Origin of the sequence: Buttiauxella cochleicola, assembly GCF_021283185.1 — a bacterium.
In the GTDB taxonomy this organism is placed as follows: domain Bacteria; phylum Pseudomonadota; class Gammaproteobacteria; order Enterobacterales; family Enterobacteriaceae; genus Buttiauxella; species Buttiauxella massiliensis.
The window spans coordinates 1-57,671 of sequence record NZ_JAJSOS010000002.1 but is presented as its reverse complement, the minus strand read 5'-3'; the positions used below and the strand labels follow the sequence as shown (position 1 = coordinate 57,671).

54 protein-coding genes, 1 pseudogene and 1 riboswitch (1 of these 56 running past the window's edge) are annotated in these 57,671 nt (G+C 48.5%); of the genes and pseudogenes, 26 read left to right on the top strand and 29 right to left on the bottom strand.

The annotated features are described in order from the left end of the window. Together tsaB and yoaA are read right to left on the bottom strand one after the other, a co-directional pair. A protein-coding gene (tsaB, locus tag LVQ76_RS03215) for a tRNA (adenosine(37)-N6)-threonylcarbamoyltransferase complex dimerization subunit type 1 TsaB (RefSeq protein WP_232863422.1) crosses the window boundary here: on the bottom strand, window positions 1-159 show its 5' portion. It extends 537 nt beyond the left edge of the window; the window shows 159 of its 696 coding nt (coding positions 1-159); it begins with the start codon at window positions 157-159; the stop codon falls past the left edge of the window. A 71-nt stretch (window positions 160-230) separates the two neighbouring features. After that, window positions 231-2,141 carry a DNA repair helicase YoaA gene (gene yoaA, locus LVQ76_RS03210; protein ID WP_232863421.1) on the bottom strand — a complete coding sequence of 637 codons (1,911 nt, stop codon included), beginning with the start codon at window positions 2,139-2,141 and terminating at the stop codon, window positions 231-233. A gap of 130 nt (window positions 2,142-2,271) precedes the next feature. Between yoaA and LVQ76_RS03205 the strand changes: the two genes are divergently transcribed. Further along, on the top strand, window positions 2,272-2,616 hold the full coding sequence (locus tag LVQ76_RS03205; protein WP_034455214.1) for a RidA family protein: 345 nt from the start codon (window positions 2,272-2,274) through the stop codon (window positions 2,614-2,616). A gap of 116 nt (window positions 2,617-2,732) precedes the next feature. Here LVQ76_RS03205 and LVQ76_RS03200 read toward each other — a convergent pair. After that, window positions 2,733-2,906, bottom strand: a pseudogene (locus LVQ76_RS03200) (YoaH family protein); the annotation flags it as partial. A 108-nt stretch (window positions 2,907-3,014) separates the two neighbouring features. Between LVQ76_RS03200 and pabB the strand changes: the two are divergent. The 3 genes from pabB (at window position 3,015) to sdaA (ending at window position 6,598) form a co-directional block, all read left to right on the top strand. Further along, window positions 3,015-4,376 (top strand): aminodeoxychorismate synthase component 1, encoded by a 1,362-nt coding sequence (gene pabB / locus LVQ76_RS03195; RefSeq protein WP_370640058.1) that lies wholly within the window; start codon window positions 3,015-3,017, stop codon window positions 4,374-4,376. 3 nt (window positions 4,377-4,379) lie between these two features. Further along, window positions 4,380-4,958, top strand: a complete 579-nt coding sequence (locus LVQ76_RS03190; protein ID WP_232864964.1) for a CoA pyrophosphatase — start codon at window positions 4,380-4,382, stop codon at window positions 4,956-4,958. 275 nt (window positions 4,959-5,233) lie between these two features. Continuing rightward, a complete protein-coding gene (sdaA, locus tag LVQ76_RS03185) occupies window positions 5,234-6,598 on the top strand; it encodes an L-serine ammonia-lyase (RefSeq protein ID WP_232920946.1) in 1,365 nt (454 codons plus the stop codon). Window positions 6,599-6,643: 45 nt separating this feature from the next. On the opposite strand, the gene LVQ76_RS03180 is transcribed toward sdaA, so the two are convergent. Then, window positions 6,644-7,552, bottom strand: a complete 909-nt coding sequence (locus LVQ76_RS03180; protein ID WP_232864962.1) for a LysR substrate-binding domain-containing protein — start codon at window positions 7,550-7,552, stop codon at window positions 6,644-6,646. Window positions 7,553-7,710: 158 nt separating this feature from the next. Here LVQ76_RS03180 and LVQ76_RS03175 point away from each other — a divergent pair, with 158 nt between their 5' ends. The 3 genes from LVQ76_RS03175 (at window position 7,711) to pdeD (ending at window position 11,847) form a co-directional block, all read left to right on the top strand. Beyond that, window positions 7,711-8,901, top strand: coding sequence for an MFS transporter (locus LVQ76_RS03175; protein WP_232920945.1), 1,191 nt, complete (start codon window positions 7,711-7,713; stop codon window positions 8,899-8,901). Between the two features lie 10 nt (window positions 8,902-8,911). Continuing rightward, entirely contained in the window at window positions 8,912-10,087 is a 1,176-nt protein-coding gene (locus LVQ76_RS03170; protein WP_232920944.1) for an amidohydrolase, read from the top strand. Between the two features lie 164 nt (window positions 10,088-10,251). Beyond that, on the top strand, window positions 10,252-11,847 hold the full coding sequence (gene pdeD, locus LVQ76_RS03165) for a cyclic di-3',5'-guanosine monophosphate phosphodiesterase PdeD (protein WP_232920943.1): 1,596 nt from the start codon (window positions 10,252-10,254) through the stop codon (window positions 11,845-11,847). A gap of 1 nt (window position 11,848) precedes the next feature. Here pdeD and yoaE read toward each other — a convergent pair whose 3' ends face one another. Further along, window positions 11,849-13,408, bottom strand: a complete 1,560-nt coding sequence (yoaE, locus tag LVQ76_RS03160; protein ID WP_232864958.1) for a TerC family protein — start codon at window positions 13,406-13,408, stop codon at window positions 11,849-11,851. 477 nt (window positions 13,409-13,885) lie between these two features. Between yoaE and manX the strand changes: the two genes are divergently transcribed. The 5 genes from manX to mntP all read left to right on the top strand — a co-directional run bounded on the left by manX (window position 13,886) and on the right by mntP (window position 18,087). After that, window positions 13,886-14,854 (top strand): PTS mannose transporter subunit IIAB, encoded by a 969-nt coding sequence (gene manX, locus LVQ76_RS03155; RefSeq protein ID WP_064511860.1) that lies wholly within the window; start codon window positions 13,886-13,888, stop codon window positions 14,852-14,854. Window positions 14,855-14,929: 75 nt separating this feature from the next. Next, window positions 14,930-15,727, top strand: coding sequence for a PTS mannose/fructose/sorbose transporter subunit IIC (locus tag LVQ76_RS03150; RefSeq protein WP_232920942.1), 798 nt, complete (start codon window positions 14,930-14,932; stop codon window positions 15,725-15,727). A gap of 12 nt (window positions 15,728-15,739) precedes the next feature. Then, window positions 15,740-16,594, top strand: a complete 855-nt coding sequence (locus tag LVQ76_RS03145; protein WP_120066780.1) for a PTS mannose transporter subunit IID — start codon at window positions 15,740-15,742, stop codon at window positions 16,592-16,594. A 65-nt stretch (window positions 16,595-16,659) separates the two neighbouring features. After that, window positions 16,660-17,118, top strand: a complete 459-nt coding sequence (locus tag LVQ76_RS03140; protein WP_232864956.1) for a DUF986 family protein — start codon at window positions 16,660-16,662, stop codon at window positions 17,116-17,118. Window positions 17,119-17,316: 198 nt separating this feature from the next. Continuing rightward, a riboswitch (yybP-ykoY riboswitch) is annotated at window positions 17,317-17,504 on the top strand. Between the two features lie 10 nt (window positions 17,505-17,514). Further along, a complete protein-coding gene (gene mntP / locus LVQ76_RS03135) occupies window positions 17,515-18,087 on the top strand; it encodes a manganese efflux pump MntP (protein WP_232920941.1) in 573 nt (190 codons plus the stop codon). On the opposite strand, the gene rlmA is transcribed toward mntP, so the two are convergent. From rlmA to mgrB, 7 genes are all read right to left on the bottom strand, one after another. Beyond that, window positions 18,079-18,891 (bottom strand): 23S rRNA (guanine(745)-N(1))-methyltransferase, encoded by an 813-nt coding sequence (rlmA, locus tag LVQ76_RS03130; RefSeq protein WP_232920940.1) that lies wholly within the window; start codon window positions 18,889-18,891, stop codon window positions 18,079-18,081. The two genes, mntP and rlmA, sit on opposite strands and share 9 nt — an antisense overlap. Before the next feature lie 62 nt (window positions 18,892-18,953). Then, window positions 18,954-20,699, bottom strand: a complete 1,746-nt coding sequence (gene ftsI / locus LVQ76_RS03125) for a peptidoglycan glycosyltransferase FtsI (protein ID WP_232920939.1) — start codon at window positions 20,697-20,699, stop codon at window positions 18,954-18,956. 233 nt (window positions 20,700-20,932) lie between these two features. Further along, complete coding sequence (gene cspE / locus LVQ76_RS03120; protein WP_001062678.1) at window positions 20,933-21,142, bottom strand: transcription antiterminator/RNA stability regulator CspE; 210 nt, start codon at window positions 21,140-21,142, stop codon at window positions 20,933-20,935. 13 nt (window positions 21,143-21,155) lie between these two features. Then, window positions 21,156-21,299, bottom strand: coding sequence for a DUF2627 domain-containing protein (locus LVQ76_RS03115; RefSeq protein ID WP_072009398.1), 144 nt, complete (start codon window positions 21,297-21,299; stop codon window positions 21,156-21,158). Between the two features lie 531 nt (window positions 21,300-21,830). After that, complete coding sequence (locus LVQ76_RS03110; protein ID WP_232920938.1) at window positions 21,831-22,832, bottom strand: MBL fold metallo-hydrolase; 1,002 nt, start codon at window positions 22,830-22,832, stop codon at window positions 21,831-21,833. Window positions 22,833-22,868: 36 nt separating this feature from the next. Further along, complete coding sequence (locus LVQ76_RS03105) at window positions 22,869-23,156, bottom strand: YebO family protein (protein WP_232864951.1); 288 nt, start codon at window positions 23,154-23,156, stop codon at window positions 22,869-22,871. Window positions 23,157-23,230: 74 nt separating this feature from the next. Further along, complete coding sequence (gene mgrB / locus LVQ76_RS03100; protein ID WP_072009397.1) at window positions 23,231-23,374, bottom strand: PhoP/PhoQ regulatory lipoprotein MgrB; 144 nt, start codon at window positions 23,372-23,374, stop codon at window positions 23,231-23,233. 157 nt (window positions 23,375-23,531) lie between these two features. Between mgrB and LVQ76_RS03095 the strand changes: the two genes are divergently transcribed. After that, window positions 23,532-23,774 (top strand): YobH family protein, encoded by a 243-nt coding sequence (locus LVQ76_RS03095; RefSeq protein WP_034455179.1) that lies wholly within the window; start codon window positions 23,532-23,534, stop codon window positions 23,772-23,774. Window positions 23,775-23,820: 46 nt separating this feature from the next. Here the strand turns inward: LVQ76_RS03095 and kdgR are convergent, their stop codons facing one another. Further along, window positions 23,821-24,612 carry a DNA-binding transcriptional regulator KdgR gene (gene kdgR / locus LVQ76_RS03090; RefSeq protein ID WP_034455177.1) on the bottom strand — a complete coding sequence of 264 codons (792 nt, stop codon included), beginning with the start codon at window positions 24,610-24,612 and terminating at the stop codon, window positions 23,821-23,823. 179 nt (window positions 24,613-24,791) lie between these two features. Here kdgR and LVQ76_RS03085 point away from each other — a divergent pair, with 179 nt between their 5' ends. Continuing rightward, the gene (locus tag LVQ76_RS03085; RefSeq protein ID WP_151994562.1) at window positions 24,792-26,168 is read left to right on the top strand and encodes an MFS transporter; all 1,377 of its coding nucleotides are present in this window, start codon (window positions 24,792-24,794) and stop codon (window positions 26,166-26,168) included. Between the two features lie 45 nt (window positions 26,169-26,213). Here LVQ76_RS03085 and htpX read toward each other — a convergent pair whose 3' ends face one another. The 4 genes from htpX to msrC form a co-directional block, all read right to left on the bottom strand. Next, window positions 26,214-27,095 carry a protease HtpX gene (htpX, locus tag LVQ76_RS03080; RefSeq protein ID WP_034457026.1) on the bottom strand — a complete coding sequence of 294 codons (882 nt, stop codon included), beginning with the start codon at window positions 27,093-27,095 and terminating at the stop codon, window positions 26,214-26,216. Window positions 27,096-27,289: 194 nt separating this feature from the next. Further along, window positions 27,290-29,338, bottom strand: coding sequence for a carboxy terminal-processing peptidase (prc, locus tag LVQ76_RS03075; RefSeq protein WP_064511869.1), 2,049 nt, complete (start codon window positions 29,336-29,338; stop codon window positions 27,290-27,292). A gap of 20 nt (window positions 29,339-29,358) precedes the next feature. Beyond that, the gene (gene proQ / locus LVQ76_RS03070; RefSeq protein WP_232864949.1) at window positions 29,359-30,039 is read right to left on the bottom strand and encodes an RNA chaperone ProQ; all 681 of its coding nucleotides are present in this window, start codon (window positions 30,037-30,039) and stop codon (window positions 29,359-29,361) included. Window positions 30,040-30,143: 104 nt separating this feature from the next. Then, the gene (msrC, locus tag LVQ76_RS03065) at window positions 30,144-30,632 is read right to left on the bottom strand and encodes a free L-methionine (R)-S-oxide reductase MsrC (protein WP_151994565.1); all 489 of its coding nucleotides are present in this window, start codon (window positions 30,630-30,632) and stop codon (window positions 30,144-30,146) included. Window positions 30,633-30,803: 171 nt separating this feature from the next. Here msrC and yebS point away from each other — a divergent pair, with 171 nt between their 5' ends. From yebS to LVQ76_RS03040, 5 genes are all read left to right on the top strand, one after another. Further along, on the top strand, window positions 30,804-32,048 hold the full coding sequence (yebS, locus tag LVQ76_RS03060) for a membrane integrity lipid transport subunit YebS (protein ID WP_232920936.1): 1,245 nt from the start codon (window positions 30,804-30,806) through the stop codon (window positions 32,046-32,048). Next, window positions 32,017-34,650 carry a PqiB family protein gene (locus LVQ76_RS03055; protein WP_232920935.1) on the top strand — a complete coding sequence of 878 codons (2,634 nt, stop codon included), beginning with the start codon at window positions 32,017-32,019 and terminating at the stop codon, window positions 34,648-34,650. The genes yebS and LVQ76_RS03055 overlap by 32 nt, the downstream gene beginning before the upstream one ends. Before the next feature lie 72 nt (window positions 34,651-34,722). Then, on the top strand, window positions 34,723-36,165 hold the full coding sequence (gene rsmF, locus LVQ76_RS03050; protein ID WP_232864893.1) for a 16S rRNA (cytosine(1407)-C(5))-methyltransferase RsmF: 1,443 nt from the start codon (window positions 34,723-34,725) through the stop codon (window positions 36,163-36,165). Between the two features lie 112 nt (window positions 36,166-36,277). Next, window positions 36,278-36,517 carry a YebV family protein gene (locus LVQ76_RS03045; protein ID WP_034455162.1) on the top strand — a complete coding sequence of 80 codons (240 nt, stop codon included), beginning with the start codon at window positions 36,278-36,280 and terminating at the stop codon, window positions 36,515-36,517. Window positions 36,518-36,622: 105 nt separating this feature from the next. Next, window positions 36,623-36,814 (top strand): YdfD/YebW family protein, encoded by a 192-nt coding sequence (locus LVQ76_RS03040; RefSeq protein ID WP_064511919.1) that lies wholly within the window; start codon window positions 36,623-36,625, stop codon window positions 36,812-36,814. Window positions 36,815-36,816: 2 nt separating this feature from the next. Here the strand turns inward: LVQ76_RS03040 and LVQ76_RS03035 are convergent, their stop codons facing one another. The 3 genes from LVQ76_RS03035 to LVQ76_RS03025 all read right to left on the bottom strand — a co-directional run bounded on the left by LVQ76_RS03035 (window position 36,817) and on the right by LVQ76_RS03025 (window position 39,956). Then, window positions 36,817-37,461 carry a metallophosphoesterase gene (locus tag LVQ76_RS03035; RefSeq protein ID WP_232920934.1) on the bottom strand — a complete coding sequence of 215 codons (645 nt, stop codon included), beginning with the start codon at window positions 37,459-37,461 and terminating at the stop codon, window positions 36,817-36,819. A gap of 54 nt (window positions 37,462-37,515) precedes the next feature. After that, window positions 37,516-38,043 (bottom strand): GNAT family N-acetyltransferase, encoded by a 528-nt coding sequence (locus tag LVQ76_RS03030; RefSeq protein ID WP_151994570.1) that lies wholly within the window; start codon window positions 38,041-38,043, stop codon window positions 37,516-37,518. A 422-nt stretch (window positions 38,044-38,465) separates the two neighbouring features. After that, complete coding sequence (locus LVQ76_RS03025) at window positions 38,466-39,956, bottom strand: SulP family inorganic anion transporter (protein WP_232920933.1); 1,491 nt, start codon at window positions 39,954-39,956, stop codon at window positions 38,466-38,468. A 309-nt stretch (window positions 39,957-40,265) separates the two neighbouring features. Here LVQ76_RS03025 and LVQ76_RS03020 point away from each other — a divergent pair, with 309 nt between their 5' ends. Further along, window positions 40,266-41,180, top strand: a complete 915-nt coding sequence (locus LVQ76_RS03020) for a transporter substrate-binding domain-containing protein (protein WP_232864889.1) — start codon at window positions 40,266-40,268, stop codon at window positions 41,178-41,180. A gap of 806 nt (window positions 41,181-41,986) precedes the next feature. On the opposite strand, the gene LVQ76_RS03015 is transcribed toward LVQ76_RS03020, so the two are convergent. From LVQ76_RS03015 to yobA, 3 genes are read right to left on the bottom strand one after another with little or no spacing between them, the layout of a single operon-like run. Beyond that, window positions 41,987-42,328: a YebY family protein gene (locus tag LVQ76_RS03015; RefSeq protein WP_151994609.1), complete on the bottom strand. Its 342-nt coding sequence runs from the start codon at window positions 42,326-42,328 to the stop codon at window positions 41,987-41,989. A 26-nt stretch (window positions 42,329-42,354) separates the two neighbouring features. Then, the gene (gene copD, locus LVQ76_RS03010; RefSeq protein WP_232920932.1) at window positions 42,355-43,227 is read right to left on the bottom strand and encodes a copper homeostasis membrane protein CopD; all 873 of its coding nucleotides are present in this window, start codon (window positions 43,225-43,227) and stop codon (window positions 42,355-42,357) included. Window positions 43,228-43,232: 5 nt separating this feature from the next. Continuing rightward, a complete protein-coding gene (gene yobA, locus LVQ76_RS03005) occupies window positions 43,233-43,607 on the bottom strand; it encodes a CopC domain-containing protein YobA (RefSeq protein ID WP_232864827.1) in 375 nt (124 codons plus the stop codon). Between the two features lie 148 nt (window positions 43,608-43,755). Here yobA and LVQ76_RS03000 point away from each other — a divergent pair, with 148 nt between their 5' ends. From LVQ76_RS03000 to exoX, 3 genes are all read left to right on the top strand, one after another. After that, complete coding sequence (locus tag LVQ76_RS03000) at window positions 43,756-43,986, top strand: DNA polymerase III subunit theta (RefSeq protein WP_151994612.1); 231 nt, start codon at window positions 43,756-43,758, stop codon at window positions 43,984-43,986. A gap of 131 nt (window positions 43,987-44,117) precedes the next feature. After that, window positions 44,118-44,849, top strand: coding sequence for a carbon-nitrogen hydrolase family protein (locus LVQ76_RS02995; protein WP_232920931.1), 732 nt, complete (start codon window positions 44,118-44,120; stop codon window positions 44,847-44,849). Window positions 44,850-44,887: 38 nt separating this feature from the next. Next, entirely contained in the window at window positions 44,888-45,550 is a 663-nt protein-coding gene (exoX, locus tag LVQ76_RS02990; RefSeq protein WP_232920929.1) for an exodeoxyribonuclease X, read from the top strand. A 7-nt stretch (window positions 45,551-45,557) separates the two neighbouring features. Here exoX and ptrB read toward each other — a convergent pair whose 3' ends face one another. From ptrB to LVQ76_RS02975, 3 genes are all read right to left on the bottom strand, one after another. Next, a complete protein-coding gene (ptrB, locus tag LVQ76_RS02985; RefSeq protein ID WP_232920927.1) occupies window positions 45,558-47,615 on the bottom strand; it encodes an oligopeptidase B in 2,058 nt (685 codons plus the stop codon). Between the two features lie 92 nt (window positions 47,616-47,707). Further along, a complete protein-coding gene (locus tag LVQ76_RS02980; protein ID WP_232920926.1) occupies window positions 47,708-48,406 on the bottom strand; it encodes a tellurite resistance TerB family protein in 699 nt (232 codons plus the stop codon). A 116-nt stretch (window positions 48,407-48,522) separates the two neighbouring features. Further along, complete coding sequence (locus tag LVQ76_RS02975; protein ID WP_232864823.1) at window positions 48,523-48,873, bottom strand: YebG family protein; 351 nt, start codon at window positions 48,871-48,873, stop codon at window positions 48,523-48,525. Window positions 48,874-49,011: 138 nt separating this feature from the next. On the opposite strand from LVQ76_RS02975, the gene purT reads away from it, so the two are divergent. Further along, complete coding sequence (gene purT / locus LVQ76_RS02970) at window positions 49,012-50,190, top strand: formate-dependent phosphoribosylglycinamide formyltransferase (RefSeq protein WP_232920924.1); 1,179 nt, start codon at window positions 49,012-49,014, stop codon at window positions 50,188-50,190. A gap of 153 nt (window positions 50,191-50,343) precedes the next feature. On the opposite strand, the gene LVQ76_RS02965 is transcribed toward purT, so the two are convergent. The 3 genes from LVQ76_RS02965 to zwf form a co-directional block, all read right to left on the bottom strand. Further along, window positions 50,344-50,982: a bifunctional 4-hydroxy-2-oxoglutarate aldolase/2-dehydro-3-deoxy-phosphogluconate aldolase gene (locus LVQ76_RS02965; protein WP_034455128.1), complete on the bottom strand. Its 639-nt coding sequence runs from the start codon at window positions 50,980-50,982 to the stop codon at window positions 50,344-50,346. A 62-nt stretch (window positions 50,983-51,044) separates the two neighbouring features. After that, on the bottom strand, window positions 51,045-52,856 hold the full coding sequence (gene edd, locus LVQ76_RS02960; protein WP_232920923.1) for a phosphogluconate dehydratase: 1,812 nt from the start codon (window positions 52,854-52,856) through the stop codon (window positions 51,045-51,047). 255 nt (window positions 52,857-53,111) lie between these two features. Beyond that, a complete protein-coding gene (gene zwf / locus LVQ76_RS02955; RefSeq protein WP_151994620.1) occupies window positions 53,112-54,587 on the bottom strand; it encodes a glucose-6-phosphate dehydrogenase in 1,476 nt (491 codons plus the stop codon). Between the two features lie 481 nt (window positions 54,588-55,068). On the opposite strand from zwf, the gene LVQ76_RS02950 reads away from it, so the two are divergent. Together LVQ76_RS02950 and pyk are read left to right on the top strand one after the other, a co-directional pair. Next, on the top strand, window positions 55,069-55,938 hold the full coding sequence (locus LVQ76_RS02950; protein ID WP_034455124.1) for a MurR/RpiR family transcriptional regulator: 870 nt from the start codon (window positions 55,069-55,071) through the stop codon (window positions 55,936-55,938). Window positions 55,939-56,068: 130 nt separating this feature from the next. Then, entirely contained in the window at window positions 56,069-57,511 is a 1,443-nt protein-coding gene (pyk, locus tag LVQ76_RS02945; RefSeq protein ID WP_064511938.1) for a pyruvate kinase, read from the top strand. The last annotated feature ends 160 nt before the right edge of the window (window positions 57,512-57,671 follow it).

Sequence of the window (57,671 nt, the reverse complement as noted above, 5' to 3'; positions counted from 1 at the left end):
CAGACCAACGCCCCCTTCATTGAGAATATCGCGGACAAGCGGCAATATGCGTTGGGTATGTTCACGTGGGCAGAGTTCGAAACGGGCACAGGAAGTCCCCTCGTTATACAGGGCAACCGAACAAGCTTCTGTCGCGGTGTCGATGGCTAAAATTCGCATGATTTGCCAACCTCTGGCGGTAAAAAGTAGGGTCAAAAATCGGCGCGCATCATACCATAGCCTGGCACAAATTACTGCGCCGGACGGAAGTTAAGAAACTCAACTGCCCGATTTATATCCCGCGTGCGCGGCGTTGGTGGCAGGCTATTGAGGAATACTGCACCGTAGGGACGCATCACCAGACGGTTATCGCAAATCACTAACACACCGCGGTCATCGACATCACGAATTAAGCGGCCTACGCCCTGTTTTAAGGTGATAACAGCATCAGGAAGTTGCACATCCTCAAAGGGATCTCCACCACGCAGACGGCAATCTTCCATGCGTGCTTTCAGCAACGGATCGTCAGGTGAGGTAAACGGTAGCTTGTCGATAATCACCAGGGAGAGCGCATCACCACGCACATCAACCCCTTCCCAGAAACTGCTGGTTGCCACCAGCAAGGCATTACCGGCATCGACAAACTGCTGCAATAGCTGGCCTTTGCTGGTCTCACCTTGCAGTAAAACTGGCAGCGTCATGGTGGCGCGAAATTGTTCTGCTAAATCACGCATCATCGAGTGAGATGTGCACAGCATGAAGCAACGACCGTTGTTGGCTTCGATTAGCGGCTTGAGCATTTTGGCAAGATGTCTGCCAGCTGCCGGTTGGTTGGGTGTTGGTAGTCCACGTGGCACACACAATAATGCCTGACTGGCGTAATCAAACGGACTGGCTAGTAACAGCGTATCTGCGTTAGCGATCCCCAGGCGTTCAGTAAAGTGGCTAAGTTGATCATTTACTGAAAGCGTTGCCGAGGTGAAGATCCAGGTTCCTGCTTTTTGGCTGATCACTTCCTGGAATTTATCGGCAACCGATAACGGTGTCAGAGCAAGCGTGAAGTTGCGCGCATTGCATTCATACCAGTAGCTGTAGCCTGGGGTATCAACCTCTTTGAGTCGTTTGATACGTCCGCGTAAAATCACTGCCCGCTCAAATGCCGCATCCAGTAATGCGGAGCGGCCAAGTGAAAGTTTTGCAACGTCGTAGCAAAGTTCAAGCGCATCATCGAGTAGCAGCAAGGCCCGTTGAATTGACGGTTCAGCCAGTAACTCACGTAAGTTACCGCGATAGCCTGGATCGCCCATTTGCAGACGAAAATCTTGTGTGCTCTGCGCCAGACGGTCAGCGCTTTTTTGCAATTGCTGCGCATCACGCACTTCTGTGCGATAGGCAATTGAGATGTCTTTGGCTATATCGAGCAACTGGCGGCTTGAGACTGATTGGCCGAAATATTGGCTGGCGATATCGGGGATTTGGTGCGCTTCATCGAAAATCATCACTTCGGCCTCGGGAATAAGTTCACCGAAGCCGCCCTCTTTCACCACCATATCGGCCAGAAAGAGATGGTGGTTCACTACCACCACATCCGAATCCATGGCTTTTTTACGCGCTTTAACTACGAAACAATCCTTGTAGAGCGGGCAATCTTGCCCAAGACAGTTATCGTTGGTACTTGTGACCATTGGCCAAACGGCTGAGTCTTCAGCAACACTTGCACAAGTGCTGATATCGCCATCTACCGTTTCAATCGCCCAGCCACGCAGTTTAACGATATCGCTTAACGTTTGAACTTGTAGATCCCCGCCCGCCAGCGCATTTTGCTCCAGGCGCTCAAGACATAAATAGTTAGATCGCCCTTTAAGCAGCGCCAGCCGCCCTTTGAAATCGAGTGCTTTAGCAACGGTGGGTAAATCACGGGAAAAAAGCTGATCTTGCAAAGCTTTTGATCCGGTCGAGATAATGACTTTTTTGCCTGAACGCAGAGCTGGGGCCAGGTAAGCGTAGGTTTTACCGGTGCCAGTACCCGCTTCCACCACCAGCTCACGCCCGGAAGTAATAGCTTTAGTGACGGCTTGCGCCATCTGGCGTTGCGGTTCACGCGGTTTAAAACCTTTTATCGCCGTGGCGAGTTGGCCATCTGCTGCAAAATCGTCTGTCACAATACCCCCTGGGTTTATTGACAGTGATTATGTCAGTGTGAGCGGTGTTAATCCAGCAAGCCTGTGGAAGCCATCTGCAGATTGTGGCAGGCTGTAGCGCAAATATAAGTGAGCTGAAAAGGAAACAGTGATGAGTATTGTGCGTATAAAACCGGAAGCACGTTGGTCAGATGCGGTGATTCATAACAACACCCTGTACTACACCGGTGTGCCGGAAAATCTGGATGCGGATGCTTACGAACAAACCGCAAACACCCTTGCGCAGATCGACGCAGTACTGCTCGAGCAAGGCAGCGATAAGAGTAAAATTCTTGATGCCACGATCTTCCTGCCAGAAAGTACTGACTTTGCAGCCATGAATAAAGCCTGGGACGAGTGGGTTGTAGCGGGTCATGCACCGGTACGTTGTACCGTGCAGGCAAAATTGATGAACCCGCGTTACAAAGTAGAAATTAAGATTATCGCGGCAGTGTGAAGAAATGCGGGTTTCGGCCCGCGTTACTTATCGTCGTCATTTTCTTCGTAATGATCGACGTAGTGTTCTTCTTCGTCGTCATTTTCGTTTTCTTCATCACTTTCTGCGTCGCCGACATCATCATCCTCAAAACGGACTGCGACCATTTCACCGGTATGATTGGCACGAATTTCTGCTGCGACCATAGTGATGGCTTCACCACTACTCATGCCGTTAGCCATCAGTTCCTGAATTCGCTCAACGGCTTTTTGCTGTTGCTCGTGGGATAATGAGGGTAATCCTGAAAACATTTTCGACTCCTGTTACATTGCCTGGGTTAATTATTTCACGCTGCTTTCATTGATTCCAGAGGGTTTCCAGGTAAGCAGGATGATCTGTCTCTTTTTTAGTTGTGGTTTATGACGTTGCAAACTCTAACTTTTCGCACTTTGCCATGGCATTCGAATGCCGTTCAACACACTTTCAAAGCTATTGCACAGCAACCATGGGCGATGCTGCTGCATTCCGGCTTTGCTGAACATCCCCATAATCGCTTTGATATTCTGGTGGCCGAGCCGCGTGCAACTTTAGTAACCCATGGCGCTCAAACGACAATCTGCGTGGAAGGAGTCAGCTCGACTCATCATAGCGACCCACTACAACTGTTGCAGCAAACGCTGGACAGTTTTGGCTACCAGCCAGCAACTCACCCGGAATTACCTTTCTTGGGCGGTGCGTTGGGATTATTTGGTTATGATCTGGGTCGTCATTTCGAAAAAGTACCAGAAATTGCACAGGCCGATCTCAACACTCCGGACATGGCAATTGGCATTTATGACTGGGCTTTGATTGCCGACCATAAACTCAAAAAACTCACACTTATTTGCTGGGGTGAATGTTCTGCACGACTTAACTGGCTGGAAGCGCAAATAGCTCCGGTTGTTAAGCCGTTTCGCCTGACGAGCGCGTGGCGCTCCAGTATGACCCGCGAGCAGTATGGACTTAAATTCCGGCAGGTACAGGAATATCTCAAAAGTGGCGATTGTTACCAGGTCAATCTCGCGCAGCGCTTTAACGCCTGTTACGAAGGTGATGAATGGCAAGCATTTGAGAAACTCAACGCCGCTAATCGTGCGCCATTTAGTGCCTTTATTCGTCTACCTGAAAGTGTAATTCTTAGTCTGTCTCCTGAGCGTTTTATTTTGCTCGAAGGCAAGAATATCCAAACGCGCCCGATTAAGGGCACTTTGCCGCGCCTTGCCGACCCCATTGCCGATGTACAGCAAGCTGAAAAGCTAGCCAACTCGCCAAAGGATCGGGCCGAAAACCTGATGATTGTCGATCTACTGCGGAATGACATTGGCCGGGTCGCCGTGCCGGGCAGCGTAAAAGTGCCAGAACTTTTTGTTGTCGAGCCATTCCCGGCAGTTCATCACCTCGTCAGTACGATCACTGCACAGTTGCCACAACATCTACAAGCAACAGATTTACTGCGTGCGTGCTTCCCGGGGGGGTCTATTACCGGAGCACCAAAAGTACGCGCCATGGAAATCATCGAAGAACTGGAACCGCAACGACGCAATGCGTGGTGTGGCAGCATTGGTTATCTGAGCTTCTGCGGCAATATGGACACCAGTATTACCATCAGGACACTCACTGCCGAAGGCGGCAAACTGTACTGCTCTGCAGGTGGTGGCATAGTTGCCGATAGTGTTGAATCTGCGGAATATCAGGAAACCTTTGATAAAGTTAATCGTATTCTGCCGCAATTAGAGAGTTGATGAATGTCTGGTTCCTCCTTGACCATGAACGATTTTTTATCGCGTTTTCAACTGCTGCAACCGCCAGCAACGCGAATGAGCGGTAATAAACGCCAGGCCGCCGTGTTGATCCCTATCGTCCGCCGCCCGCAACCCGGACTGCTTCTGACGCAGCGTTCAGCCATGATGCGCAAACATGCTGGACAAGTGGCCTTTCCCGGTGGTGCGGTTGATGACACGGATGAGTCGTTAATTGCGGCTGCGCTGCGCGAAGCCTGGGAAGAAGTCGCCATTTCTCCTGACAGTGTCGAAGTGATCGGTACTTTGCCGCCGGTTGATAGCGTTACGGGATTTCAGGTCACCCCGGTTGTAGGCATTATTCCACCCGACTTGCCCTACCATGCCAGTGAGGATGAAGTCGCGGCAGTATTTGAAATGCCATTGATGGAAGCCCTTACACTTGGCCGTTACCATCCGCTGGATATTCACCGTCGTGGCAACGCCCACCGAGTTTGGCTTTCCTGGTATCAGCACTATTTTGTCTGGGGCATGACGGCCGGAATCATCCGTGAATTAGCCTTGCAGATAAGCGTGGAACCCTGATCACTCTTTAATCCTGTAAAAACGGCTATATTTAGCAGAGTGTCTTGCTGCAGTTTCATTCCCTTGTATATGTCATGGGTAATAATAAATGGTAATTGACTCTATGCTTATCCCCCGACAACCGCATTCACAGGCCGGATTAGTCAAGTTATAGTTAAACATTAGTTTAATTCATGTGAATAGTTTACTACAGTGAGCAATAAATTTTTAAACTAGCTGACTGCGATTTTGCAGCAGCAAATTTTATTTATCTGGTGCCTTGGAAGGAGTTTTGTGTGATTAGCATATTCGACATGTTCAAAGTCGGCATTGGGCCATCCAGTTCCCATACCGTCGGTCCAATGAAGGCCGGTAAGTTGTTTGTCGATGATCTGGTCGAAAAAGGATTACTGGAAAGCACGACACGTATTGCAGTCGATGTTTACGGTTCCCTGTCTCTGACAGGTAAAGGGCACCACACCGATATCGCTATTATCATGGGTCTTGCAGGTAACGAACCTGCCACCGTCGATATTGATTCAATCCCGGCGTTTATCCGTGATGTTGAAACCCGTGGTCGTTTGTGGCTGGCCCAGGGCCGCCATGAAGTCGATTTCCCGAAAGATTCAGGTATGTGTTTCCGCAACGACAACCTGTCGCTGCATGAAAACGGCATGACTATTCACGCGTTCAGTGGCGATCAAGAGATCTACACCAAAACGTACTACTCCATCGGCGGTGGTTTTATCGTTGATGAAGAAAACTTTGGCAAAGACGCCGTTGACGAAATCGTGGTGCCTTACTCGTTCAATTCCGCCGAAGAAATGCTGAATCATTGTAAAGAGACAGGTATGTCACTGTCCGGCGTGATCATGCAGAACGAGCTAGCTTTACATAGTCGTAAAGAAATTGAAGACTATTTTGCCAACATCTGGCAAACCATGCGTGCCTGTATTGACCGTGGTGTGAACACCGAAGGCATTCTGCCTGGCCCATTGCGTGTGCCACGCCGTGCTTCTGCATTGCGCCGTATGCTGGTTTCTAGCGATAAACTGTCTAACGACCCAATGAATGTGGTCGATTGGGTGAACATGTTTGCGCTGGCCGTTAACGAAGAAAACGCTGCTGGTGGGCGTGTGGTAACTGCACCTACTAACGGTGCCTGCGGTATCGTTCCTGCTGTGCTTGCTTACTATGACCACTTTATCGAGTCAGTCAGCCCGGATACCTATATCCGCTACTTCCTCGCATCAGGTGCAATTGGTGCGCTATACAAGATGAATGCGTCTATTTCTGGTGCAGAAGTCGGCTGTCAGGGTGAAGTGGGCGTGGCCTGTTCTATGGCTGCCGCAGGTCTTGCTGAAATTTTAGGCGCAAGCCCAGAGCAAGTTTGTGTTGCAGCGGAAATCGGTATGGAACATAACCTGGGTTTAACCTGCGACCCGGTTGCAGGCCAGGTTCAGGTGCCTTGTATCGAACGTAACGCCATTGCATCCGTGAAAGCGATCAATGCCACCCGTATGGCTATGCGCCGCACCAGCGAACCGCGTGTATCGCTCGATAAAGTTATCGAAACCATGTACGAGACAGGCAAAGACATGAACGCCAAATACCGTGAAACTTCACGTGGCGGCCTGGCAATCAAAGTACAGTGTGACTAATCCAATCTGGCCCTCTGCAAAGAGGGCCAATCTATTCCACCAAATCTACCACGGATAATTTTGACACTGCTGACGCAGCGCTAATAAAAATTGTCGCGCCGTCGCTGTTAAGTCCGACTTCTGTGACCAGATAACGCAATACTGTGCCGATGGTAGCGTCGTTATAGGTAATACGGTCAGCCTATCCTGTAAGAATAATGGTGTGCTCATCGCTCGGGCGACTATCGTCAAATAATCCGAATGCAGCACCATATTGAGCCCACAAATCACTGAATCTGTGCGAATCGGTGCTTCATGCATCTGGCCATAAAACTCATTGAGTTCATCTTGCAGCTGTTGGTAATAACCGATATTTGCTTCCGGTAATAACCATTTCGCCCTGCGTAATTGGGCAAGTGATGTCGCCTGCGCTAAGGGATGTTCACGCCGGGCAATCACACAGAATGGTGCGCTAAACAGCGGCTCAACAATGACATCTTCAGGCACTTTGGCAGGATTGATTGTCCCAATAGCCAGATCGAGCTCTCCTTGTTGCAATAGCGGCAGCAATGTTGTCAGTTGCCCTTCTTTGATATGCAAACTTGCTTGCGGCAAGCGTGATTTAAAGCTGTCGGCTACGGCCGGAAAAACACTTAATGCAATCAATGATGAAAAACCAATGGTCAGTTTGCCTTGTGAAAAGTGGTTAATTTGTTCCACTTCCTCGGCCGCACGCTGTAGTTCCTCCAGAATCCACTCAGCCCGACGGGAAAATGCCTCTCCTGCCTCGGTTAAGGTGATGCCTTCGTTTCCGCGCAGAAATAGTTGCGCTGATAAAGTTTGCTCCAGCTCTCGTAATGTCCTGCTCACCGCTGGCTGAGATTGCCCCATTACTCGCGCAGCTCCACGGATGCTGCGGCTGCGCACCACTTGTCTGAAGACATGTAATTGCTGCATTTTCGGCAAATACTTCATGCACACCCCTATCAATAAAAAGCATCACCCCAAACAAAATTGCATCTTTTGCGAGAATACCCGCACTGCTTATATAGCTATCAGAGTTATCCATATGAACGCTGCAACCAACGGGGCGATTCGCTCCTGGAACGGAATTCCGCATAAGGGTCCGCACGATGAAAAAAAACCACTCCTTGATGATTTTCCTGTTATTTCTGGGCTATGTCATTGTCTATATAGATAAAACGGTGATGGGCTTCGCATTATTGCCTATCGAAAAAGAGTTTGGCGTCTCCACACAGCAACTGGGGTACATCACCGGCATTTTCTTCCTCTCTTACTCACTGTTTCAAATACCGGCAGGCTGGCTAAATGACCGCATTGGTTTTCGTAGCATGCTGGTTGCTTCACTCTGCCTACTCGGTGGATTTGCGCTTTGTTTCGGTGTTCTGGGGTTAAGCTTTGGTATGTTGATAGTCTTCCGCTTCCTGGCGGGAATCGGTCATTCAGGATACCCATGCTCCTGCGCCAAAGCGGTGGTCAGTAATTTTAGCGTTGAAAAACGGACATTCGCCCAATCAATCCTGCTCTCGTCGGCCGGACTTGCAATGACCATTGGCCCGATGGTGGCAGTCAGCGCATTAACGCATATTGGCTGGCGCGGCTCGTTTGCCGGGCTCGGTTTGATGGCCTGCGCAGTTGCCGTAGTTATCTTTATGCTGGTGAGTAAACCGCCCGTCACGACGAAAGCCACCTCTACCACCAGTTATCGCACGCTGTTGAAAAATCCAACCGTGATACTGCTATTCGTTTCTATCTTCTGCATCAATATTCCCAGTTATGGTTTGATGGCCTGGCTACCAAAGTTTTTGGTACAACAGCGCCATATGCCGCTTGAAACCTCAGGGCTTGTGATTGCTGCCGGAGGCTTAGGTATCTGGATTTCATCGCTTGGCACCGGTTGGTTGGTCGGTAAATATTTTCAGGGGCGCGAGCCACTGGTGATTGTTGCCTGCTCTATAGCCAGTGCTCTGTGCATCTTCACCATTTACCACATGCCTTCGCCCGTCACCGCCAGTGTGTTTTTGTTCCTCGGACAGGTTTTTTTGATGGGCAGTTTTGTTACGGCTTTCACTTTGCCGATGAAACGCCTGCCAGTAGAAACCATGGGGGCTGCCATTGGCCTGATTAATACCGGTGGCACCCTGGGCGGTTTTGTTTCTCCTATCGTGATGGGCTACCTCATTGGCACAAGCCAGGACTACAACACCACGTTTATCTTCCTTTCCTTGTCGATGATCTGCGCAGCGCTGGCCGTCTTACCATTGATGGCAAAAAGAACCGCGCTGAACACTGTGACCGAATAACGGAGCTATTATGACTTTCAATATCGATATTCTGACTGACGAAGTGGCCCATGACGTTTCTCGCTGGCGCCAGCATATTCATGCCAACCCGGATCTTTCTTTTCAGGAGCAAGCCACCGCTGATTATATCGCCTCAGAGTTAGCAAGCTTTGGGTCGCTTGAGTTGCGTCGTCTGACACCAAACAGCGTTGTGGCTGAATTGAAGGGAAAACTCCCTGGCCCAGTATGGGCGCTACGTGCGGATATTGATGCCCTGCCGATTCAGGAAGAGAGCGGCGAAGCTTTCTCCTCATGTAAACCTGGTGTGATGCATGCCTGCGGGCATGATGCCCATACGGCGATGTTAATGGGTGCGGCAAAAGTACTGTGTCATTTTCAGGACAGGCTCAAAGGCTCGGTACGTTTTATTTTCCAGCATGCGGAAGAAGTGCCACCGGGCGGCGCTCAAGAGCTGGTAAATTTGGGCGTGCTGCAAGATGTCGAATACATCTTTGGTCTGCATGTGATGCCAGATAAGCCCACGCAAACCTTGTCATTGAAAGAAGGCGTGTTCAGCGCATCAAGCGATAATTTCGATATTGTGATAACCGGGAAAGGCGGTCATGGCTCGATGCCGCACCTGTGTATTGACCCAATAGTTATCGGTGCAGAAATAGTCAGCGCATTGCAGCAAATTGTCGCCCGCAAGCTCGACCCTCTGCACGCGCCAGTATTAACCATCGCCACTTTCCAGTCGGGTGAAAGCTACAATGTCATCCCGAATAGTGCCCATCTTGCCGGTACACTGCGCACACACAACCAAAAAGTGCGTGAGCAGGTTCCGCAACTCATGCAGCAAGTGATTGCAGGGGTTGTTGCCGCTCACGGAGCAAGTTTTGATATTCAGTGGCAAGCGGGTTATGCCGTAGGGAATAATCATGCTTCTGCCTGCGAGATTGCGCGCAAAGTTATCGAAGAAAATTTCCCGCCTCAAACGCTGCACACGGTAACAACACCGTTATTTGGGAGTGAAGATTTCTCTTCGTATCAGCAACATGTTCCGGGATGCTTTATTTTCGTCGGTTGTCGAAATCCCGACAAAGGCGCTGTGTGGAATGTTCATAACCCTCACTTCCTGTTGGATGAAGATGCTATGAAAGTGGGGGTTAAAACGCATCTGAGTTTGATAAGCCAAATGTTGGTTTAAATATTCACTAAAATAGCAAGCGTCGTGTCTGCGACGCTTGCACGAAAGACTCCATTAGCGCTCATCTAAAAGTATGATTTTCCCTTCGGATATCCAATCCCCCACTACACTTGGAATGTTCTGTGTGCCGATTTCGGTTGCGGTTCTAAACAAGGTGGTCGCGGATGCAGACGGCACAACGCATATTAAGAGATTATCGCCGCAGACGTTTAACTGTCTGCGTTGCGTTAGCCGTAATAGTCCTGCTGCTGACACTCAGCGCGCGTTATATTGCCGATCGTGATTCAAATGAACAACGTATGCACGCATTTAACCAACGAGCAGTCAGTTCACTTGAAAACGTCCTGGTACCGCTTGATTTGGCAAGCAAAGATGCGATGCAGTTAATGGGGTTATCATGTGAAGCCGCGCAACTGAGGATGCGTGAATTAGTGGCGCGTATGCAAACAGTACGTGATATTGGCCTAATTAAGGATGATATCTTTTATTGCTCAAGTATTTTTGGCCCACGCTCAATACCCATTGATCTGGTCCAGCCGCGCTTGCCATCATCAATACCACTCTTATTCCTCTCGATAGACCATACGCTACTGAAAGGCACGCCGATTCTTCTATCCTGGCATCCTCTGCGCAATAGTCAGCATGACGGTGTTATGCAAATTATTAATATTGAGTTGCTATCGGGATTTATGCTTGAACCCAGACGCCCCTGGGTCTCCCGTGCGATGTTAAATGTCGCCGGTTCGCATTATGAATATGGGAAAGGGTTACTACCCCGAATTACTGTTGACGACGGGCAAGTCAGCCATGAGCTGGAATCCGATATATTTCCTTTTTCCGTCACTATTATTGGCCCATCCTCCAGTCAACTGGCATTAGAAAATATGCCAACGCAACTGCCCCTTGCACTGATCCTAAGCATGTTGATTGGCTATATCACGTGGCTCGCCACCGCGAACCGAATGAGTTTTTCCTGGGAAATTAATCTTGGGCTTGCCCTGGATGAGTTCGAAGTTTTTTGCCAGCCACTTGTCAGCTCACGTAATCTTCAATGTGTTGGTGTGGAGCTACTTTTGCGGTGGAATAATCCCCGCCAGGGCTGGATTTCACCTGATGTGTTTATCCCACTTGCTGAACAGCAAAATTTGATAGCACCACTAACACGATTTGTACTTTCAGAAACAGTACGTAATCTTGATATCTTTCCGAAATCCCCTGATTTCAATATCGGGATCAACATCGCGGCAAGTCATTTCCATAATGGCGAGATTATCGAAGATTTGCGCCACTACTGGTTCCCAGCCCACCCTATACAGAAACTGACCCTTGAACTTACGGAGCGTGATGCCTTACCAGATGTCGATCTTCGGGTGATACGCGATTTACATCGCATGGGAGTCGATTTGGCTATAGATGATTTCGGTACAGGTCAAAGTTCACTGGCTTATCTCGAAACATTAAATCCAGACGTGCTGAAAATCGATAAGTCGTTTACTGCAGCGATTGGGACCGATGCAGTCAATTCGACAGTGACTGACATTATTATTGCGCTGGCGCAGCGGTTAGAAATTGGTTTAGTTGCGGAAGGTGTTGAAACGCCGCAGCAAGCAGAGTATCTGCGTAACCACGGCGTAAATGTACTACAAGGATTTTTGTATGCGCGGCCAATGCCTTTGAAAGAGTTTCCGCGCTGGCTGGGGAGCAGCACGCCGCCCCCACGCAGGAATGGTCACGTTATTCCCATTATCCCGCTACGCTAATTTACTCTTCTTCGTCTTCATGTTCAGAGCGTTCTTTTACCACACGAACCAAGTCCACACGGTAATCGTTGGCCTTGACAATCTGGATGCGTAGCGGAGCCAGCTCAATGACATCACCCACTTTAGGGATTTGGCCATTCACAGCGATAACCAAACCGGCGATAGAAGCAATGTCTTCCTCATCGTTCACCAGATTGTTGATATCAAGATGCTGCTGAATCGCGTGCAGGTCGGTTGAGCCTTTAACTAACCAACCATCGCCATCACGCACGATTTCGGGTGTTTCGTCGGCATCAGGGAATTCACCAGCGATAGCTTCCAGAACATCCAGCGGCGTTACCAGCCCTTGAACCACACCAAACTCGTTATTAACGATAACGAAACTACCGCGAGCACGACGAAGCACACCCAGCAAGTTAATCGGGTCCAGCGTTTCCGGAACTACAATTGCAGGTGAACGCGCAGCAATAGAAACCACATCACCACCGTTTTCCAGCGCTACCAGCAACTCTTTGGCACGCACGATGCCGATGATTTCATCAAGCTCCCCATGGCAAACCGGGAACAAGCTATGCGGAGATTCCAGCAGTTGCTCGCGAATTTCAGCAGTGGTTTTATCGGCATCCACCCATGATATTTCACCACGCGGCGTCATAATGCTGCGTAGCGAACGAGATGCCAGCGTCAACACACCGTTAATCATATAGCGCTCTTCTTCAGCAAAAGATTCTGCTTCAATTGGCGTGATGGTTTTGTTGTCTTCATTAGACGAACGCTGTTGGCGTTTGCCATTCATCAAACGCAAAATCGCATCAGCCGTACGAGCACGCAACGGTACATTTGACTGATGGCGAATAAAGTTACGACGCGCAATCTGGTTGAAAAACTCGATGATGATCGAGAAACCAATCGCCGCGTACAGATAGCCTTTAGGAATATGGAAACCGAAGCCTTCTGCTACCAGGCTCAGACCAATCATCAACAGGAAGCTCAGGCACAGCACCACGACCGTAGGGTGTTGGTTAACAAAATTCGTTAACGGTTTGGACGCCATCAGCATCACACCCATCGCGATGACGACCGCCGCCATCATCACTGGCAGGTGATTTACCATGCCCACCGCGGTAATAACCGCATCCAGTGAAAACACCGCATCCAGCACCACAATCTGCAATACCACCACCCAGAAACTGGCGTAACCCTTACCGTGCCCGTCATCATGCTGGCGGTTTTCCAGCCGTTCGTGCAGCTCCGTCGTCGCTTTAAACAGCAAGAACAGGCCACCGAAGAGCATGATGAGATCGCGTCCTGAGAACGTCAGGTTGGCGATGGTAAACAGCGGCTGGGTGAGTGTTACCATCCATGAGATTAACGACAGCAAACCGAGTCGCATGATCAAAGCAAGGGATAAACCGATAAGCCTCGCTTTATCTCTTTGTTTTGGTGGAAGTTTATCCGCAAGGATGGCAATAAAGACCAGGTTATCAATACCCAGCACTATTTCCAGCACAATCAGCGTCAGTAAACCCACCCATATTTGGGGATCCATTAAGAGTTCCATGACAAGCTCCTGCTTTGGGAATAACTCATCGGCATCGCGCGCAAGGCGGACGCAAAGAGGCAAATTGAGGTATTAACGGGGCGTGAAACGCCAATGTGAAGGACTGAGTTTTCAGACCTGAAATTGAAAAGACGTCGATGACGGTCCATACGGTGGGCTACTGCCCTTTACTCCTAAGCAATTAAACGAGATGCAAACAATATCAGAGCAAAATACCCTTTTGCAAAGATTTACCTGATTTTGCAATTTTACTGTCATTGACCTCGTTCATTATTTGCCCCAAGAATCATTAAGTTGTTAGCAAACCTAAATTACGGATCTTCATCACATAAAATATTTTTTTCACTGACTAAAATAAATCCGTCTTAAGTTACACATCTTTACTCATACCGTTATCTGAATCGATTCGCTAAAGAAACGGATAATCTACAAAACACCTTATTAAGGGTGTGGCTATACCAACACAGGAGGTAGCAAGTGACCATTGCTATTGTCATAGGCACGCATGGCTGGGCAGCAGAACAATTGCTGAAAACCGCAGAAATGCTATTGGGCGAACAAGAAAATGTTGGCTGGATAGATTTCGTTCCCGGTGAAAACGCCGAAACCCTAATTGAAAAATACAACGCTCAACTGGCAAACCTGAACACCGACAAAGGTGTGCTGTTTCTCGTCGATACCTGGGGTGGTAGCCCGTTTAATGCAGCCAGCCGTATTGTCGTCGATAAAGAGCATTACGAGGTCGTCGCCGGGGTCAATATTCCGATGCTGGTTGAAACCCTGATGGCTCGTGATGATAACCCTTCATTTGATGAGTTAGTGGCAATTGCTGTTGAAACAGGCCGTGAAGGGGTTAAAGCCCTGAAAGCTAAACCTGTCGAAAAGGCTGTACCTGTTGCGCCTGTTGCTGCACCTAAAGCCGCAGCACCGCTCAAGCCAATGGGTCCGAAGGACTACATGAATATCGGTCTGGCGCGCATCGATGACCGTTTAATTCATGGCCAGGTTGCAACCCGCTGGACCAAAGAAACTAACGTAACACGCATTATTGTTGTCAGTGATGAAGTGGCAGCCGATACCGTGCGTAAAACACTGTTGACGCAAGTTGCTCCTCCTGGTGTGACGGCACACGTCGTTGACGTCGCGAAAATGATCCGCGTGTGGAATAACCCGAAATATGCAGGCGACCGTGTGATGCTGCTGTTCACTAACCCAACCGATGTTGAACGCGTCGTGGAAGGTGGAGTGGACATTAAGTCAGTCAATATCGGTGGTATGGCGTTCCGCCAGGGTAAAACCCAGGTTAACAACGCGATTTCTGTCGATGAAAAAGATATTGAAGCCTTCAAGAAACTTAACGAGCGCGGCATTGAGCTCGAAGCCCGTAAAGTTTCAACCGATCAAAAATTGAAAATGATGGATCTGATCGCGAAGGTGAAAAGCTAATTACTGATGTGATTTGCTTAATTCTACGTTTTGCTCAGTTTTCACACATAAGTCACACGTTTAAGGAGAAGTACAATGGAGATTACCACTCTTCAGATTGTGCTGGTGTTTGTCGTAGCCTGTATTGCCGGTATGGAGTCGGTGCTCGATGAATTTCAGTTCCACCGTCCGCTGGTCGCCTGTACCTTAATCGGTCTGGTACTCGGTGATATGAAAACCGGTATTATTATCGGTGGTACGCTTGAAATGATCGCGCTGGGTTGGATGAACATCGGTGCGGCAGTTGCTCCCGATGCAGCACTTGCGTCAATTATCTCAACCATACTGGTTATAGCCGGGCATCAGGGCATCGGCTCTGGTATCGCTCTGGCCATTCCACTGGCAGCAGCAGGCCAGGTACTGACCATTATCGTTCGTACTATTACCGTGGGCTTCCAGCACGCAGCAGATAAGGCCGCCGAAAATGGCAACCTGTCGGCGCTCTCCTGGATTCACGTTTCCTCCCTGTTCCTGCAAGCAATGCGTATCGCAATCCCTGCCGTTATCGTTGCCGTTTCCGTCGGTACCAGTGAAGTACAGAACATGCTGAATGCCATTCCTGAAGTGGTAACCAGCGGTCTGAACATCGCCGGTGGCATGATTGTTGTTGTAGGTTATGCGATGGTCATCAACATGATGCGCGCAGGCTACCTGATGCCATTCTTCTATCTGGGCTTCGTTACCGCGGCTTTCACCAACTTCAACCTGGTAGCACTGGGTGTAATTGGTGCTGTGATGGCAATTCTGTACATCCAGTTGAGCCCGAAATACAACCGTTCCGCGGCCCCGGCGCATGCTGCTGGTTCTAACGATCTCGACAACGAATTAGATTAATAGGTGAGCGAAATGGTTGATACCACCAAAACAACGACTACAGAGAAAAAACTCACCCCAGGTGATATTCGTGCGGTGTTCATGCGTTCAAACCTCTTCCAGGGTTCCTGGAACTTCGAACGTATGCAAGCGTTGGGCTTCTGCTTCTCAATGATTCCGGCAATTAAACGCCTGTATCCTGAAAATAACGATGCTCGTAAACAAGCAATTAAGCGTCACCTGGAATTCTTTAACACCCATCCATACGTTGCGGCTCCTGTATTGGGCGTTACGCTTGCGATGGAAGAACAGCGTGCAAACGGTGCAGAGATTGACGATGGTGCCATTAACGGTATCAAAGTTGGTTTGATGGGGCCGCTGGCTGGTGTAGGCGACCCAATCTTCTGGGGTACCGTACGTCCAGTATTCGCAGCACTTGGTGCTGGTATCGCAATGAGCGGTAGCCTGCTTGGCCCACTATTGTTCTTCATCCTGTTTAACGCCGTGCGTTTGCTGACTCGTTATTACGGCGTCGCTTATGGTTACCGCAAAGGGATCGATATCGTTAAGGATATGGGCGGCGGCTTCCTGCAAAAACTGACTGAGGGGGCGTCAATTCTCGGCCTGTTTGTCATGGGGGCGCTGGTTAACAAGTGGACACACGTTAATATACCGCTAGTCGTGTCGAAGATTACCGACCAGACTGGCGCTGTGAAAGTGACCACCGTTCAAACTATTCTTGATCAGTTGATGCCGGGCCTTGTGCCACTGCTGTTAACGTTTGCTTGTATGTGGCTGCTGCGTAAGAAAGTCAACGCGCTGTGGATCATCATGGGCTTCTTCGTTATTGGTATTGTCGGTTATGCTATCGGCCTGCTAGGCCTGTAATTAGTTTGTTATACGAACCGGGGCCCTTGCCCCGGTTTTTTATTGTTTAGAGTGAAGGTAGTGTTATGACTTTGACGGATGTAGTTCTGCTGGTATTTATTGTGCTGTTGCTTGCATGGGCGGTTTACGATGAGTTCATCATGGATAAGCTCAAAGGCAAAACCCTGCTGAAAGTTCCCCTTCTGCGCCGCAACCGTATCGACGGAACCATTTTCTTCGGGTTGGTTGCTATCCTCATCTACAACAATGTCACCTCTGGCGGCGCTCCGGTCACTACCTGGTTATTATCTGCGCTGGCACTCATTGCTATTTATATTTCGTGGATTAGACAACCTAAATTACTGTTTAAAACAGAAGGTTTCTTCTTCGCGAATGTATGGGTTTTATATTCCCGAATTAAAGAAATGAATTTATCTGAGGATGGTGTTCTGGTGTTGCAATTAGAACAACGCCGCTTGCTCATCCGGGTGAAAAACATTGATGACCTGGAAAGGATTTATAAGTTAATGGTTGTTACTCAATAAGTTAGCAACATAGCAAAGTCTATATTCCTATATTTTTTGTACAATCTATAAAATATAGCCGCTGCTATTTCGCACAATTAGTGTGCTCTTATTTTAAAGATTCTCTTACCGATTAAAGTTAATGAAAATCGTTATCATTTAAGCGTTGAGAATAATAGCTTCAATTATTGTTTTATCTTTAAAGAATATGTTAAGGTTGCGCCCGTCGTTGGGGAGTAGCCGATTTTCGTGATTGCGAAAATGTACATGTCAACATACTCGTTACTTGTTTAAGCAAGATTTATAACGTGGCATGTACGACTCAAATACTGAGTAGGCGAGACCATAGGCACGTAACCATCATTTAAGTTGGGGATGGTTGACGTGTATATGGATATTCCCAACTGAGGCATTTGCATGAATCTCTCCGCTACTATTATTCTCGCTTTTGGCATGTCTATGGATGCTTTTGCTGCATCAATCGGGAAAGGTGCCTCTCTCCATAAACCTAAGTTTTCCGAAGCGTTACGAACCGGGCTTATCTTTGGCGTCATCGAAACCATCACCCCGCTCATCGGCTGGTGTCTGGGTCTTCTGGCAAGCAAGGTCGTGCTGGAATGGAATCATTGGGTTGCATTTATCCTGCTGGTGTTTCTCGGCATTCGTATGATTTATGAAGGTGTGCGCGGTAACGATGACGAAGAAGCGCCAAAGCTGCAACGTCATGGATTTTGGCTATTAGTAACCACGGCTATCGCCACCAGCCTTGATGCCATGGCGGTCGGTGTCGGCCTCGCATTCCTGCAAGTTAATATTATTGAAACCGCTCTGGCTATTGGTTGCGCGACCATGATTATGTCCACGCTGGGTATGATGCTGGGCCGCTTTATCGGCCCGCTACTCGGTAAGCGCGCCGAGATCCTCGGCGGTGTGGTGCTAATTGGGATTGGTTGTCAGATTCTTTATAGCAACTTCAGCGCATTAAACTGATGATTCGCGTCGCCAGACGCGAATGACAAAATCTGTCTCACAAGCGAATGCCGTTTCAGCCGTCAAAGCCTGCCACACTTCAGGGCGGGCGCGCCATGCGAACGGCGTCATTTGTAATAACGCAACCGCTTCATTTCCCTGTAACGTCATCGGCCAGCCAATGCTCTGCGTCTGTTCTGCTATAAAACCAGGTAAAGACTCAGACTCGGTGCTGTGCAACACTACGTTGTCATAAATTAAACCTTTCAGCTGCATTAAATGACGTGGGCCCGGCGTGGCAGTGATGACGATGCCGCCAGGTTTCACTACCCGCGCCAACTCTTCAGCTTTGCACGGGGCAAAAATACGCACCACGGCATCCAGACTATTATCATCAAACGGCAAACGGTGGCTCGATGCCACGCAGAACTGCACCTGCGGATAACGCTTTGCCCCATAGCGAATCGCTACTTTTGCAACATCTAATCCCCAGGTCATTCCTTCATGTTTTGCGACAATCTGTGCAAAACCCGCCGTGTAATACCCTTCCCCACAGCCTATATCCAGCAAAGTAGCTGGTGCAGCCTGTTCCAATATCAGGCAGATAGCATCACGCAGCGGCTGATAATGCCCGGCATCAAGAAATGTTCTGCGGGCCTGCATCATTTCGCTGCTATCGCCCGGGTCTTTTGAACGCTTATGCTGAACCGGCAGCAAATTCACATATCCCTCTTTTGCCTTATCGAATTGATGGCCTTGCGGGCAAACAAAGCTCTTCCCCTCGGGATTAAGCGGTGCATGACAAAGCGGGCAAAGATAAGACATAAGAACTCCAGGCAATCGTAAAGGGCGCAAGTGTACCGCTTACGCCCCGCTTCGAAAAGCCACTAACCTGCTGGACCCTCGACAACGGCCTTATTTAACACCGTTAAATTGGTATCTCCCTGTGGCAAACCATCAGGTTCAATATTCTCCAGGCGCAACACATCGCTCATTATCTGGCTGAAGACCGGCGCCGAAACAGCACCGCCGTAGTAAGCGCCATTTTCCGGATCGTTAATTACCACCACCAGCGCAAAGCGTGGATTACTCGCCGGAGCGACACCTGCGGTGTAGGCAATGTATTTGTCGATGTATTTGCCATCATCGCCAATTTTCTTGGCCGTTCCGGTTTTAATGGCAACTCTATAGCCACGCACCGCGGCTTTAATCCCGCCGCCGCCAGGCAGTGCCACACTTTCCATCATATGTTCAACCTGATGGGTAATGGTTTCAGACATCACCCTTTGCCCAACTACTGGCGGGTCAACACGGGTAATAGAAAGTGGGCGGGTAATGCCATAGCTCCCAATAGTGGCGTAAACATGCGCCAGTTGCAGAGGTGTGACCATCAAACCATAGCCAAAGGAAAATGTGGCGCGATCTAACTCTCCCCAAAACTTACGGTGCGGTAACAGGCCACTGCTCTCCCCTGTCAGCCCCAATCCTGTTGGCATCCCAAAACCGAAGTTCTTATAGGTATCCAACAATTTTTGGATTGGCATCGCCAGAGAAAGGCGTGAAACCCCTGTGTCGCTCGATTTTTGCAGGATTCCGGTCAGCGTAAGTTGCGGGTAGTAACCCACGTCGCGTATACGATGACCATCGATGGTATAAGGATGGGTATCCACCACGCTATCTGGTTGGACAATCCCCTGCTGCAGTGCGGTCATGACTACCATCGGTTTAACAGTTGAACCTGGCTCAAATGTGTCGCTGATTGCCCGATTACGGAAATCGTTCAGCGTGGCACCGTCACGATTATTTGGATTGAACGTCGGGCAACTTGCCATCGCTAATACTTCGCCAGTATTCACATCAAGGATAACTGCTGCGGCAGATTCAGCTTTATTCCAGGAGACAGCGTTACTCAGTGCGTCTTCCGTGACCGTTTGCAGTCGTTCATCAATGCTTAGCATTAGGTTATGAGCAGGGTTTGCTGGAGTTTCCGTGATATTTTCTATGACATGTCCGTGTCTGTCTTTACGAACAAGTCTCTCACCCGCTTTGCCCGTCAACTGGCGATTAAAACTCTTCTCAATGCCTTCAATACCTTGATCATCAATGTTGGTAAAACCGAGCAAGTTTGCGGCGACATGGCCTGCGGGATAAAACCGACGTGATTCATCCCGTAATGAAATTCCTGGCAGTTTCAGGCTCTCGATGTATTGCGCTTGTTGCGGATCAATTTGGCGTGCGAGGTAAATGAAGCGATCGGCTGGATTACGGCGAATGCGGGCGGCAATTTCATTAAGGGGCATATGTAGGGTTGTTGCCAGAGCCTGCCAGCGGCTACTGATTTGCACGCCACCTTTTTCCATTACTGTTTTCGGGTCAGCCCAGATTGCTTTTACCGGCACGCTCACCGCCAACGGTCTGCCATTGCGGTCTTCTATCATTCCACGTGGCACGACAATGGGTTCTTCACGTAAAGAACGCATGTCTTCCTGCTTGACCAGATTTTCGGGTGAGATGATTTGCAACCAGGCAACACGTCCCAGCAAGAACACCAGACACATAAAGATAGCGATGCAAAGAAGAGCAAAACGCCACTGAATAAAATTACCCACGATTCCAGGGGCGGTTTTTCTCACATTCAATCCTTAACGACAACTAAGCGATTGAAAATTTAAACATAATGGGGAAACTAACCGGACAGGAACAGTGCTACAAGATGCGCTGCTTTGCTACAAGACATAACTGGGAGAGCTTTCCAGAAACACATAGAAAAATAATGGTCAACATTCAGACATGAAAAAGCCCCGCTACAAGAGCGAGGCTTTCATCAAAATTTGGCGTTATTCGCGCCAGGTCTAATTCAGCCGAATTAGATAGCAGTTACGTTAACCGCTGCAGGGCCTTTCTGGCCGTCCTGGATTTCGAACTCAACGTTCTGGCCTTCAGCCAGAGTTTTGAAGCCGTTACCCTGGATTGCAGAGAAGTGTACGAACACATCTTTGCTGCCGTCAGCAGGAGTAATGAAGCCAAAACCTTTAGACTCGTTGAACCACTTAACTTGACCTTTAATCTTTGCCATTTTGCAAAATTCCTTAGATTGTTTTCTTTGCCCGGAGGCATAACTTAGCTAAAACAGAGACATTACTGCATGAGGCACTAATATAAGGCTCGGCAGAGAAGCGGTATTCAACGACAACGTGTTTACTCAGAACTTCTTTACTGAAAATGCCACACATAAACAGAACTGTACCTCGTTTAACCCAACGTGTTATCACATACAACGCAATCAATGGCAAGCCATTTTTCGGCGCGTATCGATCTGTCGCACAAATTCCGAAACTCATATTGTAATGAAAATGAAATGCACAATTTGTGCATAGATTAACAGTAGACAAAGATGATTCCGTGCATTCATATGACGACCACAGACAACGTTTTTACCATAGCCCAAAGATATCTTTTCGTCCAGGCGAAGTGCGAAAAAGTCGATATCATAGGCATTATGCTTATGATTTTTTTAGCATAGCTATGCAAAAAATGAACAATTTCACTTTGCTACGAAAACAATAGAATTGATATAAGAAATAGCGAGAATAGAAAAATGAATAAACCTTGAGCGGTTGTCTGATTATATTGCACCAAAAGAATGAAAGTTTAATCAACCCTTGCTTCATGATGAAGCAATAAAAACGTTTCGCTATATTTTCGATGTAATAAAGTAACCAAAAGATAGCTCGTAATAGCGTCTTAAAATTTTTTAATAATGTTTAAGTCTTAATTTTAAATAAGTGTGAACTTTGACCAATACAGAACGGCGAAAAGAGTCGGCTTTCCTCGCCTTCATCATCAAGTGCGGTTAGTAGCTCTTGCGGAGGCATGTCCAGTGATTCATCAGCCAGTTCAAATACGCCCCAATGGATAGGAACCGTAAAAGGTCTGCCCAACTGCTGCCAAAGCGTAACCGCCTGCTGCGGATCCATATGATGGCTACTCATGAACCAGCGTGGAGAATAAGCTCCTATTGGTATCAATGCCGCATCCAGGGGGCCTCTGAACAAAGCAATATCTGCAAGTCCTGCTGTATAGCCCGTATCACCGCTAAACCATATCCTTAAGTGGCTGCTTTCTATAATCCACCCACACCACAAACTCCGGTTACGATCCCAGAATGAACGCATGCTCCAGTGCTGTGCCGGCACCGCTGTAAAAGTCATTCCTTGCAGGGTAATGCTCTGCCACCAGTCAAGCTCAGTCACATGGCGTATACCTCGACGGGTAAACCACTGTTTTAAGCCCAACGGGACAAAGAAATGAGTATCGGGGAAACGACGGACAATCTGTCGAATGGTGGAACGGTCCAGGTGATCGTAATGATTATGCGAAATCAAAACGGCATCAAGTTGATGCAATTCACTGATATGAATTGGGGATGGAGTCTTACGCTCAGGACCTGCAAACGATAATGGGGAAGCTCGCTGGGACAACACGGGGTCGGTCAATAAATACAGACCATTGATACGCAGCAATACCGTTGCATGCCCTAACCACCATAGCCGATCATCCTTACCCTGGAGTTCAGCCTTTTGCCACCAACGTTCAGTGAAAGCGGCATAACCATTACTCGGAGGATGGGGCAATCCCTGCGCTTTTCGCTCTTTTCGCCAACGTTCAACATCACCCGGTTTTCGTAAGCTTGACTCCAGATTACGAAAACCGTCGATTAGGTGATGAGATTTTAGGGGATCAAACCAAGGATTGTTCCACCGCATGGTCACTCCACAGCAACACAAACAGGTTTATCAGGATTAACGCTCAGCGACCAGACGAATAAAATCGTCTTCCACTTCGTCATCTTCCTTTGTTACTTCTGGTTCTTCCTTAACTACTTCAGGCTCGTTCGCTTCACACAAACGTCGTAACAGAGCAGTCTGCCGCTTTTGCTGATCCAGCAACTCTTCAAGAAGTTCGATCTGTTCATTGGTCCGGCTACTCGCACGGTTAACAAAGAACCACATTACGAGGCCGATAACCAGTACCACCAGGGAAACTGTCAGGGACACGATATTCAACGCGCCAACACTTAATTCGTTCATATTACCACCTCAGCAAAACGCGCTATTCTACACCTGCCGGGTCTTAAGGTAAGCACTATGTGGATAAAAACACACTACCAGGGTATAAATTTATTAATTGTACAAATGCCGCTGAAAAATTGTACATCCTGATCGCACATTACGTTGACCATTTGGGTCCATAGCAGCAGGCAGACGAAAAAAACTGCAATCAGAATAAGCCATCTGTACTTTCTCACTACTCTCTCCACCTCTTTCCTATTTATTGTAAAGTCTGGCATAGACAGCCTAAACGACACATAACTCTCACGTATATTATTTAAGAATCATCACATTGCTACTACAGCGCAATCCGCTACGCTTAGAAGTCTAATTACTTAATAATAAGAGGTACCTATGCGTATTGTGATCCGCACTATTATTGTAATAGCGCTTTTGTGGATCGGTTTACTCCTCTCTGGATATGGAGTTTTGATTGGAAGTCATGAAAATGCTGCAGGTATGGGGCTTCAATGCAAATACCTAACTGCTCGAAATGTCACCACAGCACAATTTGTTCATACCAGTAGTGGAATTATCGGACTTAGCGATTGCCCAGTATTGCGTAAAAGTGATGAAGTTATCGATACGGGTAACTAGGAACATATAAAGAAAACGCCGCTAAATAGCGGCGTTTTCTATTTCATCAAAATGGATATTCGTGATAACCCATTTGTTCAGAAATAGTTCGAGCTGCGTCATGAAGCATCGCTACATATTCATGAAGTCTGTCTTCGGAAAAACGAAGTGTCGGGAATGAAATACTCAACCCGGCAATAACGACACCAAATCGGTCAAAAACAGGTACGCCGATGCAGCGTAAACCTTCTTCCTGCTCCTGGTTATCTTCACCGTAACCCTGCTCACGCACGGTATCCAGGACATCCAACAATTCGTCAGTGCTCATGATAGTACGCTCAGTGCTGCGGTTATATTCCACATCAGCAAGGATTTCACGCACTTCATTACGATCTCGCCACGCCAGAAGCACTTTACCAATTGCGGTGCTGTACAATGGATTACGACGACCGATGCGCGAGTACATGCGCAGGTTATACATTGAGTCAATCTTATGGATATAGACAATACTGTCTTCATCCAACGCACCCAAGTGGATGGTTTCTTTCGTCAGACGCGATAATTCTCGCATTTGAATGTCTGCGCTACGAATCAAATCAACGTTCTGCAATGCACGCGCACCAAGCTCAAACAGCTTGAGGGTAAGCGAGTACTTTTCAGATTCGCCTTCCTGAGCAACATAACCCAGGGATTTCATAGTCTGCAAAAAGCGATAGACGGTGCTTTTTGACATCATTACGCGTTGCGATAATTCAGTAATACCAATTTCGCGTTCTTCGCCAAGCGCCTGTAAAATGCCAAAAACTTTCAGGACAGAAGAGACAGAATCAGGTTGTTTATCCAGATCTGCGATAGCCATTAAATCACCTCGATCGCATTTGTTTTATAAAAATCAGAACTGGTTTTTAGTATAAGTTGACTACCATGTCATCGCAATGAATCTATTCTATTTCGTTACAAATCTGCGACATATCCCTTAAATTTAGTGCTATTATTATTGCTCTTCGAATAAATCACCCATGAAGTTAAATTTCCCTTATGGATAAAACCCTTGCTGATGGGCTGCCAATACCGCAGCGCTATGGTGCTATTTTGGCCATTGCGTTGGGTATCACAATGGCAGTTCTGGATGGCGTGATCGCAAACGTAGCACTTCCAACTATTGCACGAGAACTAAACGCCAGTCCGGCAGAATCCATCTGGATAGTGAACAGCTATCAAATCGCGATAATTATTTCGTTACTGTCGATGTCATTCTTAGGCGACATTTTTGGTTATCGCCGGGTATATCAGTGCGGACTGATTCTGTTCTGCATGACATCGTTATTCTGCGCGCTGTCGAATTCATTGCCCATGTTGACGTTTGCTCGTGTGCTTCAGGGCTTTGGCGGTGCTGCATTAATGAGCGTCAATACTGCTCTCATCAGGCTTATCTATCCGCAAAAATATCTCGGCCGTGGGATGGGGATTAACTCGTTTATTGTCGCCGTATCCTCAGCTGCCGGCCCCACTATTGCCGCCGCGATTCTTTCTGTCGCATCGTGGAAATGGCTGTTTTTGATTAATGTGCCAATTGGTATTCTCGCGCTATTGCTGGCAATTCGTTTTCTGCCCCCCAATCAACAAAAATCGCAAGGCCAACGCTTCGATATCCCTAGTGCGATTATGAATGCCTTGACGTTCGGCCTGCTGATCTCGGCAATTAGTGGTTTTGCCCAAGGGCAGTCAGGATGGTTGATCATTTCCGAGCTCGTTGCATTAGCTGTGATTGGCTTCTTCTTTATACGTCGCCAATTGAAACTCCCCTTCCCTCTATTACCCGTGGATTTATTGCGTATTCCTGTATTTTCATTATCTATGGGAACGTCTGTTTGTTCTTTCGCTGCTCAAATGCTAGCGATGGTTTCACTTCCCTTTTTCTTGCAATCAACATTAGGACGCAGCGAAGTAGAAACGGGTCTGCTTCTCACTCCGTGGCCAATTGCAACAATGATAATGGCACCGGTTGCTGGTCATTTGATTGGGCGAGTACATGCAGGGCTGCTGGGTGGGCTCGGGCTTGTTGTTATGGCATTCGGTTTATTTGCTTTAGCGTTGTTACCGCACAACCCTACCGATATCGATATCATCTGGCGCATGCTTTTGTGCGGCGCTGGTTTCGGTTTGTTCCAGTCACCTAATAACCACACAATCATTTCATCAGCACCGCGTAACCGCAGCGGCGGTGCCAGTGGCATGTTAGGCACGGCTCGATTGTTAGGACAAAGTTGCGGTGCAGCTCTGGTGGCTTTGATGTTCAACCTTTTCGCGATTCACGGAACGCATGCCTCGCTTTTACTGGCAGGGAGTTTTGCGACCATCGCCGCCATTGTTAGCAGTTTACGCATGTCCCAACCTACGACTTCTCAGGCATAAAAAAAGCGTGCCAGCGATGGCACGCTTTTTCATTTCAGATAATGACTACTTCAGATACTCGCCGTTACGCAGCGCTTCAATACGCTTATCCAATGGCGGGTGAGTCATGAACAATTCACTCATAGACTTCGCCTTACCATTGATACAAAACGCCATCATGCTGCTGGCTTCTTGCGGTTCATAGCTGGTTTTCAGGCGCTGCAGTGCGGCAATCATTTTTTCACGACCAACCAATTTTGCAGACCCGGCATCAGCATGGAATTCACGGTGACGTGAGAACCACATTGTGATGATGCTTGCCAGAATGCCAAATACCAGTTCCAGCACAGTCGCAATGGCAAAATAGACAAACGGGTTGCCGTTGTTGCTCTCACCCTCATCCCGATTACCAGACAAGAAGCCAGAAGCGACTTGCGCGATGATACGAGAAATAAAGATTACGAAGGTGTTCACCACGCCCTGAATCAGCGTCATGGTTACCATGTCACCATTCGCGATATGGCTGATTTCGTGCGCGATAACCGCTTCTGCTTCATCACGACTCATGTTCTGCAGAAGGCCGGTGCTAACCGCAACAAGCGATGCATTACGACGAGCGCCTGTGGCAAACGCATTAATATCTGGCGCATGGTAAATAGCCACCTGCGGCATGGCGATACCCGCTTGCTGAGACTGTTGGCGCACTGTTTCCATCAGCCAGCGCTCTGTTTCATTGCGCGGTTGCTCAATCACTTCCCCGCCCACTGAACGCAATGCCATCCATTTGGACATCAGTAATGAGATGATTGAACCACCAAAGCCAAACAACACCGCCATGATCATCAGACCCTGTACGCTGCTCGACTGGATCCCCGTCAGGCTTAGCACTAGCCCGAAAACGACCATGACTGCAAGGTTGGTCAACAGGAAAAGCCCGATACGCATCATAATTTTCTTTTTACCTCGGTTAAAAATACGCATTCTGCGTTACCCCACATCGTAGGGGCAAGCTTGCTATTTTCAAGCATTCATCGTTGCCAAGTAGTTAATAATACATAACTTTACATTAAAGGAGAGGTTGATTTACGCGGCTTGATAGAGGTAAAAAAAACGGGCACAAAATTTTGTGCCCGTTGGAGGAGTTACTTAGCAGGAGCTGGTTGCTCAGCTGGTTTATCTTGCTGCATTTTTGCAAAATCCAGCGCGATATGAACCGTTTCATCGAGATAAGGATCAGGTTCCTGATAATCCTTCGGCAGGTCGTCGAGTTTCTTCAACGGTGCTTTTCCTTCTCGTTTATAGCGGTCATTAATCCGCTCCAGACGCGTAGCATCATCTTCCTGATTCTCTTTCTCACGCTGAGCAAGATTCAGGGAAACAATATTACGTTTATCTTTCAGGGCATTGAAGCGAGCAATATCCTTCATGATGTACTGGAACTCAGGATCGGCTGCTATTCTATCCTGGTGCAGTTTAAGCAATTGCGGCTCAAACTGAGTCAGATCGCCTGACTTAACGTAAGTAGCGGCGTTAATGCTATCCCAAGGGAGCGCATTATCTTCAAACTTCTCGCCAGTCTCAGTCTCTTCAGTACCGGTAGGCATCATGATGTCAGGCGTTACACCTTTACGCTGAGTACTTCCGCCATTAATACGGTAGAACTTCTGGATAGTGTATTGCACAGAACCAAGCGCAGGCCATTCCGGACGCAGCATCTGATCATAGATTCGATTCAAAGAACGGTACTGTTGAACAGTGCCTTTACCGAAGGTAGGCTCACCCACAATCAGCGCACGACCATAGTCTTGCATTGCTGCTGCAAAGATTTCAGAAGCCGAAGCACTGAAACGGTCAACCATCACCACCAGTGGACCTTTGTAGTAGACAACGCCGTCAGTATCGCTATCTTCACGCACTTTACCGTTGTTATCACGTACCTGAACAACTGGGCCACTTGGGATAAACAGGCCAGAAAGTGAGACAGCCTCGGTCAATGCACCGCCACCGTTAGAGCGTAAATCGATGATCACGCCCTTCACGTTCTGTTTTTCCATCTTCTGAAGCTGGACTTTGACATCATCTGTCAGACCAACGTAGAAGCCTGGGATATCCAGGACACCCACTTTGTCTTTACCGACCGTTTTAATCGTCAATTTGACGGCGCGATCTTCAAGACGAATGCGTTCACGGGTTAACGTAACCACACGTGTTTTGGTACCCTTACCTGCCGGTAAGATTTCCAGGCGAACCTTGCTACCTTTTGGCCCTTTGATCAGCGCAACGACATCGTCAAGACGCCAGCCAATCACATCAACCATAGGTTTCCCTGTCTGGCCGACACCAACAATACGGTCACCAACGGTAATCGTTTTGCTTTTCGCAGCAGGACCACCCGCTACCATCGAGTTGATAACCGTGTAGTCATCGTCCATTTGCAGCACAGCACCAATACCTTCCAGAGATAAACTCATTTCGGTATTGAATTGTTCAGTGTTACGTGGCGATAAGTAATTGGTATGCGGGTCGATTTCGTGGGCAAAGGCGGTCATCGCAAGCGAGAAAACATCTTCGCTATTGGATTGAGCCAGACGGCGAATGGCAAACTGATAACGCTTGGTCAGCGTTTCACGAATTTCCTGATCGGTTTTGCCGGTCAGTTTCAGACTCAGCTCGTCAAACTTAACTTTGCTATCCCACAGGGAATTTAACTCTGTAACGTTTGCAGGCCACGGCGATTTGCTGCGGTCAACGTTAAAGGTATCGTTACCCGTGAAATTCATTGGTTTTTCCAGCACCTTCAACGCGTATTGATAACGTTCAAAACGACGTTGTTGGGCCAGATTGTAGAGATCGTAAAATACGTCCAGTTTACCGGTGCGCAATTCATCGCCAATCTGTTTTTTCCGCGACACAAATTGCTCAACGTCACTGGCTAGCAGCACGTTGTGGCTATAGTCGAGGAGGTTTAGATAGCGATCGAAAATTTTTGCGGAAAAATTTTCATCCAGGTCAAACTGACGATAATGCGAGCGAGTGAAGCGTGAAGTTACACGCTCACTCACCGTTGCATGCTGTGTCTCTTCCTTTAACTGCGGGATTTGAGAAGCTTGCGTGATGTTTTCGACGGCCAGTGCGCTACCTGCAAGAAACAACAGACTAGCGACAGCCGTACGCTTAAAGAATTTGTTCATGCCCGGGTCTGGCCTCCGTTTCAGAACTGCAAGTGTTCTGCGCGTACGATCATTGCCATACCAGAAGTCAGCTGTACACGGACGCCATCTTTGGTAATTTCCAGTACTGTGGCATCCATCGCGTTGTTACCCGCTTTGACTTTGATTGCCTGACCCACCTGCAAAGCAGAAATGTCTGTAACCGGAGTGCGTTTTTCTTCACGCGGAGCTTGCGGCGCCGGTTTTTCTACACGAGGTTTACGTTCTGTAGCTTCTGGACGACGCGGAGCAGGACGAGGCTTGCGTTCGCGACGAGGTTTATCGATAACGGTTTCGCCGTTAGCAATAGCCGCTTCACGCTTTTTCGCTGCCTGTTCTGCACGCTGTGCCTGAACACGAGCTTTTGCTTCTTCAAGCTGCTTGCGAGCATGCTCTACGTGCTGCTCATCGAGTTCACCACAAGGGTTACCGTCGAGATCAACACGGGTTGCGCCGACTTTAATACCGTATAGGTAACGCCAGCTTGAAGTGTAAAGACGTAACGCGGAACGAAGTTGAGTTTTACTGAGACTCATCTCCCCTTCAACGCGCGCGACCAAATCCTGGAAGATACCAATCTTCAGGGGGCGGGCTTCACCTTCAGCGCTAAAGCACTGTGGGAAACGCTCTGCCAAAAAGGCGATGACTTCTTTGCTACTATTCAACTTAGGTTGATTTTCCATGAAATTTCCTGATTACAACGGAGTTGCCAACAATCCGCAGGCATGAACAGGCGACATTATAATGACGCTATCAGCAAATGCCACGTTATCCGTTGTTTATCATGCTAACGAGTGAAGAATTTTTTAAAATCCGTGTCGGCAAGCATCAGCGAAAGCTGCGTCACCAGTTGAGATAAGCCGAGTTGGTCTTCAGGTGTGAAGCGCCCAAACTCCGTGCTATCAATGTCCAGAACACCTATTAGCTCGCCATTTACCGTAAGCGGCAGGACAATTTCGGAGTTGCTGGCAGCGTCACAAGCGATGTGACCATCAAAAGCATGCACATCTTCGACGCGCTGGATGCTTTTAGTGGAAGCCGCTGTACCACAAACACCTTTTCCTACCGGGATACGAACGCAAGCAATCTTGCCCTGGAAAGGTCCCAGAACCAGAGTCTCGCCTTCTAATAGGTAAAAGCCTGCCCAGTTAACGCCTTCGAGACGTTCAAACAACAACGCGCTGGTATTTGCCAACGTCGCCAAAAAGCTTGTTTCACCTGCCATTAACGCACTGAAATCGCGGTTCAAGTCCGCGTAAAATTGTTCTTTGTTCATTGATTAACCATAGTATGTTGTCTTACTCAACTGCATAGCATAGTAAAATAAGCATTAAATGCCTTATGCCACAAGGTGTATCATTCAATGAATTACTATACGCTTAACGAATATTTCATAACCCATTGAGATACCCCATGCGCCAGCGGTTTTCCCTGTTTACGATGACACATGAAAATACACGCCATTAGCCATGCTGTACCGCAGGCACGTTATCAGCGTTGCCCCCAATGCGATACACTTTTCTCGTTACCGTCGGTTAAATCCTCGCAGAGCGCGTATTGCCCGCGCTGCGATGCCAAAGTTTACCATGGGCGCGACTGGTCACTTACTCGTCTGGCGGCGATGGCAATTGCCATGCTACTGCTTATGCCTGTCGCTTTTTCCGAGCCTCTGGTGCGCATCTATTTATTGGGTACGCGAATAGATGCCAACTTGTTCCAGGGCATATGGCAGATGACTAGCCAGGGTGATCCCCTGACAGCCGCAATGGTGTTGTTCTGTGCTGTGGGTGCGCCAGCAACATTAGTCGCCGCAATTGCCTACCTCTACTTTGGTAATATTCTTGGGATGAATTTACGCCCGGTCTTACTCATGCTTGATAAGCTCAAAGAATGGGTAATGTTAGATATTTACCTGGTCGCTATCGGTGTGGCCTGCATCAAAGTCAGAGAGTTTGCATTTATCCAACCGGGCGTAGGTCTCGTGGCGTTTATTGCATTAGTGGTGCTGAGCTTGTTAACCCTAATTCACCTAAATGTAGAACAGCTATGGGCTCGTTTTTATCCCCAGCGACCTTCTCGAGCGTGGGGTCCCCAGTTACGCGTTTGCCTTGGCTGCCATTTCACAGGAGTGCCTGACAACCGTGGGCGTTGTCCTCGTTGCCATGTGCCATTAAGAGCTCGTCGTCGCCACAGCTTACAAAAATCCTGGGCAGCATTAATCGGTTCGTTAATTTTCCTACTGCCGGCCAACCTACTGCCAATTTCGATTCTTTACGTCAATGGTTCGCGTCAGGAAGATACCATTCTTTCCGGCATTATCTCTCTAGCTAGCAGCAATGTTGCCGTCGCCGCAGTGGTTTTCATTGCCAGTATCCTGGTGCCATTTACCAAGGTTATCGTGCTGATTTCACTGCTGGTAAGCATTCATTTCAAGTGCGAGCGAGGACTTAGAACGCGAATTTTACTGCTACGCTTTATTACCTGGATTGGCCGCTGGTCAATTTTAGATCTCTTTGTTATTTCGCTAACAATGTCGCTGGTTAACCGCGATCAATTACTGGCATTTACTATGGGACCGGCTGCGTTTTATTTTGGCGCAGCGGTTATTTTAACTATTCTTGCAGTCGAATGGCTGGATAGCCGACTACTTTGGGACGCACATGAGTCAGGAAATGCCCGCTTCACCGACTGAAGCGCGAATTAAAACAAAACGCCGTATTTCGCCCTTCTGGTTACTGCCAATTATCGCGTTGATGATTGCCGGTTGGTTGATGTGGACAACATGGGAAGAGCGCGGCACTACAGCGACCATTGATTTTATTTCAGCCGACGGCATTGTCGCCGGGCGCACACCTGTACGCTATCAGGGTGTTGAAGTGGGCACGGTGCAAAGCATCAGCCTAAGTAAAGACCTGCGCAAAATAGAAGTTAAAGTCAGCGTCAAAAGCGATATGAAAGACGCGCTGCGTGAAGATACCCAGTTCTGGCTGGTGACACCGAAAGCTTCACTGGCCGGGGTCTCTGGGCTAGATGCGTTGGTAGGCGGTAACTATATCGGCATGATGCCAGGTAAAGGCAAGCCACAGGAGCATTTTACCGCGCTGGATACCCAACCGAAATATCGCCTCAATAACGGCGAGTTGATGATTCATCTCCACGCTCCTGACTTAGGTTCGCTTAACAGTGGGTCGCTAGTCTATTACCGCAAAATCCCGGTAGGCCGAGTGTATGACTACACCATCAACAACAATAAGCAGGGCGTCACCATTGACGTGCTTATTGATCGCCGCTTCACCCAACTGGTGAAAAAAGGCAGCCGTTTCTGGAACGTATCCGGCGTAAAAGCCAACGTCAGTCTTTCCGGTGCGCAAGTTCAGCTAGAAAGCCTGGCGGCATTGGTCAACGGCGCTATCGCCTTTGACTCGCCGGAAAACTCAGCCGAAGCCAAAGCTGATGATGAGTTTGGCCTGTATGAAGATCTGGCGCATAGCCAGCGTGGCGTAATCATCGATCTTGATTTGCCGAGCGGACAAGGTTTAAACGCCGGTTCAACTGCGCTGATGTATCAAGGGCTTGAAGTCGGAACGCTGACCAAACTAAACCTCAATCCGGGCAGCACGGTAACCGGCCAAATGACGGTGGACCCAAGCGTGGTCAATCTGATGCGGAGCGGGACGCGCATTGAGTTGCGCAGCCCTAAGATTTCCCTCAGCAACCCGAATATCAGCAGCCTGTTAACGGGAAGTACTTTTGAATTGGTACCCGGTGAAGGTGAACCGCAAAACCATTTTGTGGTCTTCCCGAGCGATAAAACTCTCTTGCAGCAGCCTGATGTTCTGACCCTGAACCTGACGGCACCGGAAAGTTATGGCATTGATGCAGGCCAGCCGATTATTTTGCATGGTGTGCAGGTGGGGCAGATTCTTGAGCGCAAATTGTCGGCCAAAGGCGTCAGCTTCTCCGCAGCCATTGATCCTGAATATCGGCATTTGATTCAGGGCGACAGCAAATTCGTCGTCAACAGCCGTATTGATGTAAAGCTGGGTATTGATGGCGTTGAATTCCTGGGTGCCAGCGCCAGCGAATGGGTCAACGGCGGTGTCAGAGTCATTCCAGGTAACAAAGGTGCTATGAAAGATAGCTATCCACTCTATGCCAACCTTGAAAAGGCGGTGGAAAACAGCCTGAGCGACCTACCAACAACCACGTTGACGTTAACCGCGGCCAGCCTGCCAGATATTCAGACCGGCTCCGTGGTGCTTTATCGTAAATTCCAGGTCGGGGAAATTATCAGCGTACGTCCTCGTGCTAACAGTTTTGACATTGATGTAAATATCAAACCGGAATACCGTAACCTGCTGACCTCCAATAGCGTGTTCTGGGCCGAAGGTGGCGCTCGTGTGCAACTCAATGGCAGTGGACTTACCGTTCAGGCTTCCCCGCTTTCGCGTGCCTTAAAAGGTGCTATCAGTTTCGACAACTTAAGCGGCGCCAGCGTCGGCCTGAAAAAAGGCGACAAGCGAATGCTCTACGCCTCTGAAACTGCCGCTCGTGCGGTAGGCAGTCAGATAACGCTGCACACTTTCGATGCTGGTAAACTTTCTGCCGGTATGCCAATCCGTTATCTGGGCATAAATATAGGGCAACTTGAGTCGCTGAATCTGACAGCTTCACGCAGTGAAGTAGAAGCCAAAGCAGTACTCTACCCTGAGTTTGTTGAGACATTTGCCCGCAGCGGCACGCGCTTCTCTGTCGTCACCCCGAAAATTTCGGCCTCCGGCGTGGATAATCTCGATACTATTCTCCAGCCTTATATCAACGTTGAACCTGGCCGCGGCGCAGCACGTCGTGACTTCGAATTGCAGGAAGCCTCTATTACTGACTCCCGCTACTCAGACGGTCTGAACATCGTAGTAGAAGTGACTGAAGCGGGCGCATTAAACATCGGTACGCCAGTGCTATTCCGCGGTATCGAAGTAGGTACGGTGACCGGATTAACCCTCGGCAACCTCTCTGACCGCGTGATGGTTGGACTGCGTATCAGCAAGCGCTTCCAGCACCTGGTGCGTGATAGCTCAGTATTCTGGCTGGCCTCTGGTTATAGTCTCGATTTCGGTCTGACGGGTGGTGTAGTGAAAACCGGCACCTTCAACCAGTTCATCCGCGGTGGTATCGCCTTCGCCACGCCGCCTGGTACACCACTGGCGCCGAAAGCAGAAACGGGTAAACATTTCCTGCTAGAGCAAAGTGAGCCTAAAGAGTGGCGTCAATGGGGCACCGCACTGCCTCGCTAATACCTTCGCCCCGGTGTCTCACCGGGGCGTTTGTGTTACCATCCCTCCTTCATTTTTTTCTGGACTTCCTTAGTGGCTCATTCTCACACCGCCTTTCTCCCGCAAGCTTTTCTTGATGTTATTCGCGATGCACTCCCGGCAGATCAATCTATCGAGAGCTTTATCGAGTATTGCCAGCGCCCACTGCGTCGCAGCTTGCGTGTTAATACCCTAAAGATTTCGGTCAATGATTTTCTTGCGCTTGTCGCCTCTTATGACTGGCATCTGACGCCGATTCCGTGGTGCGCAGAAGGGTTCTGGATTGAACGTGATGATGAAGAAAGCCTGCCGCTGGGTAGTACTGCCGAACATTTGAGTGGCCTGTTCTACATTCAGGAAGCCAGTTCCATGCTGCCCGTTGCGGCGCTGTTTGCTGACGGCAATCAACCGGACCGAATTATGGATGTCGCAGCGGCTCCAGGCTCCAAAACCACGCAAATTGCAGCGCGTATGGGCAATCATGGTGCAATCCTCGCCAATGAATATTCCGCCAGTCGCGTTAAAGTGCTACACGCTAACATCAGCCGCTGTGGTATCAGCAACGTCGCGTTGACACATTTCGATGGCCGAGTATTTGGTGCTGCGCTACCGGAGTGTTTCGATGCAATCTTGCTGGATGCCCCATGCTCAGGTGAAGGTGTGGTGCGTAAAGACCCTGACGCCCTGCGCAACTGGACGCCAGAAAGCACCGCCAGCATTGCCGATACGCAGCGTGAGCTTATTGCCAGCGCTTTTCATGCGCTGCGCCCCGGCGGTACGTTGATCTATTCCACCTGCACTTTAAACCGTGAAGAGAATCAGCAGATTTGCCAGTGGTTACTGGATGAGTGGCCTGATGCAGTTGAAATCGCCCCGCTTAACGATTTATTCCCGGAAGCGAATAAAGCTATTACCGCCGAAGGCTACTTGCATGTTTTCCCGCAAATTTACGATTGCGAAGGATTCTTCGTTGCACGCCTGCGCAAAACTGCATCCGTAGAAGCGCTCCCGGCCCCAGGTTACAAAGTTGGGAAATTCCCGTTTGTACCAATGCATGGAAAACAAGCTGCGGAAGTGACCGCAGCTGCAAAACAGTCTGGGATCGCCTGGCAAGATGACCAACAACTTTGGTTGAGAGATAAAGAAATCTGGCTATTCCCCAAAGAGATTATTCCGCTATTTGGCCAGGTTCGATTTTCACGTATTGGTTTACGCCTTGCTGAGCAATACAACAAAGGCTATCGCTGGCAGCATGAAGCCGTCATAGCCCTGGTGCCTGGAGATTCACCGCTAGGATTTGCGCTTACTGAATTTGAAGCGGACGAGTGGTATCACGGTCGCGATATTTACCCAGATGTATCCCCCGAGCTAAATGAGGTTGTCGTGACATACCAGGGACAACCTCTTGGTCTGGCAAGAAAAGTTGGATCTCGCCTGAAAAATAGCTATCCGCGTGAATTGGTTCGCGACGGAAAACTGTTTGCGGCCAGGGGCTGATGGGTAAAAAAATAGTCGCCATGTAGTTTGCAGTTTTTGTACGTTTGTCTACGCTCTACTGTGGGAGACCTTACTGGTCATACCACATGTACCCAGACCCAAGGAGAGCGTGATGACGAAAACTAGCGTACGAATAGGCATCTTCGAAATTGATGATGCTGAATTACATGGCGAGCAGCAAGGGGACCGCACGTTGAGCATCCCTTGTAAATCCGACCCGGACCTGTGCATGCAACTTGATGCCTGGGATGATGAAACAAGTATTCCCGCCGTCCTCGATGGCGAACATTCAGTCCTCTACCGTCAACATTACGACCAAAAATCTGATGCCTGGGTCATGCGTCTTGCATAACTCAAAGTGACCCGTCGCCCAGACGGGTTAATTAATTGGCACTGATTACCCTCTTCTCGTGACTTCCCCTACAATTAAGCCAAACGGTGCAACTCAAAGGCAATCATGTTTGCGTTGGTTTTATTTGTTTGCTACCTGGACGGCGGCTGCGAAGATATCGTGGTAGATGTCTTTAATACTGAACAGCAGTGCCTGTTCGCTATGGATGAGCAGCGGATACGCTACGGTGGCTGTTTCCCGGTTGAAGATTTTATTGATAGCTTCTGGCGCCCGGCGCAAGAATACAGCTCGTTGTAGTGTTACTGAACCTGCACCATAGTCAGCTTATTACCAAACACCGCGCCGGTATCAATATAATATTGATTATGAAAATGACTCACTTCTTTGAGCGGCGTATGGCCGAAGTAGAACTCATCAGCTCCGTCGATATCCTCGCCTCGCCCCTGTAAATTCTTATTAAGCCGATCCCGGCTCCAGACCAGTAAATGTTCATCGACGGGCTGATTCCAACTGTAATGCCCTGAAGGGTAGTCTGCATGAGCAATAACCAGCGTCTTGTCATGCGTATGAAGTTCAATTACCAACGGCAAATCGCGGCACTTCAGTAAGGCTAGCTGCACATTATTTTGACGCTGTTCTGGCAATTCCCGATACCACTCACCACCGTTCATCTGCCAGAGCATTCCCTCACCTTCGTCGAGCGCCTCTAAAGCCATCGCTTCATGGTTGCCCTTCACTGCTTTAAACCACTTACTACCGAGCAGTGCCAGGCATCCAGGGCTGTTTGCACCGCGATCAATAAGATCACCCACCGAGATAAGTAAATCCTGATGATAATCAAAATGATGAAGTTTAAGCAGGCTAATTAATTCAGAGAGACAGCCGTGTAAATCACCAACAATAAACACATGCCGCCACTCTTCGCCGTCTATTCGCTGATACATACCGCCCCCACTTTGTTTATTTATTGCTTAATTATAAACCAGTGGGGGCAATGATTAACGGGCTGGACGAATGAACATTTTGATTTGCTTACCGTGGTATTCAACAAAATGCTGAAACTGGAAACCAAATCGCTCAGCCAGATAGATAGAACGCAGGTTGTCATCATCAATAATGCAACAAACTGGTGTCGCTAACTCACGGTCCGCCCATTGCAGAACCGCGTTGAGCGCTTCGCTGGCATAGCCTTTACCGTGCACAGCGGGAATCAGTGACCATCCCGCTTCCGGAAGTTCAAGCGCCGGAGTTAACTCACGTTGTGCGTCCTGAAAACCAAACGAACCAATATAACGCTCAGTCTCTTTTTCAAAGACAGCCCAATAGCCGTAACCAATCGCCTGCCAATGACCGATGTAACGCAGCAATCTTCCCCAGGTCATTTCTGGGCCTTGCGGTTGTCCACCACCGATAAACCTCACCATTTCTGGGTCCGCCCAACAGGCAGCTAATGCCGGAAAATCATCCAGCGTAAAATGGCGGAGAATTAGACGTTCAGTTTCCAGACGAGGTGCTGCATTAACCATGCTCATATCCTTCAAACGTATTATTGGCGTACGATTTTTTACTTATTTTGCCGCCATACGGTTTGAGACACAATCAGCACACTGCATTCGAAAGTAGGGAAATTGAAGGAAAAGCGAGTCAGATCCACAAATAGAAAAGGCTGCATAAATGCAGCCTTTAGAGAGGTGATACGAGTTATCTGGTAAATACTACGCTTCTTAAAGCGATGAAATATGGCTTGCGCCCCAAGGGAATGTGGTCATTAAACCTACCACGAACCCACCAGTTTACTTTTGAGGATCAGTTTCAAAACTATCTGGCACCTCCGTTTCACTCTGGAACTAAAGCTAATCTAGCAGCCTTAACATTGTAAAAGTAACGGCAGATTCACAGTTTTGCCATTTTCTCATCAAATAAATCTGGATTAACGCGTGAGTGGTATTCAAATTTTGCCGCTCAGCCGCTCGTGGAAGTCACTGCTGCGTAAATCGAGACCGACAATTTGTACCTTGCTTTCATAGCGTTGATAGCGGGTTTCGATAGCATCAAGCACGGCAACTGTCGATACATCCCAAATTTGAGCCTGAGACAAATCAATAATCACGTTTTGCGGATCGTCGGCATACTGGAAATGTTCAACCAAATCGTTGCTACTGGCAAAAAACAACGGCCCGGTTACCGTATATCTTACAGATTGCCCGTCTTCAGATAATGTTCTTTCCGCGCGTACTACGTGGGCAATACGGCGAGCAAACAAGATCATCGCAAAAACCACGCCACCGACGACACCCAACGCCAGGTTCCCGGTCGCAACGGTCACTGCGACAGTGCTTACCATCACTAAAGTTTCTGGAAATGGAATTCTTTTCAAGGTAGCTGGTTTAACACTGTGCCAGTTGAGCGTTTTCACCGCCACAATCACCATAATTCCGGCTAAAACCACCATCGGGATTTTTGCCATCAATTCGCTTAAACCGGTGACTAACAGCAACAGCACCAGGCCGGCAGCAATTGTCGAGATACGCGTACGCCCCTTGCCAAGTTCCACATTGACCATGGTCTGGCCAATCATGGCGCAACCGGCAATACCACCGTAAAAACCGGCGAATATGTTAGATACTCCCAACCCCCAACATTCACGACGTTTACTCGAAGGTGTGTCAGTCAGCTCATCAACAAGTTTGGCGGTTAACAACGATTCCATTAAGCCAACGAAGGCGACGCTCAAAGCGCAAGGCCAGATAATTCGTAAAGTATCCAGATTCAAGGGCACCAACAACTCTGTCAGTCCGGGTAATCCAGTAGCCATTGGTCCCGCCTCACCCACTGTTGGTACAGATAACCCCATCCCAATGCATCCCGCTGTAATGACAATAATCGCCACCAAGGGCGACGGAACCATTTTAAATACCCGAGGGAGAAACAGCACTATTGCCAGGGTGAGCGCAAACAGCCCACAGACCAGCGGGTTATCCCCCCAAATATGTGGTACCTGGGCAAAGAAAATGAGAATGCCCAACGCGTTTACAAACCCTGTCATCACTGACAGTGGTATATAGCGCATCATACGAGCAAGCCCTGTGACGCCGAACAGAATCTGGACTAACCCTGCCAGCAATACTGCAGGGAAAATATATTCAACGCCATGCAGATGCACCATTGGACCGATAACTAATGCTACTGAGCCAGCAGCAGCTGTCACCATTGCGGGGCGCCCACCAAGCAGTGACATGGATAAACAAAGCACAATAGAGGCGACCAGGCTGACCTTCGGGTCAACCCCCGCAATGACTGAGAATGAAATGATTTCAGGTACAAGTGCCAATGCCGTTACTACTCCCGCAAGGGATTCACGCGCGAGCAAACGCGGGCTACGCAAAACCGAGGCGAGAGAGTTTTCCCGACGATGTGTTTCAGTTTGAGTTGTGGTCATAGTTTGTCTTTGCAGGTTTGTCGTTATTAGTTGTAGCGAACTTCAGGTCGGGCGTGATTGTACAGAGAGGATAGTAAGGATGCTAATTAATATGCCCCCTATCTCGGACCTATCCTCTGGGCTTGTATGGGTATTCGTGTAGATGATTTCAGGATGATGAATATTGAGGCATGCCACAAATATAGATATTAATGGCTATTATTAGAAAGACAATTATTAGTAAACCAACATAAAAGCAATTACAATACTGCCGATATTTTCGAAAAATATAATTTTACTTTAGCCATTTTAATTAATGGGGGCTTACTTTTGTTTAGTCATTTGACTTATTGTAAAATGATTGGTTCTTTTATGTTGGCTGCTATGATATTTTTTTGCAGCAATGCTGTAGCCGATCCTGTGCTTAATAAAATACTTAGCACACATAGTATTACCTTGGCATGGGTGGGTAGTTCCAAGCCTATTTCCTGGGAGGTGAATGGAAAACCGACTGGCATGGCGGTGGATATCTGCCAGGGAGTTGTCGACAGTATAAAAAAACGCTACAACACAAATCTAAATATACAATGGGTAGAAGTTGCCTCAGCCGCGCGCTTTGAATATATATCTCATCATAAAGCAGACATTCTCTGCGCCATTGCCGGAAATACAGCGCAACGTAATAAATTCGTTACTTTTTCAAAGCCATGGTTTTTTACACGGACAAATTTTCTGGCTAAAAAATCTCAGCATATAAATAGCCTCGAAATGCTCTCTGGGCGAACCGTAGGGGCTATTAGTGGCGGAACATCTGCATTATTACTCTCTGCAATGAACCAAAATATTAACTATTCGATCTCTGTTAAGCTGATGAGAAGTTTCGATGAAGGATTTGATTTACTAGAACAAGGGCACATCTCAGCATTTGTCACTGATGACATTATCATACATAGCAAGTTAGCTGAAATGGCGGACAGAGATGACTATCAAATGAGTGCTGAAGGATTTGGTGACGTAATACCCTATGGAATGGTGATAGCTAAAGATGCAGATGAAATAGAGTCCATCATCAATGATGAGTTAAAAAACCTGTTTATCTCAAAACGATTTGATGAGTTATATAATAAATGGTTCATGTCCCAGATTTCTCCTACTGGTGAAAATATGCGGCAACCCATGTCAAATGATCTCATCAAAGAAAAAAATAGCTATCTACTTGCACCCGAAACTCCAACTACAGACTAAAAATGAACAGCAAAATATTAAAAGAATTAAGTATCTCCTCAAAACTGCCACCTCATATTAGAATGATAAATAATCGAAAATTGAAGCGCAGTCAGAAAACATAGCAAATACATAAATGTTGGCAGGGCATACTTTGGGTGCGATAAGTGGTGGGACTGCTGCATTAATGATGCGAAAAATGAATCAAGACTATAATTATTCGCGGAAAATAAACAAACCTGGAAAACTGAGAACAATATCAGGTGAACGCAGAAGATTTAAGGGATGATAATCCGCCACGGTTGAAATCCCGTCCCTACTGAAATGATATTTAATAAAAAGCTCAGTATGTTAACGGGTTCTGACATCAGGTAAACAGGAGTTTTTGAAGAGTGTTTTGGTTTTTTTTAGTTTAAACCATCTCACTTTCACCTACAAAAATGCTCGAAAAGTACTTGGATGTGAGGGAGAAAATGTTTACATTGATTTAACAGGGCAAAAAAACCGGATATGGAAATTCGGAGAAATTTCGGAACGACCAACCTAAGTCCTTGTATATAAAGATAAATAAAAAAAAGACCGAATACGATTCCTATATTCGGTCCAGGGAAATGGCTCTTGGGAGAGAGCCGTGCGCTAAAAGTTGGCATTAATGCAGGCAGACATCGCCTTGCCTTCTAAGAATAGATTACCGGCGCAGGTTTTCCAGTCCGGCGCAAAAGTGTTCAGAAAAAAACTGCGGCGCAGGTAATATTTTAGACAAAAACCGCAATATCCGGTCTACGGTTATTGCGGTTTTTTATTTTTAATTAGTGAGTTATCGCATTTTAGCTACACAATTTCTCAGCACGCTCAATAAATGGAGCAAGACTCTTTTTTTGTCCCGGTGTCTTAGGATCATCAATTTGAATCACGGAGATGGGCTGGCCAGTGGTTTTGCCGCTACTCACTTGTTGTTGCGCTACGTCGTTTAACGGGTATTGCATCAAGGTACTTGGATTGATTGCAAAGAGCGCATGTCCAGGGCGGCAACTTAGCATTACCTCTTCACGGTTAAACGCCCAGTTATCTTTACCCATTTCAAAACGGCTTACGGTGATAATTTGCGGTGCGGCTAATGCACTACCTGCGCAAGCCAGCAATAACAGCGTCAAAATACTTTTTTTCATGAATATCTCTTGAGCTAATAACGTCTTCAGTACGGTTCCCAGGTAGCGAAAATGCTAACAGAAAGGAGCACCACCACCGACAGAATAACTTCCAGCCACGTTAACTGGATAAACTGTTTTGTGGCTGTTGGCATACGATTAAATCTCGGCACCAAAAAATAGCGGTTATACAGGGCGATGATAACCATCACGGCAACAAAGGCAACCTTCACCAACAAGAAGCGCATGTAGTTACTTTCCAGTGGTAGAGACCAGCCTAAAATCATCAGGCTGTTGATTAGTCCACTGAGTATTAAGGCAGCAACCGCCAGATGCCCGTAACGCGAAAAACGCATCATCGCGGTAATGGCACTGCCGCGCCAGCGTGGTTTTTGAGCCATGCGCATGCACATCAAAAGCGGCAGTAATCCGCCAGCCCACCAGCCAGCACTAAGAAGATGCACTGCATGATTTAAGCGTTGTAAGCCACCTACAATCCCTTCACGCATCGCGGCATGCCCGACACCTGCCAACAAAATAAGTTGTGCCGCCGCAAGGATCATTAACATTGACTGCAAAGGGCGCGGTTTAAGCAGCAACACCACAAGTGTCACCACACTCAATAATATCTGCCACAACCAGATGGACCCAAAGCTCGTTCCAAGAACCGCCAACCAAATCTGGGGATTAATGACATCTCGCCAACCACTGCCCATCATCCCAGCCTGAGCACATAACAATAATATTGCGCTTAGCAACGTCATCCAGACGGCGGAATGCCATTGCCATTTTAGTCGGCGAATGAGAACCGGCTTAAACGCTTGAGGAGCAAGCAATGAGCATGAGATGGTACTGCCAAGCAGCACCATTAATGCAGCAAAATGAATAAATCGCAGCGCGATATAGAAACCTGGTAGCATCCGGCTTACTTCACCGAGAAGTGATACTTCCCTTTCGTCTTATGTCCGTCAACGGATACTACATGCCAATCAACCTGGTAATCTCCCGGTTTCATAGCCTCTTCGACTGGAACAATAAGCTGCTTATCATCTTTTTCGTTGCGCTTAGCCGTGCCAGTCTTCACGACTGTTTGCTGTGGCCCGGTGAGCGTAAGTCCGCTAAAATTCGCTTCAACTCCTTCAGAGAAATTAAGGGTAATCGCCTGTGGTGCAGCCGTTACCGCAGCATCTGCCGCTGGATATTGATGCTTTAAATGCGCGTGCGCGAAAGCTGAGCTGGAAACAGTAAGTGCGGTAAAGAGAGTGGCGATGGTAATGAGACGAGTTCGGGTGAAAGCCATATCAACTATTCCTTTTTCTTATTCGAGACGGCAAAAGGATAACCTTGAGCCCAGGTTAAGTCGAGATGAGAACAGCTATCAATGAATGTAAAGACTTGTCATCACGGATATCAACAAGTACCTTTGCGGCAAAAAACACGAGGCCAATATGAATCACAATCTTGCTGAATTACCCCAGGACGAAATGGATAAGATCAACGTCGATCTCGCGGCTGCTGGCGTGGCATTTAAGGAACGCTACAATATGCCGGTGATCGCCGAAGTGGTAGAACGCGAGCAACCTGTGCATTTGCGTGACTGGTTCAGAGAAAGACTGACTGCTCATCGACTGGCTTCAGTCAATTTGTCCAAACTGCCGTACGAACCTAAAGTGAAATAAATATTATCCCCACTAAACTTCCTGACAAAAATGGTGTTAAGATTTTTCCCGGTTTATATATCTAAACACAGGAATTACCTGTTGCGGCCATAGGATGATGGCCGTTGGGTAGATTGATTAAGGAAGAACGTATGCCTGTCTGGAATGTTGCTGCAGCGCAATATGGCGCCACACCCGATGACCTCGATGCGAATATCACACATCATTTAGATTTTGTTCGCTGCGCGGTTGCTGAACGAATAGATCTGCTGATTTTCCCCGAACTTTCCCTCACCGGTTTTAACATTGACAACCATCACGTCTGCGCCCTTCCCTTCACCGATGAACGCCTGAATCCTTTGCAAGATGCCGCGGTAAAACACCAAATGACTATTGTTGTGGGTCTACCCTTACGCAGTGAACAAGGAATATCACCAGGATCGGTGGGTTTTTTGCCTGATGGTTCCCGAGTTGCCTGTTGTAAACCGCAAACCTGCGATATTGATCTCCCCGATCAACACACGCCATTGGTAGGTTTGCACAATCGTAGCGTGGCAATGGGTTTTAGCACCGACAGCGATGAAGAAACCTGGCCACGTAGTGCAGCTGAAATGGGTGCAAGTCTTTATGCCACGGGAAAATTCATTAATGAAATCAGCTACCAGAAAGATGAAATGTATCTGCAACGCTGGGCCCATAAATATAATTTGCCCGTTTTATTAGCTAACCATGCGTTTTCTACCGGCAAATATCGGTCAGCGGGACGCAGCGCTTGTTGGGACGATCGCGGTGAATTGGTGGTTCGCGCCGATCATGGCGAGCTACTCGCAGTTGGAAGACGTGATGCAAAAGGTTGGCACGGTGAAATCATTCCATTACGCTAGCGCATTAAGAAAATACGCTAAGACTTGATGGAGTAGATATGCTGCGCATTATTGATACTGAAACCTGTGGTCTACAGGGTGGCGTGGTAGAAGTTGCCTCTGTCGATATCGTCAATGGCAAGATTGTTAATCCGATGAGTGACCTGGTACGCCCGGATCGTCCTATTAGCTACCAGGCGATGGCCATTCACAAAATTACCGAAGAGATGGTCGCAGATAAACCGTGGATTGAGGATGTTATTCCACGCTATCACGGCAGCCCGTACTACGTGGCTCATAACGCCAGTTTTGACCAGCGCATGCTGCCTGAACTGCCCGATAGCGAGTGGATTTGCACGGTAAAACTGGCGCGTCGTTTATGGCCTGGCATCAAATACAGCAATATGGGTTTATATAAATCCCTCAAGCTGGAAGTTGAAACACCTGCCGGGCTACATCATCACCGCGCGCTGTTTGATTGCTATATCACCGCTGCTTTAATGATTCGCATTATGGATGAGTCAGGCTGGACTCCAGACCAAATGGTGACCATTACAGGTCGTCCAGCACTTGTGAAAACCATGGCATTTGGTAAATATCGCGGTGAACCGATTGCGGAAATTGCAGATAAAGATCCGGGCTATCTACGATGGATGTTGAATAACATCAAAGAATTAGCGCCAGATCTTAGAATGACTTTAAAGCATTATCTCGAGGATTAGTAACAGCCTATCCCGCCCGCCCTGGTAAAGTTCCTTGTGCCAGGGCAATCAAGAAAGCGAACTCCAGAGCCACACCTTCGTAAGATTTAAATCTGCCCGATTTCCCACCATGCCCTGAGTCCATATCAGTACATAGCAATAACAAATTATCATCTCTACGTAATTCACGCAGTTTTGCGACCCACTTGGCAGGCTCCCAATATTGCACCTGGGAGTCATGCAGTCCTGTGGTCACCAGCATGTGCGGGTAGGCTTGTTCGGTGATTTGATCGTACGGGCTGTATAGTTTGATGTAGTGGTAATACTCAGGGTCTTGTGGATTCCCCCACTCTTCAAACTCGCCAGTCGTGAGTGGAATGGACTCATCGAGCATCGTCGTTAAAACATCAACAAATGGCACCTGTGCAACAACACCGTGGAACAGCTCCGGACGCATATTAATTGCAGCCCCTACCAGTAAGCCGCCTGCACTCCCGCCCATCGAATAGAGCAAGTTTTCGTTGCCGTATCCCTGTTTAAGCAAACTATCACAGACGTCCAGATAATCATTGAAGGTGTTCATCTTCTTCAGGTACTTACCATCTTCATACCACTGCTGGCCGAGTTCGCCGCCTCCGCGTACATGCGCAATGGCATAGACGAAGCCTCGGTCGAGCAGGCTTAAACGACTGCTACTGAAATCCGCATCCATGCTGCTTCCGTAAGAGCCATAGCCATATACCAGCAAAGGGTTTTTCCCGCGCTGGAAATGTTCGCGATGGTAAACCAAAGAAACCGGCACCTGCACGCCATCACGTACTGTGACCCATAAATGTTCACTGCGATAATGACTGGCGTCAAAACCTGCAACTTCGGTTTGTTTAATCACGCGCCGCTCGCCGGTATCCATATCCAGCTCAAACAATGTATCTGGCGTGGTCATTGATGAGTAACCGTAACGCAGACGAGAAGATTCCGGTTCCGGGTTATGTCCAAGCCAGGTGACATAAGCGGGGTCATCAAAAGCAATTCCCGTCACTTCGCGAGTTTTGCGATTAATTTGACGCAAGCTGGTCAGCCCTTGCTGCCTTTCCTCAACGACCAGCCAATCTGTAAATAGCGTAAATCCTTCCAGCATGACGTTTTCGCGCGGAGGAATCAGCTCTTCCCATTGGCTTTCATCACGCACTTTTGTGCGGTACAAACCAAAGTTTTTACCTTCCCGATTCGAGCGCAGATAGAAATTATGTTGGAAGTGATCGAGGGTATATTCGTGATCTTTGCGGCGTGGCAAAAAGCTTTGCGGTTGCGCATCTACTAGCTCGGCATCCAGCAACAGTACTTCGCTGGTGGTAGCACTGCTGAGATAAATTAGAACGAAGTGTTTCGAGGTGGTTTTATGCACACTGACATAAAACATTTCGTCTTTTTCTTCGTAGACTAATTCATCTTCGGAGGATGGATGCCCCACCGTGTGGCGCCAGACCTGATACGGCAATAACGTTTTGGGATGCTTGCGGACGTAATAAAGCGTGGCGGAATCATTCGCCCAGACAAAACTGCTTTCGACATTATCCAGCACTTCCGGGTACCAGTTCCCGCTTTCCAGATTGCGCAAACGCAGGCCGTACTGGCGGCGTGAAAGGAAATCTTCTGCCAGCGCCATAACGGTGTTATCAGGGGTAATGCTCATGCCGCCCATGGTATAAAACTCGCTGTGGGCAGCACGACGATTGCCATCTACCAACGTGCTCCACTCTTCCCACTCCTCCGACACCACAGACTGGCGCTGATAAATAGCGTATTCATTACCAGTTTCGAAAATCTGGCGATAGCGATAACCATTTTGTGTATACGGTGCGGAAATATCACGCTGGGGGATACGGTCGATCATCTCTTTGAGCAGGCGCTCTTGCAATGCCTGCTGCGTACTCATGATCTGATGACCGTAATCATTCTCCTGATGAAGATAATCAAGCACCTGTGCATCAGTGCGCTCATCATCGCGCAGCCAGTAATAGTTATCGATGCGAGTATCACCATGCATGGTCATGGTGTGGGGGATTTTTTTTGCTTTTGGTGGCATGTCATTTTTCTTTTTGAGTTAACACCCTGTAAGGGTGGCAAATTCAGACAGCCTTGCAAGCGTAACGTGGGATTTTAGGGAAAATGCCGGGGTTAACCCGGCAGATTTAGTTTCTGTTGCTGAATATCTTGTTCAATGCCTTCGCGTACATCCTGCGGGATTTTTAGCGCATCCCCAAGCGCATTGAGATAACTGCGCTCCATAAAATGATCGATGTCGATTGCAGCGCAGCTTAAGAAATACAGTTCCAGCGCTTCTTCTTCGTTATTAACACCTTGCACAAGGCGTTGCGGATCAAGAGGCTGATCGATAGCTTGCTGAATGAGATTACGCCCCGGCCCTTCGATACCGGCATCACGTAGTTGCTGCTCGATAATCTGGCGTTCTTTATCATCAATATGACCATCGCTTTTAGCAGCGAACACCAAAGCGGTAATCAGGCGCTCAGTACGAACATCGACAGGCGACTGCTGCTGCCCAAACTGCGGCTCACCCTGATGGGCCTCACGCACTCGGTCTTTATATTTGTTCCACAGTACGCTTCCCGCAACCGCACCACCGCCGACCAATAACGCGCTGGTGCCGTACTTGGTCAGTAGTTTCCGTGACGATTTGCTCGCCAGCAGCAAACCCGCTAACCCACCGAGTGCGCCAGGCACCAGTAACTTACTCAGCCCCTGAGAATTATTTCCCTGAGGAGTTTGTGAGGATTGATTCTGACCAGTGTGATTCTGGATGGATTGCGTCGCTTGCCCCAGCATAGACTGAAGCTGCTGTAACAAATTGCTCATTAGAGACACCCTTTGTGAGAACTTAACATCTGAGGTTAAGCCAAAGGCTGTCAAGAAGTGTCTGATAAGGCTAAAGATGAGAAAAGAACCGCGCCGGTAACCCGACGCGTTAAAACTTATGCCGCTTTGGTGCGCTTACGCGGGTGTTCAGCCACTTTATCGTCTGCAACAGACTCTTCAGCGTTATCGGCTTCATCTGCGACTTCACCGGCAGTTTCAGTACTTTCCACGTCCGGCAATTTGCCGCTTTTAAGCACGGAGGAAAGCACGTCTTTGTTTTCTGCCATCCACATAGCCAGCACATCGTTTTGCCCCTCTTCGAGAGCAACAGGACTGTGTACGAGCCACTCGCTCAATACTTCTGCCAGATCGAGCATTTTGTCATAGGCATCCGCATCTTTTTTACTGGCAAAAGACATTTTTTCTTGCCCCTCTCGTACAACAACGTATTTGATTTCAACCGCCATTTTGCAGCTCCGGTTTAACTGTTTATTTAAACAGTGTAATGATATTACCCCTGTATCGCAAGTGGGAAATTCGCTGCGCACGCAAACGTTTTCGTTTATAATCCGCCGGTCTATTTTCTCCGTTCGGGTATACAGATTATGTCAATTTTGGGAACAGCACTTCGTCCGTCAGCTACACGTGTCATGTTGTTAGGATCAGGCGAATTAGGAAAAGAAGTGGCGATTGAATGCCAGCGTCTTGGTCTGGAAGTTATCGCCGTAGATCGCTATGCAGATGCCCCAGCGATGCATGTCGCTCACCGCAGCCACGTCATTAATATGCTCGACGGCGTCGAGCTTAAGAAGCTGGTCTCTGTAGAAATGCCAGATTTCATCGTTCCCGAAATTGAAGCCATCGCCACTGACATGTTGGTTGAGCTTGAGAAGCAAGGTCAGTGCGTTGTACCTTGCGCGCGCGCGACAAAGCTGACCATGAACCGCGAAGGTATTCGCCGCCTCGCAGCAGAAGAACTCGCTCTGCCAACCTCCAGCTTCCGTTTTGCTGATAGCGAAGAGGCATTTTTACAGGCAGTTGAAGAGATCGGTCTGCCTTGTATCGTTAAACCGGTGATGAGTTCTTCCGGTAAAGGGCAAAGCTTTATCCGCACCGCAGATCAATTAGCCAAAGCATGGGAGTACGCGCAAGAAGGCGGCCGCGCAGGTAAAGGCAAAGTGATTGTCGAAGGCGTGGTTAATTTCGATTTCGAAATCACCCTGCTGACTATTAGTGCTGTCGATGGCGTGCATTTCTGCGCCCCAATCGGGCACCGTCAGGAAGATGGCGACTACCGCGAATCCTGGCAACCTCAGAAAATGAGCGATATCGCTCTGGGCCGCGCGCAAGAAATCGCTGAAAAAGTGGTGAAGGCGTTGGGTGGTTACGGTTTGTTTGGCGTCGAACTGTTCGTGTGTGGCGATGAGGTTATTTTTAGTGAAGTCTCCCCTCGTCCACATGACACTGGCATGGTGACGCTCATTTCTCAGGACATTTCGGAGTTTGCGTTGCACGTCCGTGCTTTCCTTGGCTTGCCGATTGGTGACATTCGCCAGTATGGCCCTGCTGCTTCTGCAGTGCTCCTTCCAGAATTGAGCAGTGACAACGTGCAATTCGGCAATGTGGGTGCGGCAGTAGGCGCAGGTTTGCAAGTACGGCTGTTCGGTAAGCCTGAGATTAACGGTAAACGCCGAATGGGTGTGGCACTGGCAACGGGTTCCAGCGTGGAAAATGCGATTGCACGTGCTATCGCTGCAACCAAAGCGGTAATCGTCAAAGGATAAAAAAATCCCCGCTCATCTGAGCAGGGATTCAATAACACGAATCATTCGAGTCGTAGGAAGGCGGCAAGAGAACGAATCCCCGGGAGCATAGATAACTATGTGACCGGGGTGAGTGAACGTAGCCAACGCATCTACGGCTCGAAGGATGACGTGTTATTTAGCGCCTTCGACTGCTTCACGAGCCAGAGTAGTAATACGATCGTAATCGCCAGCTTCCAGCGCGTCAGCCGGAACCAACCATGAACCACCGATGCACAGAACGCTTTTCAGCGCCAGGTAGTCACGGTAGTTAGCCGGAGTGATACCACCAGTTGGGCAGAAACGAACCTGAGAGAATGGACCTGCGATAGCTTGCAGTGCTTTGGTGCCGCCATTTGCTTCAGCAGGGAAGAATTTGAATTCTTTCAAGCCGTAGTCCAGACCCAGCATCAGTTCAGAAACAGTGCTGATACCTGGGATCAATGGAATGGAGCCTTCGGTTGCTGCTTTCAACAGTGGCTCAGTCAGGCCTGGGCTGATTGCGAACTGCGCGCCAGCTTCAGTAACTTCTGCCAGTTGCTCTGGGTTCAGAACGGTACCCGCACCAATAATCGCTTCTGGTACTTCTTTAGCGATAGCACGGATTGCATCCATTGCACATGGAGTACGCAGAGTCACTTCCAGAACGCGCACGCCGCCAGCAACTAATGCTTTAGCCATTGGTACTGCGTGTTCCAGTTTGTTAATTACGATAACCGGGACAACCGGTCCTGTTTTCAGGATCTGTTCCGCAGTAGTTTTCCAGTTTTTCATCTCAAGCCTCTTCAACCAACTTTATAATTCGTTTCCAGAGCAGCAACCGCTACATCCGGTCCTTAAAATTTAATGCAGGTCGCGCCTTGTTCTGCGCCAGATAACTGTTCGCGTAACGCGCTAAATAGTTCACGACCGGTGCCAACGCGTTCCGCGCTGAGATCCGGGTGGTATGCAGTGCGTTTTTCAAGCTCGGCGTCATCGACCAGCAATGTCAGTTCACCCGTTTGACCGTTGACGCGAATCATATCGCCGTCCCGGACTTTTGCCAGCAGCCCACCATCATAAGCTTCTGGAGTAACATGGATTGCAGAGGGCACCTTACCGGATGCGCCCGACAGCCGTCCATCAGTGACTAACGCTATTTTGAAACAGCGGTCCAATAATACCCCAAGTGGCGGCATAAGTTTATGTAATTCTGGCATGCCGTTCGCTTTTGGCCCCTGATGGCGAACAACAACCACGCAATCACGGTCCAGAAGGCCTGCTTCAAATGCAGGTAAAACGTCATGTTGGCTTTCGAAAATGACAGCAGGCGCTTCAATAACCTGGTTTTCTACAGGTACAGCAGAAGTTTTCATCACCGCACGGCCAAGGTTTCCGCTCAGGACTTTGGTGCCGCCATGTTTGGAGAAAGGTTTATCGAAGGTGGCGATAACATCAGTATCGAGCGCGGTAGTTGCACCTTCACGCCATGCCAGTTGGCCATTATCCAGCCATGGCTCCATGGTGTAGTGATGCAAACCAAACCCCGCTACAGTGTTCACATCTTCATGCAGCAAACCACCTTTGAGCAATTCACGCATCAGTACTGGTACACCGCCTGCAGCCTGGAAGTGGTTAATATCCGCCGGGCCGTTCGGATACAGACGTGCCAACAATGGCACCACATCGGAAAGATCGGAGAAATCGTCCCAGTTAATGATAATGCCAGCCGCGCGGGCCATAGCCACCAGGTGCATGGTGTGGTTAGTTGAACCACCAGTGGCCAACAAGGCAACGATGCCGTTTACGACAACTTTTTCATCAATCATTTTACCGAGCGGTATCCACTCATTGCCATTTCCGGTCAGACGCGTGACCTGCCGTGCTGCCGCAGCGGTTAGTTCGTGACGCAGAGGCGCATCCGGGTGAACAAATGAAGAACCCGGCAACTGCATGCCCATGAACTCAACCACCATCTGGTTGGTGTTGGCGGTACCATAGAATGTACAAGTACCCGGTGCGTGGTAAGAAGCAGCCTCTGATTCCAGTAGCGCGATGCGATCCACTTTACCTTCAGCATACAGTTGGCGAATGCGCACTTTTTCTTTATTCGGCAAACCGCTCGCCATTGGGCCTGATGGCACAAACACAGCCGGCAGATGGCCAAAGGACAATGCAGCCATGGTTAAACCCGGAACGATTTTATCGCACACACCGAGATACAGCGCGCCATCGAACATGTTATGAGACAGGCCGATTGCCGTAGACATTGCGATAATTTCGCGGCTGAGCAGTGACAGCTCCATGCCATCCTGGCCCTGGGTAACGCCGTCGCACATGGCTGGCACGCCACCTGCAACTTGCCCTACCGCGCCAACTGAATGCAGCGCTTTACGAATCTGATCAGGGTAATACTCATACGGCTGATGTGCGGAAAGCATGTCGTTATAGGAGGTGATGATCGCAATGTTGTTACGCAGCATACTTTTCAGCGCAGCTTTATCTTCTGGCTGACAAGCGGCAAAACCGTGGGCCAAATTCCCGCAAGCCAGTTCGGAGCGGTGTACGGTGTTTGACTTCGCTTTTTCTATACGCGCCAGGTAAGTTTCACGAGTCTGGCGGGAGCGTTCAACGATGCGTTTTGTTACGCGTAACAAATCAGGATTCATAACTGGTCCTCATAAAGTGGCTGCCGTCGCTTTGGGCAGGTGGAAATGATTGCCGGCTCTGTTTTCTCTTTAAGAGGCGGGAATCCTAACCATCAGGGCAAAATCGCTTCAGCTAGTGTAAATAAAAAAGCCCTGCTGGTGAATCCAGTCAGGGCTTTTAAATTAAAAAATTTCCACAGTACGCGTGTTAGATCATGTTACCGGTAAAATGAGAAACTTCTGTTACGCGGTTTTTACACAATCGGGCACTTTTTATTACTCAAATTCGTTCCAGGAACGCCCATCTCGAGTGATCATTGCTACGGACGCAACTGGCCCCCATGTACCCGCCTGATATGGCTTAGGTGCATCGTTGTCCGCAGCCCAGGCTTCGGTGATGGAATCGACCCACTTCCACGCTTCTTCTACTTCATCACGACGCACGAACAATGCCTGGATCCCACGCATGGTTTCCAGTAACAGGCGCTCGTAAGCATCTGCCAGATGGGTTTCATTAAAGGTTTCGGAGTAGCTCAGATCCAGTTTAGTGGTTTGCAGGTTGTGCTTATGCTCAAGCCCTGGCACTTTGTTGAGCACTTGAATATCCACACCTTCGTCCGGCTGCAGACGGATGGTGAGTTTGTTTTGTGGCAGATCCTGCCAGGAATCTTTGAACAGGTTCAGTGGCGGGCTTTTGAAATAGACCACAACTTCGGAACATTTGGTTGGCAGACGTTTACCGGTACGCAGGTAGAACGGCACACCCGCCCAACGCCAGTTATCAATATCCACACGGATTGCAACAAAGGTTTCGGTGCTGCTGGACTTGTTCGCGCCCTCCTCTTCCAGGTAGCCAGGTACTTTTTGGCCCTGAGCAAAGCCGGAAGTGTACTGCCCACGCACGGTTTTTTCGCGCACATTGCTGCGATCAATACGGCGCAGTGATTGCAGCACTTTAACTTTTTCGTCGCGAATATGGTCTGCGGTGAGATCGGACGGCGGAGACATCGCAATCATGCACAGAATTTGCAGCAAGTGGTTTTGAATCATATCGCGCATCTGCCCGGCCTGGTCAAAGTAACCCCAGCGCCCTTCGATACCCACTTCTTCTGCTACCGTGATTTCCACGTGATCGATAGTTTTGTTATCCCAGTTATTGGCAAACAGGGAGTTCGCAAAACGTAACGCCAGCAGGTTCAGTACCGTTTCTTTACCTAAATAATGGTCGATACGATAGACCTGGCACTCTTCAAAATACTCGCCAACCTGGTCGTTGATTTCCTGGGATGTCGCAAGCGAGGTGCCAAGCGGTTTTTCCATGACAACACGAGCAGGTTTAGCGTTGAGTTTCGCCTTGCCCAGACCTTTGCAGATTGCGCCAAAAGTATTCGGTGGCATAGCAAAGTAGTTGATGGTGACGCGATTTTGCTGATCGAGCATCTTACCGAGTTTGGTAAAGGCTGCAGTATCGTTAACATCCAGGTTGCAAAAATCGAGACGGCTGCTCAATTTATCCCACAGGCTTTCGTCGATCTTTTCCTTCATAAAGGTTTCGATCGCTTCGCGCACTACTTTGGTATAAGCCTCTTTATCCCAATCAGCGCGGCCCACGCCCAGGATGCGCGTCTCCGGGTGGATCTGCCCTGCCTTTTCCAGTTGATACAGGGATGGCAGAAGTTTCCGACGCGCAAGGTCGCCCTTCGCGCCGAAAATCACCAGGTCACATGCCTGAGCTGTCTGTGTTACCGCCATGTCTTTTCTCCTCGTTTCGGATGTCCGGGCTCTCCCATCATACTTCAAGCTGCAGGGGTGTTGGCTGCACTCACACCTCGCAGTCACTTACTTAAGTAAGCTCCTGGAATGCGCTCTTTTGCCCCATACCTGCAACTCGAATTATTTCGGGAGGTTAACTCCGGCCCGTGTGTAATTTAATTACAGAACAATGTACTGCTTTTGCTGAATTCAGGTAAGTCTTCAGCCATTATTTGATCGCATTCATGAACAAGATTTGGCCACCAGTGCCATTTCACGGCGATTAATCGAATTTTTCGAAGTTTCGTTGTTGATGTATATCATGTCGAAAGTTAGACACTGATCATGTTATGAAAAAAAACAACATCATCACATCGATTAACTTGTCCAATCACTAATGGGCAAGCGTATATTCTTGCTAAATCGCGTCACGATTTCTCCATTTGTTGAAATCGACAAAATCCATGAATGCCGGACACCTATGAATATGCTGGACAAAATCCAGTCTCAACTGGAACACCTTAGCAAATCAGAACGTAAAGTCGCAGAAGTGATTCTTACCGCACCACAAGATGCCATTCACTCAAGCATTGCAACCCTTGCCCGCAGTGCCGATGTCAGCGAACCGACAGTCAACCGTTTTTGCCGCCGCCTTGAAACCAAAGGCTTTCCAGATTTTAAGTTACATTTAGCGCAAAGTCTGGCGAATGGCACTCCTTATGTAAACCGGAATGTTGACGAAGACGATAGCGTTGAAGCTTATACCGGCAAAATCTTCGAATCCGCTATGGCAAGCCTTGACCAGGTACGGCAATCATTGGATATGGCAGCAGTCAATCGCGCTGTGGATTTACTCACCCAGGCCAAGAAAATCGCTTTCTTCGGTCTAGGTTCTTCAGCCGCTGTAGCGCATGACGCAATGAACAAATTCTTTCGTTTTAATGTGCCTGTTATTTATTCTGACGATGTCGTTTTGCAACGCATGAGCTGCATGAATTGTAGTGAAGAAGATGTCGTTGTACTCATCTCGCATACCGGGCGAACTAAAAATCTGGTGGAGCTCGCACAACTGGCGCGTGAAAACGATGCCATTGTGTTGGCGATAACCTCAGAAGGTTCACCGCTCGCCCGCGAAGCGACACTCTCTTTATTACTCGACGTGCCTGAAGATACCGATATCTATATGCCCATGGTGTCGAGGCTTGCGCAATTAACGGTAATAGATGTACTGGCAACCGGTTTTACTTTACGCCGGGGTGCAAAATTCAGAGATAACTTGAAGCGAGTCAAAGAAGCGCTCAAGGAATCGCGTTTTGATAAGGGACTGTTTGTTTCTGGCGAAAACACTTAAGTTTCCATAACAAAGCTGTAACTTTTTAGGTCATTCGGTTAAGTTGTTGCTTTGCGTTTTTAACGCATTCTGATTTTCCGAATCTTTTGTTAACGCAACACCAAAGTTGTTTCAGTCAACGGAGTAATACATGTCCAGACGGCTACGTAGAACCAAAATCGTTACCACTTTAGGCCCAGCCACCGATCGCGACAATAATCTGGAAAAGATTATCGCTGCTGGCGCTAACGTGGTGCGTATGAACTTTTCCCACGGCACCGCAGAAGATCATCAGATCCGTGCTGATAAAGTTCGTGAAATTGCCGCGAAACTGGGTCGTCATGTCGCTATTCTGGGCGATTTGCAGGGGCCAAAAATTCGTGTATCCACGTTTAAAGAAGGCAAAGTCTTCCTTAATATTGGTGACAAATTCCTGCTTGATGCCAACCTTGGCAAAGGCGAAGGCGACAAAGAAAAAGTCGGTATCGACTATAAAGGTCTGCCAGCTGACGTTGTAACCGGTGACATCCTGCTGCTTGATGACGGTCGCGTACAGTTAAAAGTGCTCGAAGTACAGGGCATGAAAGTGTTCACCGAAGTTACAGTGGGTGGCCCGCTGTCGAACAATAAAGGCATCAACAAACTGGGTGGCGGCCTGTCCGCTGAAGCGCTGACCGATAAAGACAAAGCCGATATCCTGACGGCTGCGAAAATCGGCGTTGATTACCTGGCAGTTTCCTTCCCACGTTGTGGCGAAGACCTGAACTACGCTCGTCGCCTGGCGCGCGAAGCGGGTTGTGATGCGAAGATTGTCGCTAAAGTGGAACGTGCCGAAGCCGTTTGCAGTGAAGAGGCAATGGACGATGTGATTCTGGCATCAGACGTGGTGATGGTTGCCCGTGGTGACCTGGGTGTTGAAATCGGCGACCCAGAGTTGGTCGGTATTCAGAAAACCCTGATTCGTCGTGCGCGTAAGCTTAACCGTGCGGTTATCACTGCGACCCAGATGATGGAGTCGATGATTACCAACCCAATGCCAACTCGTGCAGAAGTCATGGACGTAGCGAACGCCGTGCTGGACGGTACCGATGCGGTAATGCTTTCCGCAGAGACCGCGGCAGGTCAATACCCTGCTGAAACCGTCGCGGCAATGGCGCGTGTTTGCCTGGGTGCTGAGAAAATCCCTAGCATTAACGTTTCCAAACACCGTTTGGACGTACAGTTCGACAACACAGAAGAAGCGATTGCAATGTCTGCGATGTACGCGGCAAACCACCTGAAAGGTGTTACTGCAATCATCACTATGACTGAATCAGGCCGCACCGCACTGATGACTTCTCGTATCAGCTCCGGTTTGCCAATCTTCGCTATGTCTCGCCACGAGCGCACGCTGAATCTCACCTCTTTGTACCGCGGTGTAACGCCTGTGTTCTTTGATAGCCCAAGCGACGGTGTTGCCGCTGCAAACGATGCAGTGAATCTGCTGCGTGACAAAGGTTACCTGGTTTCTGGCGATCTGGTTATTGTCACCCAGGGCGATGTGATGAGTACCATTGGTACCACCAACACCACGCGTATTCTGTGTGTTGAGTGATCCATCTGTATAAAAACTAAGGGGCCATTCGGCTAATGCTGATCGTTTAAGGATCAGTTGACCGATCCGGTGGCTCGTGTAAAAAGGGTTCATGCACAACATGGACCCTTTTTAAATGGAACTTTCACAAGCTCTCGGTATTATCAATCTCACTGCCCCC

Bases quoted from the DNA above. Each gene is read 5' to 3' on its own strand.
- purT (WP_232920924.1), top strand. From the start codon at position 49,012: ATGTCAATTTTGGGAACAGCACTTCGTCCGTCAGCTACACGTGTCATG.
- LVQ76_RS03025 (WP_232920933.1), bottom strand. From the start codon at position 39,956: ATGACCACAACTCAAACTGAAACACATCGTCGGGAAAACTCTCTCGCC.
- yebS (WP_232920936.1), top strand. From the start codon at position 30,804: ATGAAAATACACGCCATTAGCCATGCTGTACCGCAGGCACGTTATCAG.
- LVQ76_RS03180 (WP_232864962.1), bottom strand. From the start codon at position 7,552: ATGAAGTATTTGCCGAAAATGCAGCAATTACATGTCTTCAGACAAGTG.
- LVQ76_RS03030 (WP_151994570.1), bottom strand. From the start codon at position 38,043: ATGGTTAATGCAGCACCTCGTCTGGAAACTGAACGTCTAATTCTCCGC.
- LVQ76_RS03095 (WP_034455179.1), top strand. From the start codon at position 23,532: ATGCGTATTGTGATCCGCACTATTATTGTAATAGCGCTTTTGTGGATC.
- yoaE (WP_232864958.1), bottom strand. From the start codon at position 13,408: ATGGAACTCTTAATGGATCCCCAAATATGGGTGGGTTTACTGACGCTG.
- LVQ76_RS03190 (WP_232864964.1), top strand. From the start codon at position 4,380: ATGTCTGGTTCCTCCTTGACCATGAACGATTTTTTATCGCGTTTTCAA.
- LVQ76_RS03110 (WP_232920938.1), bottom strand. From the start codon at position 22,832: ATGCGGTGGAACAATCCTTGGTTTGATCCCCTAAAATCTCATCACCTA.
- LVQ76_RS03205 (WP_034455214.1), top strand. From the start codon at position 2,272: ATGAGTATTGTGCGTATAAAACCGGAAGCACGTTGGTCAGATGCGGTG.
- LVQ76_RS03175 (WP_232920945.1), top strand. From the start codon at position 7,711: ATGAAAAAAAACCACTCCTTGATGATTTTCCTGTTATTTCTGGGCTAT.
- LVQ76_RS03000 (WP_151994612.1), top strand. From the start codon at position 43,756: ATGAATCACAATCTTGCTGAATTACCCCAGGACGAAATGGATAAGATC.
- LVQ76_RS03145 (WP_120066780.1), top strand. From the start codon at position 15,740: ATGGTTGATACCACCAAAACAACGACTACAGAGAAAAAACTCACCCCA.
- kdgR (WP_034455177.1), bottom strand. From the start codon at position 24,612: ATGGCTATCGCAGATCTGGATAAACAACCTGATTCTGTCTCTTCTGTC.
- LVQ76_RS03035 (WP_232920934.1), bottom strand. From the start codon at position 37,461: ATGTATCAGCGAATAGACGGCGAAGAGTGGCGGCATGTGTTTATTGTT.
- LVQ76_RS03040 (WP_064511919.1), top strand. From the start codon at position 36,623: ATGTTTGCGTTGGTTTTATTTGTTTGCTACCTGGACGGCGGCTGCGAA.
- mntP (WP_232920941.1), top strand. From the start codon at position 17,515: ATGAATCTCTCCGCTACTATTATTCTCGCTTTTGGCATGTCTATGGAT.
- pyk (WP_064511938.1), top strand. From the start codon at position 56,069: ATGTCCAGACGGCTACGTAGAACCAAAATCGTTACCACTTTAGGCCCA.
- LVQ76_RS02950 (WP_034455124.1), top strand. From the start codon at position 55,069: ATGAATATGCTGGACAAAATCCAGTCTCAACTGGAACACCTTAGCAAA.
- zwf (WP_151994620.1), bottom strand. From the start codon at position 54,587: ATGGCGGTAACACAGACAGCTCAGGCATGTGACCTGGTGATTTTCGGC.
- LVQ76_RS02980 (WP_232920926.1), bottom strand. From the start codon at position 48,406: ATGAGCAATTTGTTACAGCAGCTTCAGTCTATGCTGGGGCAAGCGACG.
- prc (WP_064511869.1), bottom strand. From the start codon at position 29,338: ATGAACAAATTCTTTAAGCGTACGGCTGTCGCTAGTCTGTTGTTTCTT.
- proQ (WP_232864949.1), bottom strand. From the start codon at position 30,039: ATGGAAAATCAACCTAAGTTGAATAGTAGCAAAGAAGTCATCGCCTTT.
- LVQ76_RS03105 (WP_232864951.1), bottom strand. From the start codon at position 23,156: ATGAACGAATTAAGTGTTGGCGCGTTGAATATCGTGTCCCTGACAGTT.
- LVQ76_RS03055 (WP_232920935.1), top strand. From the start codon at position 32,017: ATGAGTCAGGAAATGCCCGCTTCACCGACTGAAGCGCGAATTAAAACA.
- LVQ76_RS02975 (WP_232864823.1), bottom strand. From the start codon at position 48,873: ATGGCGGTTGAAATCAAATACGTTGTTGTACGAGAGGGGCAAGAAAAA.
- LVQ76_RS03015 (WP_151994609.1), bottom strand. From the start codon at position 42,328: ATGAAAAAAAGTATTTTGACGCTGTTATTGCTGGCTTGCGCAGGTAGT.
- exoX (WP_232920929.1), top strand. From the start codon at position 44,888: ATGCTGCGCATTATTGATACTGAAACCTGTGGTCTACAGGGTGGCGTG.
- yobA (WP_232864827.1), bottom strand. From the start codon at position 43,607: ATGGCTTTCACCCGAACTCGTCTCATTACCATCGCCACTCTCTTTACC.
- LVQ76_RS03140 (WP_232864956.1), top strand. From the start codon at position 16,660: ATGACTTTGACGGATGTAGTTCTGCTGGTATTTATTGTGCTGTTGCTT.
- LVQ76_RS03150 (WP_232920942.1), top strand. From the start codon at position 14,930: ATGGAGATTACCACTCTTCAGATTGTGCTGGTGTTTGTCGTAGCCTGT.
- cspE (WP_001062678.1), bottom strand. From the start codon at position 21,142: ATGGCAAAGATTAAAGGTCAAGTTAAGTGGTTCAACGAGTCTAAAGGT.
- LVQ76_RS02965 (WP_034455128.1), bottom strand. From the start codon at position 50,982: ATGAAAAACTGGAAAACTACTGCGGAACAGATCCTGAAAACAGGACCG.
- htpX (WP_034457026.1), bottom strand. From the start codon at position 27,095: ATGATGCGTATCGGGCTTTTCCTGTTGACCAACCTTGCAGTCATGGTC.
- rlmA (WP_232920940.1), bottom strand. From the start codon at position 18,891: ATGTCTTATCTTTGCCCGCTTTGTCATGCACCGCTTAATCCCGAGGGG.
- pabB (WP_370640058.1), top strand. From the start codon at position 3,015: ATGACGTTGCAAACTCTAACTTTTCGCACTTTGCCATGGCATTCGAAT.
- copD (WP_232920932.1), bottom strand. From the start codon at position 43,227: ATGCTACCAGGTTTCTATATCGCGCTGCGATTTATTCATTTTGCTGCA.
- edd (WP_232920923.1), bottom strand. From the start codon at position 52,856: ATGAATCCTGATTTGTTACGCGTAACAAAACGCATCGTTGAACGCTCC.
- LVQ76_RS03115 (WP_072009398.1), bottom strand. From the start codon at position 21,299: ATGTGTGGCATTTTCAGTAAAGAAGTTCTGAGTAAACACGTTGTCGTT.
- LVQ76_RS03045 (WP_034455162.1), top strand. From the start codon at position 36,278: ATGACGAAAACTAGCGTACGAATAGGCATCTTCGAAATTGATGATGCT.
- pdeD (WP_232920943.1), top strand. From the start codon at position 10,252: ATGCAGACGGCACAACGCATATTAAGAGATTATCGCCGCAGACGTTTA.
- LVQ76_RS02995 (WP_232920931.1), top strand. From the start codon at position 44,118: ATGCCTGTCTGGAATGTTGCTGCAGCGCAATATGGCGCCACACCCGAT.
- msrC (WP_151994565.1), bottom strand. From the start codon at position 30,632: ATGAACAAAGAACAATTTTACGCGGACTTGAACCGCGATTTCAGTGCG.
- LVQ76_RS03085 (WP_151994562.1), top strand. From the start codon at position 24,792: ATGGATAAAACCCTTGCTGATGGGCTGCCAATACCGCAGCGCTATGGT.
- ptrB (WP_232920927.1), bottom strand. From the start codon at position 47,615: ATGCCACCAAAAGCAAAAAAAATCCCCCACACCATGACCATGCATGGT.
- LVQ76_RS03170 (WP_232920944.1), top strand. From the start codon at position 8,912: ATGACTTTCAATATCGATATTCTGACTGACGAAGTGGCCCATGACGTT.